Origin of the sequence: Burkholderia sp. Bp9031, assembly GCF_003857965.1 — a bacterium.
GTDB lineage: Bacteria > Pseudomonadota > Gammaproteobacteria > Burkholderiales > Burkholderiaceae > Burkholderia > Burkholderia ambifaria_A.
The window spans coordinates 168,823-225,479 of sequence record NZ_QTPW01000009.1 but is presented as its reverse complement, the minus strand read 5'-3'; the positions used below and the strand labels follow the sequence as shown (position 1 = coordinate 225,479).

General features: G+C 68.6%; 52 protein-coding genes and 1 pseudogene (2 of these 53 only partly in view). 26 read left to right on the top strand and 27 right to left on the bottom strand.

The features are described from left to right. Positions 1-435 carry the 3' portion of a YajQ family cyclic di-GMP-binding protein gene (locus DIE15_RS15160; RefSeq protein ID WP_057926110.1) on the top strand. Its footprint begins 51 nt before the window's first position, so 435 of the gene's 486 nt are visible here — the last part of the coding sequence; its start codon lies beyond the left edge, outside the window; it ends in the stop codon at positions 433-435. A gap of 80 nt (positions 436-515) precedes the next feature. On the opposite strand, the gene plsY is transcribed toward DIE15_RS15160, so the two are convergent. Both plsY and ybaK read right to left on the bottom strand, forming a co-directional pair. Then, entirely contained in the window at positions 516-1,154 is a 639-nt protein-coding gene (plsY, locus tag DIE15_RS15155) for a glycerol-3-phosphate 1-O-acyltransferase PlsY (protein WP_057926111.1), read from the bottom strand. 108 nt (positions 1,155-1,262) lie between these two features. After that, positions 1,263-1,754 carry a Cys-tRNA(Pro) deacylase gene (ybaK, locus tag DIE15_RS15150; protein ID WP_057926112.1) on the bottom strand — a complete coding sequence of 164 codons (492 nt, stop codon included), beginning with the start codon at positions 1,752-1,754 and terminating at the stop codon, positions 1,263-1,265. 268 nt (positions 1,755-2,022) lie between these two features. On the opposite strand from ybaK, the gene DIE15_RS15145 reads away from it, so the two are divergent. Next, positions 2,023-3,585, top strand: coding sequence for a class I adenylate-forming enzyme family protein (locus DIE15_RS15145; RefSeq protein WP_124833690.1), 1,563 nt, complete (start codon positions 2,023-2,025; stop codon positions 3,583-3,585). Between the two features lie 46 nt (positions 3,586-3,631). Here the strand turns inward: DIE15_RS15145 and xerD are convergent, their stop codons facing one another. The 3 genes from xerD to queG all read right to left on the bottom strand — a co-directional run bounded on the left by xerD (position 3,632) and on the right by queG (position 6,354). Further along, positions 3,632-4,588, bottom strand: coding sequence for a site-specific tyrosine recombinase XerD (xerD, locus tag DIE15_RS15140; protein WP_124833689.1), 957 nt, complete (start codon positions 4,586-4,588; stop codon positions 3,632-3,634). Continuing rightward, positions 4,585-5,055, bottom strand: coding sequence for a methylated-DNA--[protein]-cysteine S-methyltransferase (locus DIE15_RS15135; RefSeq protein ID WP_057929325.1), 471 nt, complete (start codon positions 5,053-5,055; stop codon positions 4,585-4,587). Before DIE15_RS15135 ends, xerD begins: the two co-directional genes overlap by 4 nt. 63 nt (positions 5,056-5,118) lie before the next feature. Further along, positions 5,119-6,354, bottom strand: a complete 1,236-nt coding sequence (gene queG, locus DIE15_RS15130; protein ID WP_057929260.1) for a tRNA epoxyqueuosine(34) reductase QueG — start codon at positions 6,352-6,354, stop codon at positions 5,119-5,121. Positions 6,355-6,371: 17 nt separating this feature from the next. Between queG and tsaE the strand changes: the two genes are divergently transcribed. Together tsaE and DIE15_RS15120 are read left to right on the top strand one after the other, a co-directional pair. Beyond that, positions 6,372-6,923 (top strand): tRNA (adenosine(37)-N6)-threonylcarbamoyltransferase complex ATPase subunit type 1 TsaE, encoded by a 552-nt coding sequence (gene tsaE, locus DIE15_RS15125; protein WP_057929261.1) that lies wholly within the window; start codon positions 6,372-6,374, stop codon positions 6,921-6,923. Continuing rightward, a complete protein-coding gene (locus DIE15_RS15120) occupies positions 6,905-8,431 on the top strand; it encodes an N-acetylmuramoyl-L-alanine amidase (RefSeq protein ID WP_057929262.1) in 1,527 nt (508 codons plus the stop codon). Before tsaE ends, DIE15_RS15120 begins: the two co-directional genes overlap by 19 nt. A gap of 49 nt (positions 8,432-8,480) precedes the next feature. Here the strand turns inward: DIE15_RS15120 and DIE15_RS15115 are convergent, their stop codons facing one another. Next, positions 8,481-9,359, bottom strand: coding sequence for an EamA family transporter (locus DIE15_RS15115; RefSeq protein ID WP_185734470.1), 879 nt, complete (start codon positions 9,357-9,359; stop codon positions 8,481-8,483). 288 nt (positions 9,360-9,647) lie between these two features. Here DIE15_RS15115 and DIE15_RS15110 point away from each other — a divergent pair, with 288 nt between their 5' ends. Further along, entirely contained in the window at positions 9,648-10,529 is an 882-nt protein-coding gene (locus DIE15_RS15110; RefSeq protein ID WP_057929264.1) for a pirin family protein, read from the top strand. A gap of 52 nt (positions 10,530-10,581) precedes the next feature. After that, on the top strand, positions 10,582-11,427 hold the full coding sequence (trxA, locus tag DIE15_RS15105) for a thioredoxin (RefSeq protein ID WP_057929265.1): 846 nt from the start codon (positions 10,582-10,584) through the stop codon (positions 11,425-11,427). A 100-nt stretch (positions 11,428-11,527) separates the two neighbouring features. Here trxA and DIE15_RS15100 read toward each other — a convergent pair whose 3' ends face one another. Continuing rightward, positions 11,528-12,385, bottom strand: coding sequence for a ThiF family adenylyltransferase (locus DIE15_RS15100; RefSeq protein ID WP_124833687.1), 858 nt, complete (start codon positions 12,383-12,385; stop codon positions 11,528-11,530). 128 nt (positions 12,386-12,513) lie between these two features. Between DIE15_RS15100 and pdxH the strand changes: the two genes are divergently transcribed. The 3 genes from pdxH to DIE15_RS15085 all read left to right on the top strand — a co-directional run bounded on the left by pdxH (position 12,514) and on the right by DIE15_RS15085 (position 15,855). After that, positions 12,514-13,158: a pyridoxamine 5'-phosphate oxidase gene (gene pdxH / locus DIE15_RS15095; protein ID WP_057929267.1), complete on the top strand. Its 645-nt coding sequence runs from the start codon at positions 12,514-12,516 to the stop codon at positions 13,156-13,158. A gap of 133 nt (positions 13,159-13,291) precedes the next feature. Continuing rightward, positions 13,292-14,512, top strand: coding sequence for a cyclopropane-fatty-acyl-phospholipid synthase family protein (locus DIE15_RS15090; protein WP_124833686.1), 1,221 nt, complete (start codon positions 13,292-13,294; stop codon positions 14,510-14,512). Positions 14,513-14,535: 23 nt separating this feature from the next. Next, positions 14,536-15,855, top strand: a complete 1,320-nt coding sequence (locus DIE15_RS15085) for a DUF72 domain-containing protein (RefSeq protein WP_057929269.1) — start codon at positions 14,536-14,538, stop codon at positions 15,853-15,855. Between the two features lie 57 nt (positions 15,856-15,912). Here the strand turns inward: DIE15_RS15085 and msrA are convergent, their stop codons facing one another. After that, positions 15,913-16,476, bottom strand: a complete 564-nt coding sequence (gene msrA, locus DIE15_RS15080) for a peptide-methionine (S)-S-oxide reductase MsrA (RefSeq protein WP_057929326.1) — start codon at positions 16,474-16,476, stop codon at positions 15,913-15,915. Between the two features lie 563 nt (positions 16,477-17,039). Between msrA and DIE15_RS15075 the strand changes: the two genes are divergently transcribed. The 3 genes from DIE15_RS15075 (at position 17,040) to DIE15_RS15065 (ending at position 19,899) form a co-directional block, all read left to right on the top strand. After that, complete coding sequence (locus DIE15_RS15075) at positions 17,040-18,446, top strand: selenium-binding protein SBP56-related protein (RefSeq protein ID WP_124833685.1); 1,407 nt, start codon at positions 17,040-17,042, stop codon at positions 18,444-18,446. After that, complete coding sequence (locus DIE15_RS15070; RefSeq protein ID WP_124833684.1) at positions 18,443-19,108, top strand: hypothetical protein; 666 nt, start codon at positions 18,443-18,445, stop codon at positions 19,106-19,108. The genes DIE15_RS15075 and DIE15_RS15070 overlap by 4 nt, the downstream gene beginning before the upstream one ends. 281 nt (positions 19,109-19,389) lie before the next feature. Beyond that, positions 19,390-19,899 carry a flavin reductase family protein gene (locus tag DIE15_RS15065; RefSeq protein ID WP_057929327.1) on the top strand — a complete coding sequence of 170 codons (510 nt, stop codon included), beginning with the start codon at positions 19,390-19,392 and terminating at the stop codon, positions 19,897-19,899. On the opposite strand, the gene DIE15_RS15060 is transcribed toward DIE15_RS15065, so the two are convergent. Then, on the bottom strand, positions 19,886-20,386 hold the full coding sequence (locus DIE15_RS15060; RefSeq protein ID WP_006477992.1) for an Lrp/AsnC family transcriptional regulator: 501 nt from the start codon (positions 20,384-20,386) through the stop codon (positions 19,886-19,888). The two genes, DIE15_RS15065 and DIE15_RS15060, sit on opposite strands and share 14 nt — an antisense overlap. Before the next feature lie 130 nt (positions 20,387-20,516). On the opposite strand from DIE15_RS15060, the gene kynB reads away from it, so the two are divergent. The 7 genes and pseudogenes from kynB (at position 20,517) to DIE15_RS15025 (ending at position 28,055) form a co-directional block, all read left to right on the top strand. Then, positions 20,517-21,158: an arylformamidase gene (gene kynB / locus DIE15_RS15055; RefSeq protein WP_124833683.1), complete on the top strand. Its 642-nt coding sequence runs from the start codon at positions 20,517-20,519 to the stop codon at positions 21,156-21,158. Positions 21,159-21,187: 29 nt separating this feature from the next. Further along, positions 21,188-22,441: a kynureninase gene (gene kynU / locus DIE15_RS15050; RefSeq protein ID WP_409364300.1), complete on the top strand. Its 1,254-nt coding sequence runs from the start codon at positions 21,188-21,190 to the stop codon at positions 22,439-22,441. Positions 22,442-22,520: 79 nt separating this feature from the next. Further along, positions 22,521-23,447 (top strand): tryptophan 2,3-dioxygenase, encoded by a 927-nt coding sequence (kynA, locus tag DIE15_RS15045; RefSeq protein WP_057929274.1) that lies wholly within the window; start codon positions 22,521-22,523, stop codon positions 23,445-23,447. Positions 23,448-23,536: 89 nt separating this feature from the next. Further along, positions 23,537-23,899, top strand: a pseudogene (locus DIE15_RS38140) (hypothetical protein); the annotation flags it as partial. Positions 23,900-23,983: 84 nt separating this feature from the next. Next, positions 23,984-25,378, top strand: a complete 1,395-nt coding sequence (gene dalD / locus DIE15_RS15035) for a D-arabinitol 4-dehydrogenase (RefSeq protein WP_124833682.1) — start codon at positions 23,984-23,986, stop codon at positions 25,376-25,378. A gap of 129 nt (positions 25,379-25,507) precedes the next feature. After that, positions 25,508-26,989 (top strand): xylulokinase, encoded by a 1,482-nt coding sequence (gene xylB, locus DIE15_RS15030; protein ID WP_124833681.1) that lies wholly within the window; start codon positions 25,508-25,510, stop codon positions 26,987-26,989. Positions 26,990-27,047: 58 nt separating this feature from the next. Further along, a complete protein-coding gene (locus DIE15_RS15025; RefSeq protein WP_057929278.1) occupies positions 27,048-28,055 on the top strand; it encodes a sugar-binding transcriptional regulator in 1,008 nt (335 codons plus the stop codon). Positions 28,056-28,161: 106 nt separating this feature from the next. On the opposite strand, the gene DIE15_RS15020 is transcribed toward DIE15_RS15025, so the two are convergent. The 8 genes from DIE15_RS15020 to DIE15_RS14985 form a co-directional block, all read right to left on the bottom strand. Beyond that, positions 28,162-29,271, bottom strand: a complete 1,110-nt coding sequence (locus DIE15_RS15020) for an ABC transporter ATP-binding protein (protein WP_057929279.1) — start codon at positions 29,269-29,271, stop codon at positions 28,162-28,164. A gap of 55 nt (positions 29,272-29,326) precedes the next feature. Next, entirely contained in the window at positions 29,327-30,043 is a 717-nt protein-coding gene (locus DIE15_RS15015) for an HAD family phosphatase (RefSeq protein ID WP_124833680.1), read from the bottom strand. Next, on the bottom strand, positions 30,040-30,891 hold the full coding sequence (locus DIE15_RS15010; RefSeq protein WP_057929281.1) for a carbohydrate ABC transporter permease: 852 nt from the start codon (positions 30,889-30,891) through the stop codon (positions 30,040-30,042). The genes DIE15_RS15015 and DIE15_RS15010 overlap by 4 nt, the downstream gene beginning before the upstream one ends. Further along, positions 30,888-31,835, bottom strand: coding sequence for a carbohydrate ABC transporter permease (locus tag DIE15_RS15005; RefSeq protein WP_057929282.1), 948 nt, complete (start codon positions 31,833-31,835; stop codon positions 30,888-30,890). The genes DIE15_RS15010 and DIE15_RS15005 overlap by 4 nt, the downstream gene beginning before the upstream one ends. A 98-nt stretch (positions 31,836-31,933) precedes the next feature. Then, a complete protein-coding gene (locus tag DIE15_RS15000; RefSeq protein ID WP_124833679.1) occupies positions 31,934-33,259 on the bottom strand; it encodes a sugar ABC transporter substrate-binding protein in 1,326 nt (441 codons plus the stop codon). Between the two features lie 96 nt (positions 33,260-33,355). Then, complete coding sequence (locus tag DIE15_RS14995) at positions 33,356-34,708, bottom strand: D-tagatose-bisphosphate aldolase, class II, non-catalytic subunit (protein WP_057929284.1); 1,353 nt, start codon at positions 34,706-34,708, stop codon at positions 33,356-33,358. Beyond that, a complete protein-coding gene (locus tag DIE15_RS14990; RefSeq protein WP_057929285.1) occupies positions 34,696-35,652 on the bottom strand; it encodes a sugar kinase in 957 nt (318 codons plus the stop codon). The genes DIE15_RS14995 and DIE15_RS14990 overlap by 13 nt, the downstream gene beginning before the upstream one ends. A gap of 94 nt (positions 35,653-35,746) precedes the next feature. Further along, positions 35,747-36,523, bottom strand: a complete 777-nt coding sequence (locus tag DIE15_RS14985; RefSeq protein ID WP_057929286.1) for an L-iditol 2-dehydrogenase — start codon at positions 36,521-36,523, stop codon at positions 35,747-35,749. 329 nt (positions 36,524-36,852) lie between these two features. On the opposite strand from DIE15_RS14985, the gene DIE15_RS14980 reads away from it, so the two are divergent. From DIE15_RS14980 to DIE15_RS14965, 4 genes are read left to right on the top strand one after another with little or no spacing between them, the layout of a single operon-like run. After that, on the top strand, positions 36,853-37,314 hold the full coding sequence (locus DIE15_RS14980) for a Fur family transcriptional regulator (RefSeq protein WP_014896195.1): 462 nt from the start codon (positions 36,853-36,855) through the stop codon (positions 37,312-37,314). A gap of 48 nt (positions 37,315-37,362) precedes the next feature. Continuing rightward, entirely contained in the window at positions 37,363-38,277 is a 915-nt protein-coding gene (locus DIE15_RS14975; protein WP_124833678.1) for a metal ABC transporter solute-binding protein, read from the top strand. A gap of 13 nt (positions 38,278-38,290) precedes the next feature. After that, entirely contained in the window at positions 38,291-39,187 is an 897-nt protein-coding gene (locus DIE15_RS14970) for an ABC transporter ATP-binding protein (RefSeq protein WP_124833677.1), read from the top strand. Continuing rightward, positions 39,180-39,965 (top strand): metal ABC transporter permease, encoded by a 786-nt coding sequence (locus DIE15_RS14965; RefSeq protein WP_124833676.1) that lies wholly within the window; start codon positions 39,180-39,182, stop codon positions 39,963-39,965. The genes DIE15_RS14970 and DIE15_RS14965 overlap by 8 nt, the downstream gene beginning before the upstream one ends. 331 nt (positions 39,966-40,296) lie before the next feature. On the opposite strand, the gene fghA is transcribed toward DIE15_RS14965, so the two are convergent. Both fghA and DIE15_RS14950 read right to left on the bottom strand, forming a co-directional pair. Next, positions 40,297-41,145 (bottom strand): S-formylglutathione hydrolase, encoded by an 849-nt coding sequence (gene fghA / locus DIE15_RS14955; protein ID WP_057929291.1) that lies wholly within the window; start codon positions 41,143-41,145, stop codon positions 40,297-40,299. A gap of 292 nt (positions 41,146-41,437) precedes the next feature. Beyond that, positions 41,438-42,874: a xylulokinase gene (locus DIE15_RS14950; RefSeq protein ID WP_124833675.1), complete on the bottom strand. Its 1,437-nt coding sequence runs from the start codon at positions 42,872-42,874 to the stop codon at positions 41,438-41,440. A gap of 449 nt (positions 42,875-43,323) precedes the next feature. Between DIE15_RS14950 and DIE15_RS14945 the strand changes: the two genes are divergently transcribed. Continuing rightward, positions 43,324-44,700: a nucleobase:cation symporter-2 family protein gene (locus DIE15_RS14945; protein ID WP_185734468.1), complete on the top strand. Its 1,377-nt coding sequence runs from the start codon at positions 43,324-43,326 to the stop codon at positions 44,698-44,700. A 439-nt stretch (positions 44,701-45,139) separates the two neighbouring features. On the opposite strand, the gene DIE15_RS14940 is transcribed toward DIE15_RS14945, so the two are convergent. The 3 genes from DIE15_RS14940 to DIE15_RS14930 are packed head-to-tail and all read right to left on the bottom strand — an operon-like array spanning position 45,140 to position 51,165. Further along, positions 45,140-46,663: an efflux transporter outer membrane subunit gene (locus DIE15_RS14940; protein ID WP_057929294.1), complete on the bottom strand. Its 1,524-nt coding sequence runs from the start codon at positions 46,661-46,663 to the stop codon at positions 45,140-45,142. Continuing rightward, on the bottom strand, positions 46,663-49,863 hold the full coding sequence (gene bpeB, locus DIE15_RS14935) for an efflux RND transporter permease BpeB (protein WP_057929295.1): 3,201 nt from the start codon (positions 49,861-49,863) through the stop codon (positions 46,663-46,665). Before bpeB ends, DIE15_RS14940 begins: the two co-directional genes overlap by 1 nt. Positions 49,864-49,878: 15 nt before the next feature. Continuing rightward, positions 49,879-51,165, bottom strand: coding sequence for an efflux RND transporter periplasmic adaptor subunit (locus tag DIE15_RS14930; protein WP_124833673.1), 1,287 nt, complete (start codon positions 51,163-51,165; stop codon positions 49,879-49,881). Between the two features lie 398 nt (positions 51,166-51,563). Between DIE15_RS14930 and DIE15_RS14925 the strand changes: the two genes are divergently transcribed. Next, on the top strand, positions 51,564-52,205 hold the full coding sequence (locus DIE15_RS14925; RefSeq protein WP_057929297.1) for a TetR family transcriptional regulator: 642 nt from the start codon (positions 51,564-51,566) through the stop codon (positions 52,203-52,205). 118 nt (positions 52,206-52,323) lie between these two features. Here the strand turns inward: DIE15_RS14925 and DIE15_RS14920 are convergent, their stop codons facing one another. Further along, positions 52,324-52,977 carry a cysteine hydrolase family protein gene (locus DIE15_RS14920; RefSeq protein WP_057929298.1) on the bottom strand — a complete coding sequence of 218 codons (654 nt, stop codon included), beginning with the start codon at positions 52,975-52,977 and terminating at the stop codon, positions 52,324-52,326. A 150-nt stretch (positions 52,978-53,127) separates the two neighbouring features. On the opposite strand from DIE15_RS14920, the gene DIE15_RS14915 reads away from it, so the two are divergent. Then, positions 53,128-54,132 (top strand): helix-turn-helix domain-containing protein, encoded by a 1,005-nt coding sequence (locus DIE15_RS14915; RefSeq protein WP_124833672.1) that lies wholly within the window; start codon positions 53,128-53,130, stop codon positions 54,130-54,132. 54 nt (positions 54,133-54,186) lie between these two features. Here the strand turns inward: DIE15_RS14915 and DIE15_RS14910 are convergent, their stop codons facing one another. The 4 genes from DIE15_RS14910 to DIE15_RS14895 all read right to left on the bottom strand — a co-directional run. Further along, complete coding sequence (locus DIE15_RS14910) at positions 54,187-54,897, bottom strand: CoxG family protein (protein WP_124833671.1); 711 nt, start codon at positions 54,895-54,897, stop codon at positions 54,187-54,189. A 28-nt stretch (positions 54,898-54,925) separates the two neighbouring features. Continuing rightward, positions 54,926-55,285 carry a DUF427 domain-containing protein gene (locus tag DIE15_RS14905; protein WP_057929301.1) on the bottom strand — a complete coding sequence of 120 codons (360 nt, stop codon included), beginning with the start codon at positions 55,283-55,285 and terminating at the stop codon, positions 54,926-54,928. A gap of 137 nt (positions 55,286-55,422) precedes the next feature. Then, a complete protein-coding gene (locus tag DIE15_RS14900) occupies positions 55,423-55,860 on the bottom strand; it encodes a carboxypeptidase-like regulatory domain-containing protein (RefSeq protein WP_057929302.1) in 438 nt (145 codons plus the stop codon). 94 nt (positions 55,861-55,954) lie between these two features. Next, positions 55,955-56,657, bottom strand: partial view of a DegQ family serine endoprotease gene (locus tag DIE15_RS14895; RefSeq protein WP_057929303.1) — the 3' end only. Its footprint extends 782 nt past the window's final position; 703 of the gene's 1,485 nt are visible here — the last part of the coding sequence; its start codon lies off the right edge, out of view; its stop codon occupies positions 55,955-55,957.

The following is a 56,657-nucleotide window of genomic DNA, read 5'->3' as shown; positions in this document are numbered from 1 at the left end:
GCCATCGAGCAGTCGAACAAGGAAATTTCGACACGCTTCGACTTCAAGGGCTCCGACGCGCGCGTCGAGCAGAAGGAGCGCGAGCTGACGCTGTTCGCCGACGACGATTTCAAGCTCGGCCAGGTCAAAGACGTGCTGATCAACAAGCTCGCGAAGCGCAACGTCGACGTACGCTTCCTCGACTACGGCAAGGTCGAGAAGATCGGCGGCGACAAGGTCAAGCAGATCGTCACCGTGAAGAAGGGCGTGACGGGCGACCTCGCGAAGAAGATCGTCAGGCTCGTGAAAGACAGCAAGATCAAGGTGCAGGCGAGCATCCAGGGCGACGCGGTGCGCGTGGCCGGCACGAAGCGCGACGACCTGCAGAACGTGATCGCGATGCTGCGCAAGGACGTGACCGACACCCCGCTCGACTTCAACAACTTCCGCGACTGATCGACGCCGTCGACCGGTCGTCCCGCGCCGCCGGGCCCCGCATGCGGGATGCCCCGGCGGGCGGCAGCAGCCCCCCTTCCTCAGGCCTTCCCGCCGCCCTGCGCGCCGCCGTCGGCCGCAGCCTTCTTCTTGTCGCCGATCCGGCTCTCCTGCCCCGCCAGCAGCTTCGAGATGTTGCCGCGGTGACGCCACACGAGCAGCACGCTCATCGCGAGCACGGCCCACGCGACCGGGTTGTGGCCCGTGCCGAACAGGAACACGTCGAACACCGGTGCGAACACGGCCGCCACCAGCGCCGCGAGCGACGAATAGCGGAAGAAGAACGCGACGATCAGCCAGGTCAGCGCGGTCGCGAGCCCGAGCACCGGGTGCACGGCGAGCAGCACGCCGGCCGCGGTCGCGACGCCCTTGCCGCCCTGGAAGCGGAAGAACACCGGATACAGGTGGCCGAGGAACACGGCGATCGCGACCCACGCAACGGCGACATCGGACAACCCGAAGTGCCGGGCGAGCCAGACGGCGAGCCAGCCCTTGAACGCGTCGCCGACGAGCGTCAGGATCGCGGCCTTCTTGTTGCCGCTGCGCAGCACGTTGGTCGCGCCGGGATTCTTCGACCCGTACGAACGGGGATCGGCCAGGCCCATCGCGGCGCTGACGACGACGGCAAACGACACCGAACCGATCAGGTAGGCAACTAGTGCGGCGAGCAGGATCTGCATGCGGAGAACTCTTTTTTCAACGTATCGGTAAAGGGACGGCCGGGCGCGCCCGGCCGAAACGGCGCCCATTCTACCGAACGAGCACGGCCTGCCACGAAGGTGAAACCCTCAGTCGACGCTCGCGCACTGCACGGGCGTCGCGCCGAGCAGCGTCGTGAGCACCGTCGGCGCAAGACTGACGAGATAGCCGCGGCGGCCGCCGTTCAGGTAGATCGTCGGCAGCTCGAGGATGGTCGACTCGACGTACACGGGCATCGTCTTGCGCGTGCCGAACGGCGACGTGCCGCCGACCAAATAGCCGGAATGGCGGTTCGCGACGTCGGGCTTGCACGGCTCGACGCGCTTCGCGCCGATCTGCCGGGCAAGGTTCTTGGTCGACACGGTGCGGTCGCCGTGCATCAGCACGATCAGCGGCTTCGCATGCTCGTCTTCCATCACGAGCGTCTTCACGACGCTGTGTTCGTCGACGCCGAGCTGGCGCGCCGACTCGCCGGTGCCGCCGTGCTCGACGTAATCGTACGGATGCTCGCCGAATGCAACGGCATGGCGGCGCAGCAGCTGGGTCGCGGGTGTCTCGGACACATGTCTGGATTTGCTCATGGCGGCATTTTAATGGCGAACGACCGGCGGGCGATCGCCATCGCACAATCGCGGCATCGCGTGTTCACGGCGCCGCGCCGCGCACCGGCGGTATACTCGCGGCCCTTTTGTCCGGGGCGAGCGCGCCCGTCGCCGCAACGCGCCGTCATCATTGCGGACATCGCGAAGCGCTATTGCCCGATTGGCCGATTGTGGCCCGCCCGCCGTCATGGCACGATCGTTCGCAAAACTCGCCGTGCCGCCGCCCGGCCCTTCTCCTGGAGACGCCATGCCCTCGCCTGCCCGCCCATCCGCACAGCTCGACGTCGCGGCACTGCTCGCCGCGTTGCCAGGGCGCATCGCCGACGTGCCCGCCCGCTGGGCCGCGCGCGCGAGTGCGCATCCGGCGCTGATCGAGGACGCGCGACGCCTGTCGTACGGCGAGCTGTCGCAGGCCGTCGATGCCGCCGCCGAGCGGCTCGTGCGCCTCGGCGTGCGCGGCGGCGATCGCGTGATGATCGTCGCGGAAAACAGCGTCGCGCAGATCGTGCTGCTGTTCGCGGTCGCGCGCGTCGATGCGTGGGCGCTCGTGTCGAACGCGCGGCTGTCAGCCGGCGAGCTCGATGCGATCGCCGCGCACGCGCGCCCGAAGCTGATCGCATTCGCGACGGAAGCGTCGCCCGACGCGCGTGCGCACGCGGCGCGCTACGACGCGACGCCCGCCGACGCGCTGCCGGTCGACATCGGCGCATGGTCGTACCGCGTCGACACGAGCGCGCCCGACGAACCGGTGGCGGCCGACGGTGCCGCGCAATGCGCGGCGCTGATCTACACGACCGGCACGACGGGTGCGCCGAAAGGCGTGATGCTGTCGCATCGCAACCTGCTGTTCATCGCGGCGGCGTCGAGCACGCTGCGCCGCGTGTCGCCCGACGACGTCGTCTATACGGTGCTGCCGGTATCGCACGTGTACGGGCTCGCGTCGGTCTGCCTCGGCAGCCTGTACGCGGGCGCAACGCTGCGGCTCGCGCCGCGCTTCTCGCCGGAAGCCGTGCGCGTCGCGCTCGCCGACGAAGGCGTGACGATCTTCCAGGGCGTGCCCGCGATGCACGCGAAGCTGCTCGAGCACCTGCACACGCACGCACACCCATGGCACGCGCCGCGGCTGCGCTTCGCGTATTCGGGCGGCTCGCCGCTCGACGCCGACCTGAAGGCGCGCGTCGAGCGCGTGTACGGCGTGCCGCTGCACAACGGCTACGGGATGACCGAGAGCAGCCCGACGATCACGCAGACGCCGCTCGACGCACCGCGTACCGACTGCTCGGTCGGCGTGCCGATCCCGGGCGTCGAGATGCGGATCGTCGCACCGGACGGCACCGACGTGCCGCAAGGCGAAGTGGGGGAAATTCGCGTGCGCGGGCCGAACGTGATGCTCGGCTATTACCGCAACGCGGAGGCGACGCGCGCGGCCGTGTCGCCGGACGGCTGGCTCAGCACCGGCGATCTCGCACGCCAGGAAGCGGACGGCTCGGTGACGATCGCGGGCCGCAGCAAGGAACTGATCATCCGCTCGGGCTTCAACGTGTATCCGGTCGAGGTCGAACAGGTGCTGAACGCGCACCCGGACGTCGTGCAGGCGGCCGTCATCGGCCGGGCGGTCGAGGGCAACGAGGAAGTGCTCGCGTTCGTCGAGCTGGTGCCCGGCGCGACCGCGACCGAGGCAGCGCTCCAGGCGTGGTGCGCGCAGCGGCTCGCGCCTTACAAGCGCCCTGCGCGGATTCGCGTGCTCGACGCGCTGCCCGCCGCGTCGACCGGCAAGGTGCTGAAGTACAAGCTGCGCGAACTCGCGTAACGCACGGCGCCGCCCGCATCGCGCGCTGGCCGGTGCACGCGCCGCGCTAGCCGCGCGGATGGTGCTGCGCGTGCAGCGTCTTCAGCCGCTCGCGCGCGACGTGCGTGTAGATCTGCGTGGTCGAGATGTCGCTGTGGCCGAGCAGCAGCTGCACGACGCGCAGGTCGGCGCCGTGGTTCAGCAGGTGCGTCGCGAACGCGTGCCGCAGCGTATGCGGCGACAGGTGCGCGCGCACGTCGGCCTGCTGCGCGTGGCGCTTGATGATGTTCCAGAACTGCTGGCGCGTCATCCCGTCGCCGCGCGCGGTCACGAACAGCGCGTCGGCCGCGCGTGCGCCGAGCAGCGCCGGCCGCGCGTCGCGCAGGTAACGCTCGATCCAGCCGTGCGCGACTTCTCCGAACGGCACGAGCCGTTCCTTCGAACCCTTGCCCATCACGCGCACGACGCCCTCGTTGAGACCGACCTCGACGGTCTTCAGCGTGACGAGCTCGCTCACGCGCAGCCCGCTCGCGTACATCAGCTCGAGCATCGTGCGATCGCGCAGGCCGAGCGGCGTGTCGATGTCGGGTGCGCCGAGCAGCGCCTCGACCTGTGCCTCCGACAGCGTCGACGGAAACCGCGCGGCCTGTTTCGCGGACGTGATCCGCAGCGTCGGATCGGCGCTCGCGCGATGCTCGCGCACGGCCCAGCCGTAATAGCGCCTGAACACGGACAACCGCCGGTTCGACGACGTCGCCTTGCCGTCGCTGCGCGCGGCGATGTAGTCCGTCACCATCGCTTCGTCGACCGAATCGAGCGGCGCGCCGTGCGTCGCGGCCAGCCATTGCGAAAACAGCACCAGATCGCGCCGGTACGCGTCGAGCGTGTTGCGCGCGAGCCCGTGCTCGAGCCACAGCGCATCGCAGAACACGTCGATCGACGCGCGACTCGCAAGCAGCGCGGGCGATGCGGCGGCGGCATCGCCGTCGGACGCGGAATCGGGGGAAAGCAGCGGTTCGCTCATCGGTACGGCACGCCCTCGTGCGCCAGCAGCCAGCGCTTCACTGTCTGGTAATAGCCATTGTCGTCGTGGTTCGCGAAGCCGCCGAGGCCGCCCGCGGCGACGACGCGATGGCACGGAATCACGAGCGGGAAATAGTTCGCGCCGCACGCCTGGCCGACCGCGCGCGGCGCGCTGCCGATCCGCTTCGCGACCTGGCCGTAGGTCAGCACCGTGCCCGGCGGAATGTCGCTGATCACGTTCCACACGCGATGCTGGAAGGCGCTGCCGACGTCGGCGAGCGGCAGGTCGAAGCGCGCCGATGCGCGCTCGAAATAACGTTCGATCTGCTTGACCGCGCGCTTCGCGAGCGGCGAGTCAGGCTCGACCGACTTGACCGACTCGGGCAGATAGACGATCTCGCGCACCACCGCGGCATCGGTGCGGATGCCGACCTTGCCGAACGGTGCGTCGATGACTGCGTTGAACATGAGTTTCTCCTCACCGGTGAAACGCGCGGCGCCGCCGCGCGCCGACGACACTTTACGCCGCCTTCATGCGGCACGCAGCGCCCACTCGACATGCTCGCGCACGATCGGCGACGGATCGTCGGCCCGTGCGCGCAACGCGGCGACGATCGCGTCGCGCGCATCGGGCGCGAGCCGGTCGGCCGGCGCGCGCAACGCATTGCCGAGCCCGACCGCGAGATTGCGCAGCCAGCTTTCATGGCCGATGCGCCGGATCGCGCTGCCCTGCATCCGCGTATCGAACGTGTCGGCGTCCCAGCCGAACAACTCGACGAGCGTCGCGCGGTCGAGCCCGTGCCGCACGTCAAAATCGGCGACGGGCGCGGCCTGCGCGAACTTGTTCCACGGACACACGAGCTGGCAGTCGTCGCAGCCGTACACGCGGTTGCCGATCATCGGCCGCAGCGGCTCCGGAATGCTGCCTTTCAGTTCGATCGTCAGGTACGAGATGCAGCGGCGCGCGTCGACGCGATACGGCTCGACGATCGCGCCGGTCGGGCATGCGCCGATGCAGCGCGTGCAGCTGCCGCAGTGCGCGCCGGGCGTCTCGGGCGCGACGTCGGGCGCCGTTTGCGCGTCGGTCGGCAGCGGAACGTCGACGTAGATCTCGCCGAGGAAGAACAGCGAACCCGCGTCGCGCTGCAGCAGCAGCGTGTGCTTGCCGCGCCAGCCGACGCCGGCCTTCTGCGCGAGCTCGACCTCGAGCACCGGCGCCGAATCGGTGAACACGCGGTAGCCGAATGCGCCGATCTCGCGCTCGATGCGCTCCGCGAGCGTCTGCAGCCGGTTGCGCAGCACCTTGTGATAGTCGCGGCCGCGTGCGTAGATCGACACGACGGCCGCCTGCGGATCGTCGAGGCGCGCGCGCTCGCGCGCGCGCCAGTCGTGCGGCGCGAGCGCGCCGGATGACGCATCGGGCGCGCCAGCGGCGAGCGTTTCGGCCGGCAGATAGGCGAGCCGCGCGGAGATCACGCGTCGCGTACCGGCCACAAGTTCGGCCGGCCGCGCGCGTTTCATCCCGTGTTTCGCCATATAATCCATTTCGCCGTGGTACCCGGCTTCCAGCCAGGCGGCGAGGCCTGCTTCGGCATCCGAGAGATCGGTATCGCTGATGCCGATCGCCCCGAAACCCAATTCGCGCCCCCACGCCCTGATGCGAGCGGCGAGCGCGGTCAACGTCGCATCATCGAGCGCGCACGGCGCCGCGCCTTCGGCACGAGTCGAAGGCCTGTCGGATGCGGCGAGTTCCGGTAATCGGTTCATCGCACTATTTTACGAGAATGCCAGCCACGTCCCATACGCCTCATGCCGACACGCTGCCCGCCCCGCTCGCGGAGCGCGTGATCGCACTCGCCGACGAAGCGGCGACCGAGGCCTTCGGCACCCGCTTCGCGCACGCGCTCGACGCGGCACGCAGCGAACTCGCCCACGCGCACGCGTTCGACGGGCTGCAGATCCAGTTGATCGGCGACCTCGGCGCGGGCAAGACGACCCTCGTGCGCGCGATCCTGCGCGGCCTCGGCCACCCGGGACGCGTACGCAGCCCGACCTACACGCTCGTCGAACCCTATGCGTTCGCACGCGACGACGGGGAACTTGAGGTCTATCACTTCGATCTGTATCGATTCAACGATCCGGCCGAGTGGTCCGACGCAGGCTTTCGCGAATATTTCAATTCCAGCGCGATCTGTCTCGTCGAATGGCCGCAACAGGCGGGCACCCTGCTCGGCGTGCCCGATCTGGTTTTCTCGCTCGACGTGGATGGCGACGGCCGCGCCCTCACCGTCCGGGCGTACAGCGCTTCAGGAAAGGCATGTCTCGAAAGATGTTGATCAAACCGTTCCGCTCGATCGAATCGGCGGCCACCGCGACGCACAACTGGCGGCGCCGCCAGATCCTGTGCGCGGGCGCGTCGACGCTGGTGCTCGGTCTCGTCGCACCGCGGCTCGCGCACGCGTCGTCGGTGCTCGGCGTGCGCGTGTGGCCGGCGCGCGATTACACGCGCGTCACGATCGAATCCGACCAGCCGCTGCAGAATAGCCAACAGCTGTTGCAGGGGCCCGACCGGCTCGTCGTCGACCTGAACGGGCTCGATCTCGACCAGGCGCTGCGTGACCTCGTGTCGAAGATCGCGCCGAACGATCCGCAGATCCAGTCGGTGCGCGTCGGCCAGTACCAGCCGCACGTCGTGCGGATGGTGTTCGACCTGAAAGGCTCGGTGAAACCGCAGGTGTTCACGCTGCCGCCGGTGGGCACCTACAAGTACCGGCTCGTGTTCGACCTGTATCCGGCCGTCGCGCCCGATCCGCTGACCGACCTGATCGCGCAGACCGAACGCAAGGAACAGGCGCTCAACGACTCCGCGCGCGCGCAGCAGATGCAGCCGCCGACCGCGCTCGCGGGCCCGGCCACACCGCCGCCCGGCACGGGCGACAACAGCGACGCGTTCTTCCAGCGCTTCGCGCAGAATACGCCGGCCACGCCGCGCACGCCACCGGCCGCCACGACGCCTTCCACGCCCGCGAAGCCGGCCGTCAAGCCGCCGCCCGTCATCGCGCGCCGCGACGACAGCGAGGACGACGGCGACACCTACAAGTTCACCGCGCCGAAATCCGGCAAGGGCGGCACCGTGCGCCTGCTGACGGTCGCGATCGATCCGGGCCACGGCGGCGAGGATCCGGGCGCGATCGGCGGCGGCGGCACGTACGAGAAGCACATCGCGCTCGACATCGCGAAGAAACTGCGCGCGAAGATCGACGGCGCGCCGAACATGCGCGCGATGATGACGCGCGACGCCGACTTCTTCGTGCCGCTGAACGTGCGCGTGCAGAAGGCACGCCGCGTCGGCGCGGATCTCTTCGTGTCGATCCACGCGGATGCGTTCACGACGCCGTCCGCGCGCGGCTCGTCGGTATTCGCGCTGTCCGACCACGGTGCGTCGAGCGCCGCCGCGCGCTGGCTCGCGAACAAGGAGAACTCGTCCGACCTGATCGGCGGCATCAACATCAAGACGCAGGACGCAGCCGTGAGCCGCGCGCTGTTCGACATGTCGACGACCGCGCAGATTCGCGATTCGCTGCGCTACGGCAACTACGTGCTGAAAGAAGTCGGCGGCATCAACAAGCTGCACAAGGGCTCGGTCGAGCAGGCCGGATTCGCGGTGCTGAAGGCGCCCGACATTCCGTCGATCCTCGTCGAGACCGCGTTCATCAGCAACCCGGACGAAGAGCGCAGGCTCAACGACGACAGCTATCGCGACGAGATGGCCGACGCGATCTTCCGCGGCATCAAGCGTTACTTTGCCGCGAATCCGCCGCTCGCGAAGAGCCGGATGGCCTGAAGCACGGCCGCTCCTCCCGCGCCGCCGGCACGCGCTGCGTGCCGGCGCGTCACGACGCCGCGAAGCGGCGCATCAGCTTCCCGCCGAACACGTTCACCGCAAGCCCGCCCATCACGAGCGCGGCGCCGATCAGCTGCGCCCGTGTCAGGTGCTCGTCGAGCAGCAGCGCCGACGACGCGAGCCCGACGATCGGCACCAGCAGCGAGAACTGCGCGACCTGCGCGGCCGGATAGCGCGACATCAGCCGGCTCCACAAGCCGTAGCCGACGAGCGTCGCGATGAACGCGAGATAGACGACCGCGAAGATCGACGGGCCGTCCAGCCCGACTAGCGCGGCCTCGATCCGCTGCGGCCCCTCGAACCACAGCGACAGCAGGAAGAACGGCACGGGCGGCACGAGGCTCGCCCACACGACGAGCGACACGAGGTTCGCACGGCCGACCTTCTTCGTGACGATGTTGCCGAACGCCCACATCGCGGCCGAGCAGATGGTCAGCAGGAAGCCTGCGAGCGTCATCGCGCCGCCGCCCTGCACCGCGATCACGACGAGCCCGGCTGCGGCGATCGCAAGCCCGATCAGGTTCTGCACGCGCAGCCGCTCGCCGAGGAACAGCATCGCGAACACCAGCGTGAAGAACGCCTGCGACTGCAGCACGAGCGACGCGAGGCCGGCCGGCATGCCGACGTACATGCCGGTGAACAGGAATACGAACTGGCCGAGCTGGATCGTCGCGCCGTACAGGATCAGCATGCGCCACGGAATCTGCGGCCGGCGTACGAAGAACACCGCGGGCACCGCCGCGAGCGTGAAGCGCAGCGCGCCGAGCAGCATCGGCGGCATCCCGTGCAGGCCGACCTTGATCACGACGAAGTTCACGCCCCACGCCAGGATCACGACCAGCGCGAGCAGCAAGTCCTTCGGGGCCATCATCGGCGTCTCCTCGATTTCGACGGGTCGTTCTGAAGCCGGTCAGTCTACCGGGTTTCGCCGCATGGCCCGATACCCGCACGGCGCGCATGGAATCGGCAACGTGCGGTGACTGAGCGGCAACTGAGCGGCAACTGAGCGGCAGCGGAAAACCGCAAAACCACATCGCGCGTGCCCGCCCCTGCACCGACACCGCCGGACTGCGCGCGCGTCACGGCCGTTGCGCGCTTCGCCGCGGCGACGCCAGTACAATGACCGGCATTCCAGCCGTTCCGCACGAGGCCCGTCATGACTGATCCGATCAAAGCCTTGCTGAAGCCGCACATCCGCGACATCGGCAACCTGCAGGTACGCCGCACGCTGCCCGCGCTCGCCGCGCGCCTCGTCGGACCGTTCATCTTCTTCGATCACATGGGGCCCGCGGCGCTGCCGGCCGGCACCGGGCTCGACGTGCGTCCGCACCCGCACATCGGGCTTGCCACCGTGACCTACCTGTTCGACGGCGCGATCCTGCACCGCGACAGCCTCGGCTCGCTGCAGGAGATCGTACCGGGCGACGTGAACTGGATGACGGCCGGCCGCGGCATCGTCCATTCGGAGCGCACGCCCGACGCGCAGCGCGCGAGCGGCCATACGGTGCACGGGATCCAGACCTGGGTCGCGCTGCCCGTCGCCCACGAGACCACCGAGCCGTCGTTCGAGCACCATGCGGCCGACACGCTGCCCAAGCGCAACGAAGACGGCGTGTCGCTGACGGTGATCGCCGGCGACGCGTTCGGCCTGCGCTCGCCCGTCACGACGTTCTCGCGCACGCTGTACGTCGCCGCCGAATTCGCGGCCGGCGGCCGCCTCGAACTCGACGCGTCGCACGCGGAACGCGCGGTCTACGTGGTCGACGGCGACCTGACGATCGACGGCACGCCGGTGCCGGCCGAGCAGATGGCCGTGCTCGCGCCGGGTGCAACCGTCACGCTCGCGAGCGTCAACGGCGCACGCGCGATGCTGCTGGGCGGCGACAAGATCGACGGCGAACGCTTCATCGAATGGAATTTCGTTGCCAGCAGCCGCGACGCGATCGAGCGCGCGAAAGTGGCCTGGACGAACCAGGAAATGGGCAAGGTGCCCGGCGAAACCGAGTGGATTCCGCTGCCCGAATCGAAGCCGCGTTGAAAAAAGGGCGCGCCGCCCCCATCCTGACGACATTCGAACGGAAGAGAACGACATGGACACCACGCTTGCCACTTTCGAGAAAGACGTCATCGAGGCGTCGCTGGACACGCCCGTGCTGGTCGACTTCTGGGCGCCGTGGTGCGGCCCCTGCAAGACGCTCGGTCCGCTGCTCGAAAAGCTCGAAGCCGACTACGAAGGCCGCTGGAAGCTCGTGAAGGTGAACGTCGACGAGAACCAGGAGCTCGCCGCGCACTTCCAGACGCGCAGCATCCCGCACGTGATCGCGTTTGCCGACGGGCGCCCGGTCGACCAGTTCGTCGGCGTGCTGCCGGAGGGCCAGTTACGCGCATTCCTCGACCGGCTGCTGCCGGCGCCCGACGAAGCCGAACGCCGCGCCGCGCAATACGCGATCGCCGAGTCGCGCTACGACGATGCGCTCACCCACCTCGAAGCGGCGCTTGCGCTGAACCCCGGCTACGACGACGCACGGCTCGACCTGATCGAGCTGCTGCTCGCGAGCAACCAGGTGGAGGCCGCGCGCGCCGAGGCCGAGCGCCTGTCGCCGACCGTACAGGGTGCCGATCCGCGCTACCAGGCGATCAAGACCCGTTTCGATGCGCTCGACGCGACGGCCGACCTGCCGCCGACCGACGCGCTCGAAGCGCGCATCGCGGCGAACCCCGCCGATCTCGACGCACGCTTCGACCTCGCGCAGAGCCTGATCGCGCGACGCGCGTACGAAGGCGCGCTCGAGCAATTGCTGGAAATCGTGTTGCGCGATCGCGCGTATGGCGACGATCTCGGCCGCCGCACGATGATTTCGGTGTTCGAGCTGGCGGGCGATCGCCCCGAGCTCGTCGCCGCATGGCGGCGCAAGCTGAGCATGGCGCTCAACTGACGAACGACCGGCCGGGCCGCCATGGCCCGGCTGCATCGTCGTCGCGCGCGGCTGGCCTGCCGCGCCGCAGCATGCCGTCGCGCGCCGATCGATTTGCGGATCAGCCCGCGGCCCGCGCCGCGATCGCCCGCAGCGCATACGCGGCGGCCGCGAAACCGAAGCTCGCGGTCACGCACACGCTCGAACCGAACCCCGCGCAATTGAGCCCCGCGACATGCGCGGCAGCAGACGGCTCCGCGCCGTCCTCGATGTCGCAAGCGGCCGCTTCCGGATAGATCAGCGGCTCGTCCGAATACACGGCGCTGATCTTGAAGCGCGCCTTCGGCCCGCGCGGAAAGCCGTGCTGCTTGCGCAGCTGCGCGCGCACCTTCGACAGCAGCGGATCCTGGATCGTCAGCGCGAGATCGTCGATGCGGATGCGCGTCGGGTCGAGCTGCCCGCCGGCACCGCCGACCGTGACGAGCGGCTGCCCTTTCGCAACGCACCACGCGATCAGCGCAACCTTCGTGCGCACGCTGTCGATTGCGTCGATCACGTAGTCGAAGCCGCCGCCGAGCAACGTGTCGAAGTTCTCGGGTTCCGCGAAGTCCTCGATCCGGTTCACGCGGCACGCGGGATCGATCAGCGCGATCCGCTCGGCCATCGCGTCGACCTTCGGCTTGCCGTAATTGCCGTCGAGCGCGTGGATCTGCCGGTTCGTATTGCTTTCGGCGACGTTGTCGAGATCGATCAGTGTCAGCGAGCCGATCGCGCTGCGCGCGAGCGCCTCGGCCGTCCACGATCCGACGCCGCCGATGCCGATCACGGCGACGTGCGCACCCTCGAACGCGGCGAGCGCAGGGGCGCCGTACAGCCGCGCGATGCCGCCGAAGCGGCGTTCGCGATCCACGTCAAGCTGGATTGTCGGGGTCGGGGTAAGATCAGAGGAACTGGGCGGGGCAGTGTCGGCAGCGGACATGGCAGCAAGGAAAACGTAAGTCGAGCAGCCCTCTATTTTGCCTGAACTCCCCGCCCGCACGCGCCACTGTGCACGCACGATTCTCGCGCGTTCGCTATACTGGCCCCAGATTGAAGCGTTTGCATAACATGACGACTCTCGCCGATCTCCGCATCAATTATTCGCGTGCTTCGCTCGACGAAGCCGATGCCGCCCCCGACCCCTTCGCCCAGTTCGATCGCTGGTTCAAGGAGGCGCTCGCCGCCAAGCTCCCCGAGCCGAACACGATGACGCTCGCCACCGTCGGCGATAACGGCCGGCCGTCGGCCCGAATTGTGCTCATCAAGGGCGTCGACGAACGCGGGTTCGTCTTCTTTACCAATTACGAAAGCCGCAAGGGGCGCGACCTCGCCGCCCATCCGCACGCGGCGCTGCTGTTCTACTGGATCGAGCTCGAGCGCCAGGTGCGCATCGAAGGCCGGATCGAGAAAACCAGTGCCGATGAAAGCGACCGCTATTTCGCGTCGCGCCCGCTCGGCTCGCGCATCGGTGCGTGGGCGTCCGAGCAGAGCGCGGTGATCGATAGCCGCGCGACGCTCGAAGCGCGCGAGAAGGATGTGGCCGCTCGCTACGGCGAGAACCCGCCGCGTCCACCGCACTGGGGCGGTTACCGCGTCGTGCCCGACGCGATCGAGTTCTGGCAAGGCCGCCCGTCGCGGCTGCACGACCGCCTGCTCTATACGCGCGACGCCGCGGCGGCGTCTGGCTGGACGATCTCGCGCCTGTCGCCGTAAGCCGAACTGCGGCCGCGGTGCCGGCGCATGCCGGTCGTGTCTCGTGTTGCATTCGGGCTCCCGCCTCGCGAGGGGCGGGCGCCGGTCAAGATACTTGGCTGTATTCGATTCAACGAACAAACGGAGATTCCAAATGTTCTGGGAAAAGAAGCTGGCACAGTGGGCGGACGAAGTACGGGCGAAGGCGAACATACCGGCGCGCCTCGTGCTGTGGAACGGCGATCAACTCGATTTCGGCACCTTCAGCGCGCCACAGGTCACGCTGAAGGTCAACAGCGCGTCCGCGTTGCCGCTCCTGCTCGAACCGAGCCTCGACAATCTCGGCGAGGCGTACGTGAAGGGCAAGATCGACATCGAAGGCCGGCTGTCGGACATCATCAACATCAGCTACTCGCTCGCGCGCAGCACGGTCACCAGCGCAAGCAAGCTCGCGCGCGTGAAGCGCTACTTCAATCACACGAAGAACACCGACAAGAAGGCGATCCAGTATCACTACGACGTCTCGAACGAGTTCTACCAGCTGTGGCTCGACGAGAACATGGTGTATTCGTGCGCGTACTTCGAGAACGGCGACGAGGATCTCGCGACCGCGCAGATCAAGAAGATCGACCACATCCTGACCAAGATCCGGCTCGAGCCCGGCCAGCGGCTGCTCGACATCGGCTGCGGCTGGGGCGCGCTCGTGCTGCGCGCCGCGCAGAAGTTCGGCGCGACGTGCCTGGGCGTGACGCTGTCGCAGAACCAGTTCGATCTCGCGACCGCGCGCGTGAAGGCCGCCGGGCTCGAGGACAAGATCGAGATCCGCCTGCAGGACTACCGCGAGATCGAGGGCCAGTTCGACCGCATCACGAGCGTCGGGATGTTCGAGCACGTCGGCCGCAAGAACCTGCCGCTCTATTTCTCGCGCTTGCACGACCTGCTGACCGACGAAGGCATCGCGATGAACCACGGGATCACGTCGACCGACGCGGAAAGCGGCGAGACGGCCCTCGGCGGCGGCGAATTCATCGACCGCTACGTGTTCCCGGACGGCGAGCTGCCGCACATCAGCCTCGCGCTCGAAGCGGCGCAGCGCGGCGGGCTCGAGGCGATTGACGTCGAAAGCCTGCGGCGGCACTATGCGCGCACGCTCGAGATCTGGACCGAGAACTTCGAGGCGAAGGCGGATGAGGCGCGCTCGCTCGTCGACGACGAAAAATTTCGCATCTGGCGCGTGTACCTCGCCGGTTGCGCGTATGCGTTCGAGCACGACGACGTGTCGATCTTCCAGATCGTGTGCCGCAAGGCCGGACGCAGCGCGAAAACGCTACCGTGGTCGCGGCGCTACATGTACGAACACACGCTGCCGCGCTAGGCGGCACTTCACGCTGGGCAGGCATGGGTGACGGCAGGACGCGGCGCAACACGCCGCCGCAACGACAGCAGCGCGACGCACCGGACGGGTCGCACGCCGACGGGCAGTTCGACCTGTTCGGCGGGCCACCCGACGACGCGCGCGCGGCTGCGCCCGCGGATGACGACGACCCTGCCGGCCCCGGCGAACGCGTGACGCCGCACGAGCACGACGCGGCACGGCCGGCAAGGCCGCCTGCGCACGCCAGCCGTGCATCGCCCCGCCCTTCCTCCGACGAGGAACCGGAACCGCCTCCCGCCTCCGGCCTGCTGTGGGACGAACCGTCCCCGCCGGCCGCGCCGCCGAAGAAGGGCCAGCGCCGGCGCGGCGTGCCGCCCGCGCCGGTTTCCGCGGACGTCGCCGAAGCGGCCGCCGCCCTGCCGCCGAATGTGCGGCTCGGCACGTCGTCGTGGTATTTCCCCGGCTGGGACGGCATCGTCTACGACGGCGATTTCGCGCAGACAAAACTGTCGCGCGAGGGACTCGAGGCGTACGGCGCGCATCCGCTGCTGAAGAGCGTGAGTCTCGACCGGTCGTTCTACGGCCCGCTGTCGGTGGCCGACTACCTGCGCTACGCGCAGCAGGTGCCGGACGACTTCCGCTTCGTCGTGAAGGCGCCGGCGTCCGTCACCGACGCGGTCGTGCGCGGCCGGCGCGGCGAACCGTCGGGCCCGAACCCGACCTTTCTCGACGCGCAGCTCGCCACCCGGGAATTCGTGCAGCCGTGCCTCGAAGGGCTCGGCAGGAAGGCCGGCGTGCTGGTGTTCCAGTTTTCGCCGATGCCCGATCAACTGCTCGCCGAACCGGCCGCGCTGATCGACCGGCTGTCGGCGTTCTTCGCGGCGCTGCCGCCGCTGCCGCCGGACGCCGACGGCACGCGCTACGCGATCGAGATCCGCGACGCGAGCCTGCTCACGCCGCGCTTCATCCGCGCGCTCGCGGCGCTGGGTGTGCGCTACTGCGTCGGCCTGCATGCGCGGATGCCGGACCCGCTGCGGCAGGCCGCCGCGCTCGCGCTGCTCGACGGCGATGCGCCGGGCCCGCTGATCGTGCGCTGGAGCCTGCATGGCGGGTTCAAGTACGAACAGGCGAAAGCGAAGTACGAGCCGTTCGACAAGCTCGTCGACGAGGATCCGGCCACGCGCTCCGCGCTCGCCGAGCTGGCCGCGCGCTACGCGCTGGCCGGACAGCCGGTGATCATCACGATCAACAACAAGGCGGAAGGCTCCGCGCCGCTGTCGTGCCTCGCGCTTGCACGCGAGATCGCCGCCGCGTGCGCGCACTGGCGCAGCGAGGCGGCGTAGGGGTCGGCGGCGGTAGGGTGCCGGCGCCGCTTGCAGGCTTGCAGGCTTGCGGGCCGATTACGCGCCGCCGCGCAGCGACTTCAGCCGGTGCGAGAACTTCTGGCGGAATTTCGCGAGCTTCGGCCCGATCACGACCGAGCAGTAGCCCTGCCCCGGATTGCGTGCGTAATAGTTCTGGTGATAGTCCTCGGCCGGCCAGTAGTTGCCGTCGAGCGGCACGACCTGCGTGACGATCGGCTGCCCGAACACGTGCTCGCGCTCCAGCTCGCGGATCACGTCGAGCGCGATGTCGCGCTGCTCGTCCGAATGCGTGAACACGACCGAACGGTACTGCGTGCCGACGTCGTTTCCTTGCCGGTTCAGCTGGGTCGGATCGTGCGTCGCGAAGAAGATCTCGAGGATCTCGCGATAACCGATGCGCGCCGGATCGAACGTCACGTTCACGACCTCCGCGTGACCGGTGTCGCCGTCGCACACATCGCGATAGCCGGGATTGCGCGTATGGCCGCCCGCATAGCCCGACTGGACGGCCGTCACGCCGTCGACGTCGAGAAACACGGCCTCCGTGCACCAGAAGCACCCGCCGCCCACGGTCGCGGTTTCAAGCATCTCGTTCACCATGAAATCATTACCTCGTTGATGACGGCGGCCCGCACGCAGGCACGCGCCGGCGCCGCCGGTCCGTATCGCCGCCGCGCCGGTTGCCCGGCGCGAAGCGGCACGCGTTCAAGTATCTCACTCGCGCACGAATCCGGCAGAAACGCACGCGCGCCGCGCACCACCGGCTGCCCGTTTCTCGACTACACTTAGGCACGCTTCGCCGCGACGGCACACCGTCCGGCTGCACGCAGCGTCCGATGCATGCCCGCCCTGATGCCAACATCATCTGCCGGAACATCGATATGCATGCCTTCGCAGATACCGTCCGCCTTGCGGGCCCGACGACCGGCGCCCCGCGCGCCATCGCTTCCACCGCACCATTGCGTCGCGATGTGTCCGTTGCGCCGCATGCGCGGCGATCCGCTGCACCACGCTTCCCCGCTGTCCCGACCTGATGCACTGCACCGCGCGTCCTCCAACGCAGGCGGCCGCCGGCGCATTCGCATCTCGCAACCGTTCGACCCGCACGCCCGCAGCAAACGGCCATGCGTCCGTGATCCGATACAACCGAGAGAGGCACTACGATGAGCATGCGGCCTGACCCGACATTTCACGCTTCGCCGGAACTCGCGATGCAGGCGCCGGCGGAAGAATTTGCCTATACGTTGTTGCTGAGCCCCGATTTTTCCAGACCCGACGCGCTCGCCGTGATCGACGTGAAGCCCGGCTCGGCGACCTACGGCAAGATCGTGCACACGGTGACGATGCCGAACACCGGCGACGAGTTTCACCACTTCGGCTGGAATGCGTGTTCGTCGTCGCTGTCGCCGCTTACCGGCCATGCGTTTCTCGAGCGTCGCTTCCTGATCATCCCCGGCCTGCGCTCGTCGCGCATCTACGTGATCGACACGAAGCCGCACCCGACGCAGGCGCGCATCCACAAGATCATCGAGCCCGACGAGATCTTCGCGAAGACCGGCTATTCGCGCCCGCATACGGTCCATTGCGGCCCCGAGGGCATCTACGTGAGCACGCTCGGCGGCGCGGGCAAGGACGGCACCGACGGTGCGCCCGGCATCTTCATCATGGACTGCGAGACCTTCGACGTGCTCGGCCGCTGGGAAATCGACCGCGGCCCGCAGGACAAGCATTACGACTTCTGGTGGAACCTGCCGCGCGACTACATGGTGTCGAGCGAATGGGCGCTGCCGCCGCAATTCGAGAACGGCATCGTGCCGGAAGACCTGCTCGCGAACCGCTATGGCCACCGGCTGCATTTCTGGGATCTGCGCGCGCGGCGCAACGTGCAGACGATCGATCTCGGCGCGCAGCACCAGATGGCGCTCGAGGTGCGGCCCGCGCACGATCCGGTGCGCGAATACGGGTTCGTCGGCGTCGTGGTCGACACGACCAACCTCGAAGGATCGATCTGGACCTGGTGGCGCGAGGACGGCCAGTTCCATGTGAAGAAGACCGCGACGATCCCGCCCGAGCCGGCCGCGGCCGACGAATTGCCGCCGCTGCTGAAAGGGTTCGGCGCGGTGCCGCCGCTCGTGACCGACATCGACCTGTCGCTCGACGACCGTTTCCTGTACGTGTCGTGCTGGGGCACGGGCGAGATGCGCCAGTACGACGTGTCGGATCCGCATCACCCGGTGCTCGCGGGGTCGGTACGCATCGGCGGGATCGTGCACCGCGCGCCGCACACGAACGGCCGCGCATTCGCGGGCGGCCCGCAGATGGTCGAGATCAGCCGCGACGGCCGGCGCGTGTACTGGACCAACTCGCTCTACTCGACGTGGGACGACCAGTTCTATCCGGACGGCGTGCCAGCCGCACAGGTGCTCGCGCATGCGGGGCCGGACGGCGGGCTGACGCTCGCCGACGACTACTGGGTCGACTTCCCCGACGGCTATCGCGCGCACCAGATCCGGCTCGAAGGCGGCGACTGCTCGACCGACTCGTTCTGCTATCCGTCGGTCAAGCGTTGAGCACCGGCCTCTCCGCGCCGCTCGCGCTGTGGGCGGCCGTGCTCGCGAGCGGCGTCTATCACGGGCTCAATCCGGCGATGGGCTGGCCGCTCGCGGTGTCGAACGCGCTGATGACGCGCCGCATCGGCGCGCTCGTCGCGGCGCTCGGCTATCTCGCGCTCGGTCATGCGCTCGCGGTATTCATGGTGATGCTGCCGTTCGGGCTGCTCGCCGCGTTGCTCGCGTGGCAGTCGGCGATCCGGATCGGCGCGAGCGCGCTCGTGATCGGCTTCGGCGCCGTGCTGCTGATCCGGCGGCGCCATCCGCGTGCGCTCGCGCGGATTCCGCCCGCGCGGCTCGGGCTGTGGTCGTTCGCGGTCGCACTCGCGCACGGCGCGGGCCTGATGCTGGTGCCGATCTATCTCGGGCTCTGCGGGCTCGACCGGGACGCCGGCCATCGCGCGGCGGCCACGCTCGTCGACGCGCATCTCGGGATGGCGCTCGTCGTCGCGGCCGTGCACGCCGCCGCGATGATCGGCGCGGGCGGCGTGCTCGCGTGGCTCGTGTACCGCTATCTCGGGCTGAAGTTCGTTGCGCGGAGCTGGTTCAACCTCGACGCGGTGTGGGCGTCGAGCCTGATCCTGACGGGCGCGCTGTCGCTCGGGCTGGCGGCGGCGCGGTAGCGTCCGGCGTGCGGCGCCCGGCACGGCCGCGGATGGCGCATGGCAAAACGCGACGGAACGGCCGTTCCGCGGCGATTGCAGCGCCGCACGGCAGTGTTCGCTACCGCACGCTCACCCCGCAATGCGCCGTCCGCACGGGCCCGGCGGTCGCGATTCCGCTAAAATCGGGCCATGCGCACCACTTCCCAACCGACCGCCCCGGCCTTGCCGCCTTTCGTCCGCCGCGCCCGTTGCATCCGCCGCGCGCCGCGCCCGTCCGTTTCGTTCCGGATGGCCGCCCGATGAACCACGCCACCCCGCCGGATTTCGATGCGGCCGCATTCCGCCAGGCGCTCGGCCAGTTCGCGACGGGCGTGACCGTCATCACGACGCAAGCGCCGTCCGGGCAACTGATCGGCATCACCGCGAGCTCGTTCAACTCGGTGTCGCTCGATCCGCCGCTCGTGCTGTGGAGCCTCGCGCACAAATCGGCGTCGACACCTGTGTTCCGCAGCAACAGCCATTACGTGGTGAACGTGCTCGCGGCATCGCAGCTCGACCTGTGCAAGCGCTTCTCGACCTACAAGGGCGACCGCTTCGAGGGAATCGCGCATGCGGCCGGCAACTCGGGCATGCCGGTGCTCGACGGTGCGCTCGCATGGTTCGAATGTCACAACCGCAGCCGCTACGACGAAGGCGACCACGTGATCTTCGTCGGCGAAGTGGAACGCTGCGGCGTGCGCGCCGTGTCGGACGCCGCGCCGCCGCTCGTGTTCCACGGCGGCGGCTTCCACGGCCTCACACCGCTTTGATCGCCCCGGTGCGCGCCAGCCCGACCGGCGCGCCCGCTTCGTCCTTCAGCGTCTGCAGCACGATGTTCGAACGGATGTCCATCACGCCCGGCGCCTTGTAGAGCCGGTTCAGCACGAAATCCGAATAGTGCTTGAGGTTGTGCGCGAGCACGCGCAGCAGATAGTGGCTCTCGCCCGTCACGACGAACGCGCCGACCACCTCCGGCCATTCGCGCAGCGCTTCCGCGAAGCGCTCGTGCCATTGATTCTCTTCGTTGCGCATCGACACCTGCACGAACGCCTCGAGCTCGAAGCCGAGCTTCTCGCGGCTCAGGCACGCGCGATAGTGCTCGATTACGCCCTGCTCCTCGAGCAGGCGCATCCGGCGCAGGCAGGCCGACGGCGAAAGCGAGATGCGTTCGGCCAGGTCGAGATTGCTGATTCTGCCCTCCTCCTGCAGTACCGCCAGAATCCGGCAGTCGGTGGCATCGAGCGTGATCGCGTGCATTTTTGATCCCCGTTTTCCGTCTGATTCGAATTATCTGCCAATCCAGCGGATTGTCCATGTTTATTTCGCAAGCACTTTCTGCGAGCGTCCACCTATCATTCGAAGCATCGATTCACCGATTCGACATGCCATGGACACACTCTGGGACATCTCGCCGCCCGTCAGCCCCGCCACCCCCGTGTGGCCGGGCGATACGCCGGTTTCCGTCGAACGCGTGTGGCGGATGGAGGCCGGCTCGCCGGTCAACGTCGCGCGCCTGACGCTGTCGCCGCACACGGGCGCGCACTGCGACGCGCCGCTGCACTACGACGCCGACGGCGCGCCGATCGGCGCGGTGCCGCTCGACACCTATCTCGGCCCGTGCCGCGTGATCCACTGCATCGGCGCGTCGCCGCTCGTGCACCCGGCCGACATCGAGGCCGCGCTCGACGGCGTGCCGCCGCGCGTGCTGCTGCGCACCTATGCGCGCGCCAGCATCGAGCAATGGGACAGCGGCTTCTGCGCGGTCGCGCCCGAGACCGTCGAGCTGCTCGCCGAGCACGGCGTGAAGCTGATCGGCATCGACACGCCGTCGCTCGATCCGCAGGAATCGAAGACCATCGACGCGCATCACCGCGTGCGCGCCCACCGGATGGCGATCCTCGAAGGGATCGTGCTCGACGACGTGCCGCCCGGCGACTACGAGCTGATCGCGCTGCCGCTGAAGCTCGCAACGCTCGACGCGAGCCCCGTGCGTGCGGTGCTGCGCGCGCTGCCCGGCCACTCATCCTGATTACCCGAACCACTTACCCGACAGACATCATGATCAAGACCCGTGAAGACGCGCTCGCCCTCGATCGCGACGACTCGCTCGCCGCACTGCGCGACCAGTTCGCGCTGCCCGACGGCGTGATCTACCTCGACGGCAACTCGCTCGGCGCGCAGCCGCGCGCATCGGCCGCACGCGCGCAACAGGTGATCGGCGCCGAATGGGGCGAAGGCCTGATCCGCAGCTGGAACACCGCCGGCTGGTTCGCGCTGCCGCGCCGCCTCGGCGACAAGCTCGCGACGTTGATCGGCGGCGCACCCGGCGAGACCGTCGTGACCGACACCATCTCGATCAACCTGTTCAAGCTGCTGTCGGCGATGGTGCGCCACCAGGCCGAGCGCGCGCCGGAGCGCCGCGTGATCGTGTCGGAGCGCTCGAACTTCCCGACCGACCTGTACATCGCGCAAGGACTGATCGAACAGCTCGGCGGCGGCTACGAGCTGCGCCTGATCGACGATCCGGCGGACCTGCCCGGCGCGCTCGGCGCGGACACGGCCGTCGCGATGATCACGCACGTGAACTACCGTACCGGCTACATGCACGACATGCCGGCCGTCACGCAGCTCGTGCACGACGCAGGCGCGCTGATGCTGTGGGATCTCGCTCACTCGGCCGGCGCGGTGCCGGTCGACCTGAACGCCGCGCATGCGGACGGCGCGGTCGGCTGCACGTACAAGTACCTGAACGGCGGCCCCGGTTCGCCAGCGTTCGTGTGGGTGCCGCGACGCCATCACGCACATTTCTCGCAGCCGCTGTCGGGCTGGTGGGGCCACCGCGCACCGTTCGCGATGCAGCCGGGCTTCGCGCCCGATCCGGGCATCGCGCGCTTCCTGTGCGGCACGCAGCCGATCGTGTCGATGTCGATGGTCGAATGCGGGCTCGACGTGTTCCTGCAGACCGACATGCACGCGATCCGCCGCAAGTCGCTCGCGCTGACCGACGCGTTCATCGCGCTCGTCGAGCAACGCTGCGCGGGGTTGTCGCTGAAGCTCGTCACGCCGCGCGCGCATCACCAGCGCGGCTCGCAGGCGAGCTTCGAGCATCCGCACGGCTACGAGGTGATGCAGGCGCTGATCGCGCGCGGCGTGATCGGCGACTACCGAGAGCCGTACGTGCTGCGCTTCGGCTTCACGCCGCTCTATACGCGCTTCGTCGACGTGTGGGATGCCGTCGAGGCGCTGCGCGACATCCTCGCCACCGATGCGTGGAAGGCACCCGAGTTCGCCGAGCGCGGCGCGGTGACCTGATCGACATCGCCCGGCGCGCGCAGGCCGCGCGCCGCACCCCCGTCATTCAAATCTGGAGAGAGTCGTGAATTCTGGTCATATGCAGCTACCCGGCGACGATGCGCCGGCGGGCTGCCCGTTCTCGGGCGCACGCGCGGCCCAACCCGCTCATGAAGCGCCGCACGTGCCGGGCGATGCCGCGGGCGAAGCCGGCTGGCACAACGCGCAGCTCGATTTTTCGAAGTCGATGAGCTATGGCGACTACCTGTCGCTGAACGCGATCCTCGATGCACAGCATCCGCTGTCGCCCGATCACAACGAGATGCTGTTCATCATCCAGCATCAGACGAGCGAGCTGTGGATGAAGCTCGCCCTCTTCGAGCTGCGCGGCGCGCTCGACGCGGTGCGCGGCGACGCGCTGCCGCCCGCGTTCAAGATGCTCGCGCGCGTGTCGCGGATTCTCGAGCAACTCGTGCAGGCGTGGAACGTGCTGTCGACGATGACGCCTTCCGAGTATTCGGCAATGCGGCCGTACCTCGGCCAGTCGTCGGGCTTCCAGTCGTACCAGTACCGGCAGCTCGAATTCCTGCTCGGCAACAAGAACGTGCAGATGCTGCAGCCGCATGCGCACCGGCCCGACATCCTCGAGCAGGTGCGCGCGACGCTCGAGGCGCCGTCGTTCTACGACGAGGTCGTGCGCCTGCTCGCGCGGCGCGGCTTCCCGATCGCGCCCGAGCGGCTCGAGCGCGACTGGACGCAGCCGATGCGGCATGACGAAACGGTCGAAGCCGCGTGGCTCGAGGTCTATCGTCATCCGCAGCAGCACTGGGAGCTTTACGAGATGGCCGAGGAACTCGTCGATCTCGAGGATGCGTTCCGCCAGTGGCGCTTCCGTCACGTGACGACCGTCGAGCGCATCATCGGCTTCAAGCAGGGCACGGGCGGCACCAGCGGCGCGCCGTATCTGCGCAAGATGCTTGACGTCGTGCTGTTCCCCGAGCTGTGGCACGTGCGCACCACGCTGTAACGCGCTATTCGCCCCGAGCCTGCCCGCCGTCATGACGACGTGCGGGCCGGTTCTTCCCCTTTGCGCGGCAATGCCCGTTCGCCGTCGGCCGTCATCATGCGGATCGTGCCGGCACCGTGCGAGCGCACGGGCCCGGCCCCGACGAGATTGTCGCGATTCCGGCGCGCCGCTGGGAAGATCGCAGCCATATCGTTGCGGCACCGCACCATCCATTGCGCACGCTCAGCGCGTTCCGGCGCCGCCACGGGATCCTGCCGGTGCCGGCCGGCGAGCAGCTCGACGAACTCGTCACGCTGACACGCGATGAGCGCGAAGGATGCTCACGCCTCCCCGCCTGTCCCGACTGCCCCGACTGCTTCCGCGCAACGCACCCGGCGCCGCAGCGCACCATCGAAATGCCGTGTCGCCACCTTGACTTTCGCCCGCCCGAATACGATCATTCGCTCACATGAAGAGCAAATGATCGTATTCGACAGCGCGGATCGCGAGTGCTGAAGCCAGGCCGAGCGCGATCCGATCGCGACAGGAGACACCGGATGACCGAATCGCCCTCCGAACGCACGCCCGTGCTGCTGCACATCGGCGCAGGCTCGTTCCACCGCGCGCACCAGGCGTGGTATCTGCATCGCGTGAACGCGGCCGTGCCGGCCGGCGAACGCTGGTCGCTGACCGTCGGCAACATCCGCGACGACATGCACGCGACGATGGACGCGCTCGCCGGGCAGCACGGCGCATACACGCTCGAAACCGTCACGCCGCAAGGCGAGCGCGCGTACGAGACGATCCGTGCGATCTCGCGCGTGCTGCCGTGGTCGATCGACCTCGCTGCGCTGATCGACGCCGGTGCCGACCCGGCGTGCCGGATCGTATCGTTCACCGTCACCGAAGGCGGCTACTACCTCGACGAGCACAACCGGCTCGACCTCGCGAACACGGATCTCGCAGCCGACCTGCAGGGCGCGCGCACGACGCTGTACGGCGCGCTCGCGGCGCTGCTCGCCGAACGCGTGACGCGCGGCGCGGGCCCGCTCACGCTGCAGAGCTGCGACAACCTGCGCAACAACGGCGCGCGCTTTCGCGCGGGGATGCGCGAATTCCTCGAACGGCGCGGCGAAACGGATCTGCTCGCGTGGTTCGATGCGAACGTCGCGACACCCAGCGCGATGGTCGACCGCATCACGCCGCGCCCGACCGCCGACGTGCGCGAACGCGTGCGCGCGGCCACCGGCATCGACGACGCGTGCCCGGTGATGGGCGAATCGTTCATCCAGTGGGTGATCGAAGACCGCTTCGCGGCCGGCCGGCCGCGCTGGGAGCTGGCCGGCGCGGAACTGGTCGACGACGTGCACCCGTACGAGGAAGCGAAGATCCGCATCCTCAACGCGACGCACAGCTGCATCGCATGGGCCGGCACGCTCGCGGGCTACACGTACATCCACGAAGGCACGCACGACGCGGCGATCCGCCGCTTCGCGCACGACTACGTGACGCAGGACGTGATCCCGTGCCTCAGCCCGAGCCCGCTCGACCTCGAACGCTATCGCGACGTCGTGCTCGAACGCTTCGGCAACCCGTACGTGCTCGACACGAACCAGCGCGTCGCGGCCGACGGCTTCTCGAAGATTCCCGGCTTCATCGCGCCGACGCTCGTCGAATCGTTCGCGCGCGGCGCGGCGCCGGTCGCCACCGCCGTGTTGCCGGCGCTGTTCCTGCGTTTTCTCGAGCGCTGGGCGCGCGGCTTGCTGCCGTATGCGTACCAGGACGGCGTGATGGACGACGGCGCCGCACGGGCGATCGTCGAGGCCGACGACCCGGTCGTCGCGCTGTGCGCGAGCCGCGCGCTGTGGGGCTCGCTCGCCGGCAACGCGGCGCTGTTCGACGCGCTGCGCGCCGGGCTCGCCCGCGTCGACGCATGGCTCACGCAGCGCTGATGCGCTGCCCCGGGCCGGGCCCGGCGGCCGGCCGCTCGCAAGCTGCCGCGCATCCGGGCGAACCTGCGTTGGCATGCGCGCGTGCGTGCGGCTAAAGTAGCGGCTCCTCACTGACGGAACGGATCGCTCATGTATCTCGGCATCGACCTCGGCACCTCGGAAGTGAAGGTGCTGCTGCTGGCCCCGGACGGCACCGTGGTCGGCACCGCGGGCACGCCGTTCAACGTGTCGCGGCCGCACCCGCGCTGGGCGGAACAGCATCCGGACGACTGGTGGCAAGGCACGCTCGCCGCGCTGGCGGCGCTGCGCGAACGGCACCGCCAAGCGTTCGCGCAGGTGCGCGGAATCGGCCTGTCGGGCCAGATGCACGGCGCAGTGCTGCTCGGCCGCGACGATCGCGTGCTGCGCCCCGCGATCCTGTGGAACGACATGCGCAGCGCCGACGAATGCGCGCTGCTCACCGAGCGCGCACCCGATCTGCACGCGCTGGCCGGCAACCTCGCGATGCCCGGCTTCACCGCGCCGAAACTGCTGTGGGTCGCGAAGCACGAACCCGACGTGTTCGCCGCGACCGCGTGCGTGCTGATGCCGAAAGACTACCTGCGCTTCCGGCTCACCGGCGCGAAAGTCTCCGACCCGTCCGATGCGGCCGGCACGCTGTGGCTCGACGTCGCGCGCCGCGACTGGTCCGACGCGCTGCTCGCCGCATGCGACATGACGCACGACCAGATGCCGCGCATCGTCGAAGGCAACGCGCCGTCCGGCACGCTGCGCGCGGACGTCGCGCGCGCACTCGGGCTGTCGGAGGCCGTCGTGGTGGCGGGCGGCGGCGGCGACAACGCGACGAGCGCGCTCGGCATCGGCGCGATCCACGCGGGCGACGGCTTCGTATCGCTCGGCACGTCGGGCGTGCTGAGCGTGGTCGGCGACCGCTTCATGCCGAATCCCGCATCGGCCGTGCACGCGTTCTGTCATGCAATCCCCGATCGCTGGCAACTGATGAGCGTCGTGCTGTCGGCCGCGAGTTGCCTGCGCTGGGTCTGCAAGCTGACCGGCACCGACGAGCCGGCGCTGCTCGCCGAAATCGAGGCACTCGACGCGGACGCGCTCGCGACGGCGCCGCTGTTCCTGCCCTACCTGTCCGGCGAACGCACGCCGCACAACGATCCGTATGCGCAGGGCGTGTTCTTCGGAATGACGCATGCGACCGAGCGCGCGCATCTCGGCTATGCGGTGCTCGAAGGCGTGACGCTCGGCCTCGCCGATGGCCTCGACGCGCTGCACACGGCCGGCGTCGAAACCGACCGGCTGTCGCTGATCGGCGGCGGCGCGCGCAGCGCGTTCTGGGCGCAGCTGATCGCCGACGCGCTGAACGTGCGCACGCGCCAGCACGGCGGCGGCGAAACCGGTGCGGCGCTCGGCGCGGCGCGCCTGGGCTGGCTCGCCGTGGGCGGCGATCCGCATGCGGTGCTGACCAAGCCGCCGGTGCGCGCCGAATACGCGCCCGACGCCGCGCGCCACGCGCTGCTGCGCGAGCGCCTCGACGCGTTTCGCGCGCTGTATCGCCACGTGCGCCCGCTTTACGAACCGTCGCGCGCGCGGCTCGCGTAAGCGCCCCGCGGCGGCGTGCAGCGGCCGTCGGCCGCGCGCCCGGCATGCGTTACAGTGGATGCCGTGGCGCCACCTGACGGCCGGCCCAGATCCGAACCGAACCGCTATCGTGTCCAAGTCCTCAGAAAAACTCGATCTCGCCACGCGTGCCGCGTGGCTTTACTACGTCGCGGGCGACACGCAGAACGAAATCGCCGAGAAGCTCCAGGTGTCGCGCCCGGTCGCGCAGCGCCTCGTCGCGTTCGCGGTCGAGAAGAACCTGATCCGCGTGCGCGTCGATCACCAGCTCGCCGACTGCCTCGATCTCGGCGCGCAATTGTCGAAACGCTACGGGCTCGCGATGTGCGAAGTCGTGCCGGTCGATGCCGACGCACCCGAAGCGATCGACCGCAAGCTCGCGGTCGCCGGCGCGCAGGTGATGGAGCGCTACCTGAACGAAACGCGGCCGATGGTGATCGCGGTCAGCAGCGGCCGGACGCTGAAGGCGGCGGTCGCGCAGATCGCGCAGATCGAGCGGCCGCAGCACCGGCTCGTGTCGATGGTCGGCGCGATCGCGGCCGACGGCTCGTCGAACCGCTACGACGTCGCGCAATACATCTCCGAGAAGACGGGCAGCAAGCACTTCCTGCTGCCCGCGCCGCTGTTCGCCGACAGCGACGCCGAGCGCGCCCAATGGTGCAATCACCGTCTGTACCGGATCGTCGATGCGCTGTCGGCGCATGCCGACGTCGCGTTCGTCGGGATCGGCAACATCGGCCCGCATTGCCCGCTCTACGAGGACGGCTTCATCACCGAACAGGAGCGCGACGAGATGACCACGCTCGGCGCGGTGGCCGAGCTGCTCGGCGTGCCGATCGATGCGCAGGGCAAACGGATCGACGTGTCGACGAGCGCGCGCGTGACGAGCGTCGCGCTCGACACGCCGCCGAAGCGTCCGACGATCGCGTTCGCGGGCGGCCCGAAGAAGCGCGACGCGGTGATCGCCGCGCTGCGCGGCGGATGGCTGTCGGGGCTCGTCACCGACGAGACCTGCGCGCGCGCGGCGCTCGAAGCGAAGGCGGCCTGACGCCACCGAACGCTCGGACACGCACGGCGCGCGGCGCGAGCGTCGCCCCCCATCCTGCCGCACCCGGCAGGCGCGACGAGCGCGCGCACTGCCGGGCGCTCATACGTCACGCCGCCTTCGCGTGCGCACTCAGCCGCCGGAACGCCTGACCCTGCTCGTCGAACAAGTGGCAGTGCTCGGCCTGCGCATGCACGTGCAGCGCTTCGCCGGTGCGGTACGTGTCGAGCGGCGGAATCCGCGCGATCAGCCCGTCCGGTGCGACCGCCGACTCCGCATACAGATACGCGGCATCGCCGAGCGATTCGACGGCCATCGTCCGTGCGGCGACGCCGGTCGCCGCCGGCTCCACCAGCAGATGCTCGGGCCGCACGCCGACGGTCACGACCGCGCCGCGCTGCAGCCCCGCCGCATCGACCGCGACGCGCTGCGTCTCGCCGCTGCCGAAGCGCACCAGCACGCCGGTCGCATCGGCCGACTCGACCGTGCCTGTCAGGAAGTTCATCTTCGGCGAGCCGATGAAGCCCGCGACGAACTGGTTCGCCGGCGCGTGATACAGCGCGTTCGGCGTGCCGACCTGCTGCACCGCGCCGCCCGACAGCACGACGATCTTGTCGGCGAGCGTCATCGCCTCGACCTGGTCGTGCGTCACGTAGATCATCGTCGTCTTCAGCTCGTCGTGCAGCCGCGCGAATTCCAGCCGCATCTTCACGCGCAGCGCCGCGTCGAGGTTCGACAACGGTTCGTCGAACAGGAACACCTTCGGCTTGCGCGTGATCGCGCGGCCGATCGCGACGCGCTGCCGCTGGCCGCCCGACAGCTGCTTCGGCTTGCGGTCGAGCAGGTGGTCGATGTGCAGGATCTTCGCGGCCTGCTTCACCGCCTGGTCGATCTCGGGCTTCTTCGCGCCGGCGAGCTTCAGGCCGAACGCCATGTTGTCATACAGCGTCATGTGCGGGTACAGCGCATACGACTGGAACACCATCGCGATGCCGCGCTTCGCGCTCGGCACGTCGTTGACTTTCGCGCCGTCGATCAGCAGGTCGCCGCTCGAGATGTCCTCGAGCCCGGCGATCATCCGCATCAGCGTGGATTTGCCGCAGCCGCTCGGCCCGACGAACACGACGAATTCGCCGTCGGCGATGTCGAGGTTCACGTTGCGCAGCACTTCGGTGTCGTCGTAGCGCTTCGCGATGTTGCGCAGGAGCACGCTTGCCATGGTCTGTCTCCGTTCGTTCGTGATGCGCCGCGTTCGACGCGGCGCGCAATCGTTGCTAGTTCGGCAGCACGGCGCCCGTCGCCTGCCAGCGCGCGACGTAGCCGGGCAGCTCGTGCATGTCGTCGAATACGTGACGCGCGCCGATCCCGCGCAGCGCGTCGATCTGCGCGGCCGATGCGTGCCCGCCGCCAACGAAGCCGAGCACGGTCATGCCGGCCGCGGCGGCCGCGGTGATGCCGGTCGCGCTGTCCTCGACGACGAGGCATTGCGCGGGCACCGCGCCGAGCGCGTGGGCGGCCGCGAGATACACGTCGGGCGCGGGCTTCGGCCGCGCGACGGCATCCGCGCAGAACAGCCGGTCGCCGAAGAAGCGCGCGAGGCCGGTGCGCGCGAGCGCCGCCTCGACGTACGCGCGATAGCTGTTGCTCGCGCATGCCGTCGTCAGGCCGATCGCCGCGAGTGCCGTGTCGATGCCGTCGACCATCGGCGCGTTGACGGCCGCCGCCTCGACCGCGCGGCGGATCGCGTCGACGTCGTCGGCCGACAGCGCGCGGCCGACGGCCTCGCTCGCGCCGGCCAGCACCCGCTCGATGCGCAGCCCGAGCAGCGGCATCACGGCCGGCCGCGCGTCGACGCCCGGCCAGCGTGTGTCGAGCTCGCGCACGATCACGTCGGCGGCGACGGCCTCGCTGTCGATCAGTACCCCGTCGCAATCGCAGATCAGCACGTTCAAGCCGTGGCCCACCACCGCACCTTTGCCGGCCGCCCTCATTTGACCGCCCCGAACGTGAGCCCACGCACGAGCTGCTTCTGCGACAGCCAGCCGACGATCAGGATCGGCGCGACCGCGAGCAGCGAAGCAGCGGACAGCTTTGCCCAGAACAACCCTTCCGGACTCGAGTACGACGCGATGAACACGGTCAGCGGCGCGGCGTTCGAGCTCGATAGGTTGATGCTCCAGAACGCCTCGTTCCACGACAGGATCACGAGCAGCAGCGCGGTGGACGCGAGCCCCGGCAGCGCCATCGGCATCAGCAGGTAGACGATCTCCTGCCACGTCGACGCGCCGTCGATGCGCCCCGCTTCGAGAATGTCCTTCGGAATCTCGTTGAAGTACGTGAAGGTCATCCACACCGCGATCGGCAGGTTGATCAGCGTGTACACGATCACGAGGCCCGACACGGTATCGAGCAGCCCCGCGTTCTTCCACAGCAGGTAGATCGGCACGAGCACGCCGACCGACGGCATCATCTTGGTCGACAGCATCCACAGCAGCACCTTCTGCGTGCGGTGGTTCGGGAAGAACGCCATCGCGTAGGCGGCCGGCACCGCAAGCAGCAGCGAGATCACCGTGACGCCGGCCGAGATCAGCACCGAGTTCCACGCGAACGCGAAGTAGTTGCTGCGCGCGAACACCTCGCGGAAGCTGTCGAGCGTCGGCACGAAGAACAGCGTCGACGCATACGCCTGCTGCTCGGTCTTGAACGCGGTGATCGCCATCCAGAAGATCGGGAAGAACAGCAGCAGCGCGATCAGCCACGCCAGCGCGCCGGGCAGCGCGCGCCGCGCGAGGTCGAACGGGGCCGGCGCACGCCGGCCTTCGAAAGTCAGGTCGCTCATTTTTCGTACTCTCCCTTCAGGTTGCGCGCGAGCATCCGCACGAGGAAGAACGACACGACGTTCGCGACCACGACGGCGATGATGCCGCCAGCGGATGCGAGGCCGACGTCGAACTGCTGCAGGCCGAGCGCGTAGATCAGGTACGACAGGTTGGTCGTCGCATCGCCCGGGCCGCCGCCCGTCGTCGTGTAGATCTCCGCGAAGATCGACAGCAGGAAGATCGTCTCCATCATCACGACCACCGCGATCGCGCGCTTCAGGTGCGGCAGCGTGATGTAGAAGAACATCGCGATCGGGCCGGCGCCGTCGATGCGCGCGGCTTCCTTCTGCTCCTGGTCGAGCGACTGGATCGCGGTGAACAGGATCAGGAACGCGAACGGCAGCCACTGCCACGCGACGATCATGATCACGGCGGTGAGCGGGTAATCGGCGAACCAATCGACCGGCGTCATCCCGAACGCGCGCATCGCGTTCGCGACGAGCCCGTACACCGGATGCAGGATCATGTTCTTCCAGATCAGCGCGGCGACCGTCGGCATCACGAAGAACGGCGCGATCGCGAGCAGGCGCGCCACGCCCTGCCCGTAGAACTTGCGGTCGAACAGCACGGCCATCAGCACGCCGCCGACCACCGTGATCGCGAGCACCGCGCCGATCAGCACGAGCGTGTGCCAGATCGCGGGCAGGAACGACGGATCGGTCGCGAGGAAGCGGTAGTTGTCGAGGCCCGCGAAGCCCTTCACGTCCGGGTTCAGCAGGTTGTAGCGCGAGAACGAATACCAGATCGTCATCGCGAGCGGGATCGACATCCACAGCAGCAGCACCGCGACGGACGGCGACACGAGCCAGCTCGCGCCGCCGCGCGCGCGGCGCGGCGCGCCCGGCGGCGACGACGCGTCGCCGACCGACGACGCGTGGCTCAGGGGAAGACGCAAATGACGCATGATCGGAGTCCCTCCGGTTGAGGCGCGGGCGCGAACGGCCGGCCCGCCTTTCAGCTTCGGCAACGCGCACCGTGCGCCAGCGCACGGTGCGGGCCGCGTTATTTCTTGTAGCCGGCCTGCCGGACCGCGCGGTCGGCGGCGGCCTGCCCGGCGGCGAGCGCCTGGTCGACCGTCATCTGGCCGGCCACCGCGCCCGCGATCGCCTGGCCGACCACCGTGCCGAACGACTGGAATTCAGGAATCCCGACGTACTGCACGCCCGTGTACGGCACCTTCTTCAGCGACGGATCGTTCGGGTCGGCCGTCTCGATCGCCTTCAGCACGAAGTCCGAGAACGGCGCGGCGGCCTTGTACTCGGGGCGCTGGTAGGTCGACGTGCGCGTGCCCGGCGGCACCGACGCCCAGCCCTCGTCCTTGCCGACCATCTCGATGTACTGCTTGGAGGTCGCCCATGCGATGAACTTGCGCGCGGCGTCCTCCTGCTTCGACGTCTTCGGCACGGCCAGCGCCCACGCCCACAGCCAGTGCGAGCCCTTCGGCGTGGCGGCGACCGGCGCGGCCGCGAAACCGATCTTGTCGGCCACCTGCGACTGCTGTTTGTTATAGAGCATCCCGGCCGCGACCGTCGCGTCGATCCACATCGCGCACTTGCCCGATGCGGTCAGGGTCAGGTTCTCGTTGAAGCCGTTCGAGCTCGCTCCCGGCGGGCCGTCCTTCTTCAGCAGGTTCACGTAGAACGTGATCGCCTTCTTCCATTCCGGCGACGTCAGCTGCGCGTTCCAGTTCTCGTCGAACCAGCGCCCGCCGAACGTGTTCACGACCGTCGACACGTACGCCATGTTCTCGCCCCACCCGGCCTTGCCGCGCAGGCAGATCCCGTAGGTACCCTTCGCCTTGTCGGTGAGCTTGTCCGCGAACTCGGCGATCTGGTCGTAGGTCGGCTGGTCGGGCATCTTGAGCCCCTTCGCCGCGAACAGGTCCTTGCGATAGAACGTCATCGAGCTTTCGACGTAGAACGGCAGCGCATACAGCTGGCCGTTGTACGACAGGCTGTCGCGTGCGGTCTTCACGATGTCGTTCAGGTCGTAGTCGGCGGGCAGCCCCGTCATCGGCGCGAGCCAGCCGCGCTTGCCCCACTGCGGCGTCTCGTAGGTGCCGATCGCCATCACGTCGAACTGGCCGCTGCCGGTCGTGATGTCGGTGGTCGCGCGCTGGCGCAGCACGTTTTCCTCGAGGATCACCCAGTTCAGCTTGATGTCGGGGTTCGCCTTCTCGAACGCCGGCGACAACTTCTTCAACTCGATCATGTCCGGGTTGTTCAGCGTCGCGATCGTCAGCGTGCCGGCGGACGCCGCGCACGCGGCCGTCGCGAGCGCGGCTCCGGCGAAGCAGCGTACGGCGGCATCGAGCATCTTTCGTTGCATGGCATGTCTCCTGTGATTGTTCGAACTGTCGTCGGTGTTGCGTAATGCGTATGGCGTATTGCGTGTGTCGTGTTGCTCCGTTTCCCTCGCGGCCCGTCACGCCGGCCGCTGCATGCCGCACGCGCGCGCATAGTGCGCGATCACGTCGCGTATCCGGTGGCGCACCCATGCGCGCGGCGCCTTCGCGAGCCCGCCCGCGCGGCACGCCGCGTACACGTCCGGCAGCCACTGCGCGACGAGCGTCTCGGGCACCGGCTGCCGCGCGAGGTTGTCGAACAGCTGCTCGACCGCCGCCGCGACGGCCGGCTGCAGCCAGTAGTAGCGGATCCGGTCGCTGTAGCTGAACTGACGCGCGAGCCGCTGCTCGGTTTCGTCGCCGCGGTAGTACGGCGCCCAGTGCTCGGGCTGCGCGCGCATCGCGGCGTCGACCACATCGCGCAAGCGCGAGCGTTGTGCGACGTCGTCGATCAGCGCGTCCTCGATGAAGGTGAGCGCGAACAGCGCCTCGCGCAACGCGAAAGTCAGCGCGGGGCCGACCTTCAGCACCGCGAAATGGTCGCGCACGAGCGCGGCGAGCGCGCCTTCGGTCTGGTAGTCGGTCGAATGCGCTTCGAACACGAGGCGCGGCGTGCGCAGGATGCTCGCGCCGAGCGACGCGGCCTTCGCGCTGTCGTAGTCGAGCACGCGGCGATCGTCGAAGTCGACGCCCGGCTGCGCGACGATCGCGACCACGCGCGTCCATGCAGCGTCGAGCCCGGCCGCCGCGAATGCGCCGCGGTGCGCATCGAGCGTCGCGGCGATGCTGTCGCTACGCGTGACCGCGATCCGCGCGATCGCGTCGCCACCTCCATCGCCGGCCACTTCGCCGCCCGGCGTCGGCACCTCGGTGCCGATCACGTAGACAGGCGCGACACCAGCGTGCGCCGCCGCGTCTTCGGCCGCGCGACAGAGTTCGGCCGCACGCGCGGCGATCGTCCGGTCGTCGAGCCGCACCGGATCGTCCGCGCACGCCATACTGGCATCGAGGTGGATCTTCTCGAACCCGGCTTCGACATAGGCGGCGACCATCGCGGCCGCTTCGCGCATCGCGTCGGCCGCGCGGCGGTGCCGCCACGGGTTCGGGCCCAGGTGGTCGCCGCCGAGCACCAGCGCCGACGGCGCGAGCCCGCAGCGTTGCGCGATCGCATCGACGTCGCGCCGGAAATCGGCCGGCGTCATGCCCGTATAGCCGCCGAGATGGTTCACCTGGTTGCAGGTCGCCTCGATCAGGAGCGGCGAGCCGTCCGCGCGCGCGGCTTCGCACGCGGCCTCCAGCACGAGCCGGTGCGCGCTGCAGATCGAATAGATGCCGCGCTGCGCATCGGCGCGGTTCGCGTCGAAGATCATCCGCAACACGGTTTGCGCGTGCGCGGTGCGCGGACGCTCGGCAGTCGTCGTCAGGCCGGACATGCGACACCTCGTTCGGTCAGGAAACCATCGATCTCGGCCGCGCTGCTGTTGCCCTCCATCGGGCCGCGCCGCGTGACCGCGATCGCACCGGCCGCGTTCGCGCGGCGCAACGCGACCTCGATCGGCATGCCGGCGACGAGGCTCGCGACCAGCGTGCCGCCGAAGCAGTCGCCGGCGCCGGTCGGGTCGACCTCGTCGACCTGAAACGCCGGCGCTTCGGCACGGTTCGCACGGTCGAACGCGACGCTGCCTTGCGCGCCGCGCTTCAGCACGACGCGCTCGAGCAGCGGATGCGTCGCGAGCAGTCCAGCGATTGCGCGCTCGGCCGGCTGCGGCCCGCAGAAGAACGGCAGGTCGGCTTCGCTCGGCAGAAACAGATGGCACGCGGCGAGCATCTCGTCGAGTGCCGCCCGCATCGGGCGAAAGCTCAGCATTTCGGGACGCACGTTCGGGTCGAACGACACCTTCGCGCCGACGCGCGCCGCTTCGATCACGCCGCGCTGCACCGCCGCGATCGCCGATTCGCTGGTCAGCGACGAGCCCATCACGTGGAAATAGCGGCAGCCGTCGAACATCGCGGTATCGACGTCGGATGCGTCGACGCACGCGGCCGCGCTGGTGGACAGGCTGAAGACGAAGCTGCGCGCGCCGTCGTCGCGATACGCGACGAACGCGGTGCCGGTCGGGCGCGCGACGCGACGGATGCGCGCGACGTCGACGCCATCATGCGCGAGCCGCGCGACGATCGCGTCGCCGAACGCATCGCGGCCGACGCAGCCCGCATACGCGACGCCCGCGCCGAGCCGCGCGGCCTGGTCGGCGAAGATCGCCGGCGCGCCGCTCGGAAACGGGCCGGCGAACAAGCCCGGCGTGTCGAAACCCTGGCCGCGCTCGGCGGCGACGAATTCGGCCAGCAGTTCGCCGGCGACGACGATCTCGGCCATCAGGCGTGCCCTCCTCGTTCGACGGCAGTCGCGACGTGCGGCGCTGCCGCTGCGTCGCGGGCCGGCCGGCTGGTTGCACATGCGAGCGGCGCCATCAGCTCATCCAGTTGCCGCCGTCGACGTTCAGCGTCTGGGCGGTGATGTAGTCGGCGTCGGACGACGCGAGGAACAGCGCGGCACCCGTCAGGTCGCCCGGCACGCCCATCCGACCGAGCGGCACGGCTTCGCCGACGAGCCGCTTCTTCTCGCCGGGCGGGCGATGCTCGTAGCGCGCGAACAGCGCATCGACCTGCTCCCACATCGGCGTGTCGACCACGCCCGGCGCGATGCCGTTCACGTTGATCCGGTGCGGCGCGAGCGCGAGCGCGGCCGACTGCGTATAGCTGATCACCGCGGCCTTGGTCGCGCAGTAGTGCGAAACGAGCGCCTCGCCGCGACGCCCGGCCTGCGACGACATGTTGACGATCTTGCCGCCGCGGCCCTGCTCGACCATCCGCTGCGCGACGGCCTGCATCAGGAAGAACAGCCCTTTCACGTTGACCGCGAACAGCCGGTCGAACACGTCCCAGGATTCGTCGAGGATCGGGCGCATGTCGAACAGCGCCGCATTGTTGAACAGGATGTCGACGCCGCCGAAGCGCTCGACGGCGGTCGCGACGATCCGCTCGATGTCGTCGCGGCGCGTGACGTCCGCGGTGACGGCCACCGCGCGGCCGGGACTGGCCTCGATCAGCCGTGCGAGCGAACCGGCCGCCGGCTTCACGTCGACCAGCACGCAGCGCGCGCCTTCGTCCAGATAGCGTTGCGCGACCGCTTCGCCGATGCCGCTTGCCGCGCCCGTCAGGATCGCGACCTTGTCTTCCAGTCTCACTGGTTGTCTCCGGTTCGTTCTGCTGCTCGAAGGTCGCGAGGTGAGCGAACGCTCGCCGACCGATCAATTGCTCTGTTGTTGATCGAATGATCGGCCACGCGATTCGCGCTGTCAAGGCGACACGGCGGCTTTCGATGATGCGCTGCGGCACGGCGGCACCGCGCACGGCCCCGCGCGCCAAGCCTGATAAGGCATAGCACGCGGAGTGCAGCGCGGCTGAAACATCGATGAAGGGGACGAAGCGTGTGCGGGGAGCGGAATTCGGGCTGCACGGCGGAGGAGATACGTTATATCATCGCCATACTTCGTTTCATTGCCTGCTTCACGCCATGGCTACCTCATCACCCATCGACGCCCGGTTGTCCCGGGCCGACGCATTCGCCGCCGAGCATGGGCTCGCGTGGACGCCGCTGCGCCGCCAGGTCTACGAACGCGTGCTGGCCGCGCAGCGCCCGATCGGCGCGTACGACCTGCTCGCCGAGCTCGAACCGCAGCGCGGCCGCGTGCCGCCCACGACCGTCTATCGCGCGCTGGATTTCCTCGTCGAGCACGGCTTCATCCACCGGATCGAATCGAAGAACGCGTTCTTCGCATGCTGCGAGATCGGCGTGCCGCATGAAGGCCAGTTCCTGATCTGCGATTCGTGCGGCGAGACCGTCGAGATTCCGGGCAGCGACCTCGCGAAGCAGTTGTCCGCGAGCGAGCCTGCGCACGGGTTCGAAGTCCACCACCAGGTCGTCGAGCTGAACGGCCTGTGCGGGCACTGCAAGGGCAAGCCCGCGCAACGCTGACACCGCATCGGGCGGCGTGCAGCGCCGCCCCTTCCAACGAGGAGTTCCATGCCCATTGCCCTGAAGCGCGCGCCGCGGCGCGCCCTGCCGTTTGCCCGCCTGCTGGCCGCCGCGGCTGCCGTGCTGTCGATCGCGGCGCCCGCATTCGCGCAGGCCGCGACCGTCAACGTCGTCGCCGCCGAGAATTTCTATGGCGATGTCGCGTCGCAGATCGGCGGCCGCCATGTCGCGGTCACCAGCATCCTCAGCAATCCCGACCAGGATCCGCACCTGTTCGAAGCGAGCCCAAAGACCGCGCGCGCGCTGCAGCACGCGCAGGTCGTGATCTACAACGGCGCGGACTACGATCCGTGGATGGGCAAGCTGCTCGGCGCGTCGAAGCAGGCGAAGCGCGCGACGATCGTCGTCGCCGATCTCGTCGGCAGGAAGGCCGGCGACAACCCGCACCTGTGGTACGACCCGGCGACCATGCCGGCCGCCGCGCGCGCGATCGCGGCCGAGCTCGGCCGTGCCGACCCTGCGAACAAGGCCGACTACGACGCGAACCTGCAGAAGTTCGTCGCGTCGCTGAAGCCCGTTGACGACAAGGTCGCCGCGCTGCGCGCGCAGTACAAGGGCGTGCCCGTGACGGCCACCGAGCCGGTGTTCGGCTACATGTCCGACGCGATCGGCCTCGACATGCGCAACCAGCGCTTCCAGCTCGCGACGATGAACGACACCGAAGCCAGCGCGCAGGACGTCGCCGCGTTCGAGAACGACCTGCGCAAGAAGCAGGTGCGCGTGCTGATCTACAACAGCCAGGCCGAAGCGCCGATGACCAAGCGCCTGCTGAAGGTCGCGCGCGACGGCGGCGTGCCGAGCGTGAGCGTCACCGAGACGCAGCCTGCCGGCAAGACTTTCCAGCAATGGATGGCCGGCCAGCTCGACGCGCTCGCGGCCGCGCTTTCCACCAGCAAGAAATGACCCACGCAACGACATGACCGCCACTCCTCACGCACTCGCACTCGATCGCGTCACGCTCGAACTGGGCGACCGCACGATCCTGCGCGACGTCAGCTTCTCGATCGAACCCGGCGAATTCGTCGGCGTGCTCGGGCCGAACGGCGCGGGCAAGACGACGCTGATGCGCGCGGTGCTCGGCCTCGTGCCGGTCACGGGCGGCACGCTGTCGGTCGGCGGCATGCCGGTCGTACGCGGCAACGCGTCGATCGGCTACATGCCGCAGATCCGAAGCGGCCTCGCGAATCGCCGGATGCGCGGCTACGACTTCGTCGCGATGGCCGCCGACGGCCATCGCTGGGGGCTGCCGCACACGAACGCCGCAACGCGGCGCGACGTCGACCGCGTGCTCGACCTCGTCGGCGGCCCGACGCTCGCGCGCCGGCCGCTGTCGGAACTGTCGGGCGGCGAGCGGCAGCGCCTGCTGCTCGCGCAATGCCTGCTCGGCAGCCCGAAGCTGCTGCTGCTCGACGAGCCGCTGATCAGCCTCGACCCGAACCACCAGCGCGGCGTCGTCGAACTCGTGCGCAACGTGCAGCGCGAGCTCGGCATCACCGTGCTGTTTTCCGCGCACGAACTGAATCCGCTCCTGAACGCACTCGACCGCGTGCTGTATCTCGGCAACGGCGTCGCGGCGCTCGGCACCGTCGACGAGGTGATCACGAAGCCCGTGCTGTCGCGGCTCTACGGCTCGCCGATCGACGTGATGCGCGTGAACGGCAAGATCTTCGTGATGTCGGGCGACGTCGAAATCGAAAAGCACGATCACGAACACGAGGACGACGACGGCCACTCGCACGGCGGTGGCAATGGCGGCGGCCACGGTCATCACCACCACGGACACGCTCATCCCGGGCATTCGCACGATGTTTGAATACGACTTCATGATCAACGCGTTCGCCGCGTCGGGGATCGTCGCGGTGCTCGCGGGCATCGTCGGCTACTTCCTGGTGCTGCGCGGACAAACCTTCGCCGGCCACGCGCTGTCGCACGTCGGCTTCACCGGTGCGACCGGCGCGGTGCTGCTCGGCATCTCGCCGATCTGGGGGATGGTCGGCTTCACGCTGGCGGCCGGGATCGGGATGGGCGCGCTCGGCGAACGGCTCGCGGGCCGCGACGTCGCGATCGGCGTGATCCTGTCGGGCGCGCTCGGCTTCGGGCTGCTGTTCCTGCACTTCTACACGTCGTTCGCGACGCAGGTCACGGCGCTGCTGTTCGGCAACGTGCTCGCGGTCAGCCACGACACGCTCGCGGTGCTGGCCGGCATCGGCGCGGTGAGCCTCATCGCGCTCGCGCTAATCGCGCGGCCGCTGCTGTTCGCGTCGCTGCAGCCCGAACTGGCCGAAGCCAAGGGCGTGTCGCTGCGCACGGTGTCGATGCTGTTCCTCGCGGTGTGCGCGCTCGCGGTGGCTGCGGCGACGCAGATCGTCGGCGTGCTGCTGGTGTTCACGCTGCTGGTCGGGCCGGCCGCGGCCGCACAGAACGTGTCGACGCGGCTGTCGACCGGCGTGCTGCTCGCCGCGCTGTTCGCGCTGTTCGAGGCGTGGGTCGGGATCGCGCTCGCGTATCACACCGACTGGCCGACGAGCTTCTGGATCACCGCGCTGTCGGCGCTGGTGTATGGGGCAAGTCTGTTGCGGCGTCACACATGACACATACGGCACGGTTACAGTCAGATGAGGCGAGTCGTGTACCGAGCCGCAGTAACCGCATGGGTACTTGTAGCGTCAGTGCTGCTTGCAAGGCTGTGCCTTACTCACGAGTCGTTCGCACTACCGATACCTGAGCGTGCGTGGGCTTGGCTCGTCACGCACGTTCCCGGGTTCTGGGACGGCGAGGCCGGCGACGATCTCGTGATCGTCGTGCATTTGCTGATAGCACTGGCGGTCGTGATGTCTGTGACATGGCTCGCCTTGCGCATGCTGCGAAAGGCGAAGCACCACGCCACCCGATGATGCGAAATGGCGTGGCCAGTTTGTCGCACTAACGCGCCAGCACACGCGCATGATGCGCGATGTGATCGGCGATGAACGTCGAGATGAAGTAGTAGCCGTGGTCGTAGCCCTCGTGGCGGCGCAGCGTCAGCGGTTGCCCAGCCTTCTCGCACGCGGCTTCGAACACGTCCGGATTCAGCTGGTTCGCGAGGAACTGATCGGCGAGGCCCTGGTCGACCAGGATGCCGTCCGCGAACTTCGGCGCATCCGCGCGCGCAACGAGCTCGCTCGCGTCGTGCTGCTTCCACGCGTCGCGGTCCGCGCCCAGGTAGCCCGAGAACGCCTTCTCGCCCCACGGGCAGCGCGTCGGCGCGGCGATCGGCGCGAACGCCGATACCGACCGGTACAGGTCGGGATGACGCAGCGCGAGCGTCAGCGCGCCATGCCCGCCCATCGAGTGACCGAAGATCCCGAGCCGTGCACCGTCGATCGGCAGCTCGGCCGCGACGAGTTCGCGCAGCTCGCCCGTCACGTATGACTCCATCCGATAATGCGTCGACCACGGCGCTTGCGTCGCGTCGACATAGAAGCCCGCGCCGACGCCGAAATCCCACGCGTCGCTCTCGCCCGGCACACCCGCACCGCGCGGGCTCGTATCGGGCATCACGAGCGCGAGACCGTGCTGCGCCGCATACTGCTGCGCGCCGCCCTTGATCGCGAACGTCTCCTCGGTGCATGTGAGCCCCGCGAGGTAGAACAGCGCCGGCACGCGGCCGTGCGCCGCCTGCGGCGGCAGGTACACCGAGAACTTCATCGACAGGCCGATGGCCTTCGAATCGTGGCGATAGAAGCGTTGCTCGCCACCATGGCAAGCATGAGAAGAAACGAGTTCGAGCATGGAGTTCCCTTCCGTTCAATGCAGCACGATCGGGCGAATCGATTCGCCCGACTTCATCGGGTCGCAGCCGTCGCCGAGCGTCTCGAGCGGCAGCGTGTTCGGACCAGGCGCCGGCTTTCACCTTCGCCGCGTCACCCGTATACAAGCACGTGCCGTGCGGCGTCGCATGCGGCACGGCGAAACCGTATCGTGCTCGCCATGATCGCCGATCACGCTACCCGCCGCGCGCGCGAAACAGCCGCCGGCTTGCCGGGACGCGTCATCGCTGACGCAAAACGACAAGTGCCCGAGTTTAAACGCCGGTCGTGAACCACGCATCCGTGCGCGCATACAGATCGACGAAACGCGCATGACGGGCGGCCAGCGCGCGATCGTCGCGCGGCGCGGCGACCGGTGACGCAGCCGGTGCCAGCGTGCGCAGCGCATCTTCGCGCCAGTGTCCGATCGCGACGCCCGCGAGCAGCGCGGCGCCGCGCGTCGCGGCGTTCGGGCAATCGACTGCGTCGAGCGACGCGCCGAGCGCATCCGCGAGCAACTGGCGCCAACGCGGATCGACCGAGCCGCCGCCGGCGAGACGCAGCGTCGTCACCGGATCGGCCCGGTTCGCGTCGCGGATCGCATCGAGCCCCGCGCGCAGCGCGAACGCGACACCTTCGAATGCGGCGCGCATCATCGCGCCGCGCGTGTCGCCGAGCCCGAGGCCGAGCCAGCCGCCGCGCGCATCGGGATTCATCCACGGCGAGCGCTCGCCCGTCAGGTACGGCAGAAAGCAGAGCCGCTCGGACGCCGGCTGCGCGAACGCGTCGTCGTACGCTTCCGGCCAGCCCGAATAGCCGAGCCAGCCGCGCACGGCTTCGAGCGCGATCCCGACGTTCTGCATCGCGGCCATCGTGTAATAGCCGTCGCCGGCCGCCGTGCGATAGCGATGCAGCCCGCGCCGGGCAGGCGGCAACGCATCCGCGAGCACGACGATCTGGCCGCCGCTGCCGGTGGTCAGCAGCGCATCGCCGGCCGCGACGAGCCCGCTGCCGAGCGCCGCGCACGCGGTATCGGCCGCGCCCGTCGCAAGCGGCACGCCGGCCGGCAGCCCGAGCACCGCCGCCGCCTTCGCAGCGAGCACGCCGCAGCGTGCGCCCGACGCCTGCACCGGTGCGAACCGGTCGGCAGGCAGGCCCAGCGAGTCGATCAGCGCCGTATCCCACGCGCCGTCCGGTGTTGCGAGCGCGGTCGCGCACGCATCGCTCGGATCGGCCGCGACCTCACCCCCCAGCGCGATGCGCAGCCAGTCCTTCGGCTGCACGGCACGGTGCGCGGCCCGCAGCGCCTGCGGTTCATGCGCGGCCAGCCAGCGCAACAGCGGGCCCGCCATGCCGGGCGCGACGGGATTCGGCGCATCCTGCCAACCGGCCTCGTCCGCTTCGCGCACCGCGCGCGTATCGGGCCACAGCAGCGCAGGACGCACCGGTTGCCCGGCAGCGTCGATCAGCACGACGCCGTGCATCTGGCCGGAGAAGCCGATCGCGGCGACTTGCTCGCGCTCGTCGGCCGGCAGCCGCGCAGCGGCGCGCACGAGCGCCTGCCACCAGATGTCGGGGGCGATTTCGGCCCAGCCGGGCCGCGGCGACGACAACGCATAGGGTTCGCTCGCAACCGCGCGCTCGACGCCATCGGCATCGAGCGTGACGAGTTTGACGGAGCCGGTACCGAGATCGATTCCGAGCAGGCGCATGACGGGATGGTGTATTCGAGTAGACGAATACCGATGATAGCGGGATCGCGACCCGCGCCCCGATCGATGCGGTGTTTTTGCCGCCGCGGCGGCGCGAAAACGCGGCCGTGCGCGGGCAGTATCACCCGGCTGCACCTCGCGGGCAAAAACAGCCTCTCGCGGGTTAACCCGGCGCGATTTCTCGCAGGTCGTTTTTGCCACTATGCCGCCACTGCGATACACACCATAAAGCCACCTATATTTGACACGGGGGCCCGCACTATTTTGAAGGGCTATAAAACCGGGAAACCTCACTCCAGCGGCAGTTTCCCGATGATCGTCCCCCTGTTCCAGGCCGAAACGGCATATCGAACCAGCAAAGAACGGAATAGAACCCAGCGCTCTTGTTGCGATGGTGCATTCCGCATAACTTCGTATCACCCCGAAAACAAGATCATGGAGTGAGACAGATGCAATCGAACACGGTCCATCCGTGCGATGAGGTGCTGCCGACCGGCAAGCTTGTAACGCTTGGTCTCCAGCACGTCCTCGTCATGTACGCCGGCGCCGTCGCCGTGCCGCTTATCGTCGGCGGCGCGCTGAAGCTGCCGAAAGACCAGATCGCGTTCCTGATCAGCGCCGATCTCTTTTCGTGCGGCATTGCCACGCTGATCCAGACGCTCGGCCTGTGGATCTTCGGAATCCGCTTGCCCGTCATCATGGGCTGCACGTTCGCGGCAGTCGGCCCGATGATCGCGATCGGCACCAACCCCGGCCTCGGCATTCTCGACATCTTCGGCTCGACCATCGCGGCCGGCATCATCGGCATCGTGCTCGCGCCGATGATCGGCAAGCTGTTGCGGTTCTTCCCGCCCGTCGTGGTCGGCACCGTGATCGCGGTGATCGGGCTGTCGCTGATGGAAGTCGGGATCAACTGGGCAGCCGGCGGCGTCGGCAACCCGGAATACGGCAGCCCCGTCTACCTCGGCCTGTCGCTGCTCGTGCTCACGCTGATCCTGCTGATCAACAAGTACGGCCGCGGCTTCCTCGCGAACATCTCGGTGCTGCTCGGCATCGTCGCCGGCTTCGTGATCGCGTTCGCGATCGGCCGCGTGAATACCGACGGCGTGGCGCACGCACCGTGGGTCGGCTTCGTGATGCCGTTCCACTTCGGCCTGCCGCACTTCGACCCGCTGTCGATCGCGACGATGGTCACGGTGATGTTCGTCACGTTCATCGAATCGACCGGCATGTTCCTCGCGGTCGGCGACATGGTCGATCGTCCGGTCAACCAGGAGCGCCTCGTGCGCGGCCTGCGCGTCGACGGCCTCGGCACGCTGATCGGCGGCATCTTCAATTCGTTCCCGCATACGTCGTTCTCGCAGAACGTCGGCCTGATCGGCGTGACGGGCGTGAAGAGCCGGTTCGTCTGCGCGACGGGCGGCGTGATCCTGGTGCTGCTCGGCCTGTTCCCGAAGATGGCGCAGGTCGTCGCGTCGGTGCCGCCGTTCGTGCTCGGCGGCGCGGGCATCGTGATGTTCGGGATGGTGGCGGCCAACGGCATCAAGGTGCTGTCGAAGGTCGACTTCGTGAACAACACGCACAACCTGTTCATCGTCGCCGTGAGCGTCGGCATGGGCCTCGTGCCTGTCGTGTCGCCGCACTTCTTCTCGAAGCTGCCGCCCGCGCTCGCGCCGATCCTGCACAGCGGCATCCTGCTCGCGTCGGCCACGGCCGTGATCCTGAACACCGTGTTCAACGGCGTGAAGGGCGAGAAGGACGCGCGTTGCGACATCCGCCGCGCAGGGCATGACTTCGACGGGCGCCCGGCCGACGTGCATCACTGATCGGCCTGCGCCGGACGCGCCGGAACGCGGCGCGAGACGGTCAATGGAAAACGCCACGGCTTGCCGTGGCGTTTTGCTTTGTGGCGGGCGCAGGAGCGACGTTGACGGCGATGGGATGATGTTCGTGCCGTCACGTGATGCGCCGGTGCGCTGGCGCGGCGGCCGATGGCGGGTCGCAACAACCCCACCGATCGAATGACCGGGCATCCAGGCGGGATCGCAGCGTGTGTCGTCGATCGGTTTCGTCGAGCAACCTGCGTGAACCGAAGAACGACGGTCGGCTCGAACTCGCCACATACCTCACCGCGCACCCTCGACCCACGCGACAAACCTGCCGCACAAAAAAACGCCACGGATTGTCGTCCGTGGCGTTGTCGCATCGCGGGGACCGCGGCGTCGGCGAACCGGAGCGGTCGCCCGCCCCTGCCCGCCGTCGGGCTTATCCGTTCGTCGCCGCTGCCGACGCAGGCGCCGGTGCGGCCGCCTTGTCGTAGTCGACCGTCTGGTCCGGCGCGCGCGGCGTCTCGCCCGCGTGCTGGATCCAGCCGCCGCCCAGCGCACGATACAGATCGACGAGGTTCGTCCAGCGCGCCAGACGCGCGTTGATCAGCGACTGCTGCGCGGTGTACAGATCGGTTTGCGCGGTCAGCACCGACAGGTAGCTGTCGACGCCGTTCTTGTAGCGCAGGTCCGACAGATCGAAACGACGCTGCTGCGCGTGCTCGTTGCGCTCGAGCGCGGCGATCTGCTGGTCGTACGTGCCGCGTGCGGCCAGCCCGTCGGACACTTCGCGGAACGCCGACTGGATCGCCTTCTCGTAGTTGGCGATCTCGATGCGCTTCTGCACGTTCGCGAGGTTCAGGTTCGCGATGTTCTGCCCGCCTTCGAAGATCGGCATCGTGATCTGCGGCGCGAACGACCACGCCGCCGTGCCGGCCTTGAACAGGCCGCCGAGCGTCGGGCTCGCGGTACCGAACGCGCCCGTCAGCGAGATGCGCGGGAAGAACGCCGCGCGCGCCGCACCGATGTTCGCGTTCGCGGCGAGGAGCGTCTGCTCGGCCTGCATCACGTCCGGACGGCGCGTGAGCAGGTCCGACGGCAGACCGGCCGGCACGTCGGTCAGCAGGTTCTGCGCGTCGAGCGGCATGCCCGCCGGCAGATCGTCCGGCAGCGGCTCGCCGATCAGCAGCACCAGCGCGTTCAGCGCCTGCGCGCGCGCGCGCGCCTGCGCCTGCTGGTTGGACAGCGCCTGCTCGACCACCGTCTGCGCCTGACGCAGCTCGAGCTCGGAGCCCGTGCCGTTGTCGAACTGCAGCTTCGTCAGGTCGTACGACGCCTGCGCGGTCTTCAGCGTGTTTTCCGTGACCTTCAGCAGGTCGTCGGTCGACAGCAGCGTCAGGTATTGATCCGCGACCTGCGACACGAGCGAGATCTCGGTGCCCTGCCGCGCGTACGACGTCGACAGGTATTGCGCGAGCGCCTGGTCCTTCAGGCTCTGGATCCGGCCGAACAAGTCGAGCTCCCACGACGCGGACAGGCCGACGTTGTAGGTGGTCGTGATGTTGCGGCCCGGCACCGCCGTCAGCGAATTCGGCAACCGCTGACGATTGCCGGTGCCCGTCGCATCGAGCGTCGGGAACAGCCCGGCGCGCGTGATCTGGTACTGCGCGCGCGCCGCCTCGATGTTCAGCACTGCCACGCGCAGGTCGCGGTTGTTCTTCAGCGCGATCTCGATCAGCCGCTGCAGGCGCGGATCGACGAAGAATTCGCGCCAGCCGATGGCGGTCGCCGCCTGGCCGTTCGCGCTGCGCGCGCCGGCAGCACCCGGCTGCGTCGCATAGACGCCACCGGCCGGGTACGCCTGCGCGACGGGCGCATCGGGCCGCGTGTAATGCGGCGCCAGCGTGCAGCCCGTGGCCAGGAGCGCGACCGCGATTGCAGTCAAAGCGTGTTTTTGCATCATCACTGTCCCTTGTTGCCTTCGTCACCGTTGCCCGGCGTCTCTTCGTGGTGCGAGTGCTCCTGAGCCAGGCGCAGCGCCTCGTCGACGTCTTCCTTCTCGCCGCTGAAGATCGCACGGATCTTCACGAAGAACATCGGGATCATGAAGATCGCGAGGAACGTCGCCGTGATCATCCCGCCGATCACGCCGGTACCGATCGCGTGCTGGCTGGCCGAGCCCGCGCCGTTGCTGATCGCGAGCGGCATCACGCCGAGAATGAACGCGAGCGACGTCATCAGGATCGGACGCAGCCGCAGGCGCGCCGCTTCCAGCGCGGCCTCGATCGGCCCCATCTTCTCCGTCTGCTGCAGTTCGCGCGCGAACTCGACGATCAGGATCGCGTTCTTCGCGGACAAGCCCACCGTGGTCAACAGGCCGACCTGGAAGAACACGTCGTTCTCGAGACCGCGCATCGTCGCCGCCAGCAGTGCGCCGATCACGCCGAGCGGCACCACCATGATCACCGAGAACGGGATCGACCAGCTTTCATACAGTGCCGCCAGACACAGGAACACGACCAGGATCGAGATCGCGTACAGGATCGGCGCCTGCGAGCCCGACTGGATTTCCTGGAACGACAGGCCGGTCCACGAATAGCCGATACCGACCGGCAGCTTCTTCGCGAGCCCTTCCATCGCGGTCATCGCCTGACCGGTCGACTTGCCCGGCGCGGCCTGACCCTGGATTTCCATCGCGGACACGCCGTTGTAGCGCTCGAGCTTCGGCGAACCATACGTCCAGTGACCGGTCGCGAACGAACTGAACGGCACCATCCCGCCCGACCCGTTGCGCACGTACCAGATGTTCAGGTCTTCCGGCGTCATCCGGAACGGCGCGTCCGACTGCACGTACACCTTCTTGATCCGGCCGTCGGTATCGAGGAAGTTGTTCACGTACTTCGACGCCCACGCGATCGAGAACGTCTGGTCGATCGCATCCGCCGTCACGCCGAGCGCGTTCGCCTTCTCGCGATCGATGTCGACCTTGTACTGCGGCGTATCGTTCAGCCCGTTCGGACGCACGCCCTGCAGCGTCGGCTCCTTCGCGGCCATCCCGAGCAGCTGGTTACGCGCGGCCATCAGCGCGTCGTGGCCGAGACCGGCGTTGTCCGTCAGCTCGAAGTCGAAGCCGGCGGCGGTACCGAGCTCCGGAATCGACGGCGGGTTGAACGGGATCACGATCGCGTCCTTGTAGCCCGAATAGCGGCCGAACATCCGGCCGATCAGCGCCTGGACCTTCTGGTTCGCGTGCTGACGCTGCGAGTAGTCCTTCAGCTTCACGAACACGAGACCGGAGTTCTGGCCGCGGCCGGCGAAGCTGAAGCCGTTGACCGTGAACGCCGACTCGACGATTTCCTTCTCGTCCTTCAGCAGGTAGTCGGAAATGTTCGCGAGCGTCTTCGCGGTCGTTTCCTGCGTCGAACCCGACGGCGTCTGCACGATCACGAACATCAGGCCCTGGTCTTCATCGGGCAGGAACGACTTCGGCAGGCGCACGAACAGCAGCCCGACCGCGACGATCACGACCAGATAGATGATGAGCCAGCGGCCCGAGCGCTTGATCACGTGGTGCACGCCGACGTGGTACTTGTCGCGGCTGTTGTTGAACGTGCGGTTGAACCAGCCGAAGAAGCCCTTCTTCTCTTCGTGATGGCCCTGCGGGATCGGCTTGAGGATCGTCGCGCACAGCGCGGGCGTCAGAATCAACGCGACCAGCACCGACAGCACCATCGCCGACACGATCGTCAGCGAGAACTGGCGATAGATCGCGCCGACCGAACCGCCGGAGAACGCGACCGGCACGAACACCGCCGACAGCACGAGCGCCACGCCGACGAGTGCGCCGGTGATCTGGCCCATCGCCTTGCGGGTCGCCTCCTTCGGCGACAGCCCCTCTTCCGCCATCACGCGCTCGACGTTCTCCACCACCACGATCGCATCGTCCACCAGCAGGCCGATCGCGAGCACGAGGCCGAACATCGACAGCGTATTGATCGAGAAGCCCACCAGCGACATGATCGCGAACGTGCCGAGCAGCACCACCGGCACCGCGATCGTCGGGATGATCGTCGCCCGCAGGTTCTGCAGGAACAGATACATCACGAGGAACACGAGCACGATACCTTCGAGCAGCGTCTTGACCACTTCCTCGATCGACAGCTTCACGAACGGCGTCGTGTCGTACGGATACTTCACGACGAGGCCGTGCGGGAAGAACGGTGCGAGCTCGTCGATCTTCGCGCGCACGGCCTTCGCGGTCGCGAGCGCGTTCGCGTTGGTCGCGAGCTGGATACCGAGTGCCGCGGTCGGCTGACCGTTGTACTTCGTGTCGAAGTTGTAGTTTTCGCCGCCGAGGCCGATCTGCGCGACGTCCTTCAGGCGAACCTGCGAGCCGTCCTGGTTGACCTTCAGCAGGATGTTGCCGAACTGCTCGGGCGTCTGCAGCAGCGTCGATTCGGTGATCGTCGCCTGCAGCACGGTGCCCGGCTTGGCCGGCGTGCCGCCGATCTGGCCGCCCGCGACCTGCACGTTCTGCGCGGTGATCGCGCTCGTCACGTCGACCGGCGTGAGGCCGTAGTTCGTCAGGCGGGTCGGGTCGAGCCAGATCCGCATCGCGTACTGCGAGCCGAACAGCGTGACGGTGCCGACGCCGTTCAACCGGCTGATCGGATCCTTCACGTGCGACGCCACGAAGTTCGCGAGGTCATACTTGTTCATGCTGCCGTCTTCGGAGTTGAAGGCGAGCACCAGCAGGAAGCTGCTGCTCGACTTCGTCACCGACAGGCCCAGCTGCTGCACGACCTGCGGCAGAACCGGCGTCGCGAGCGACAGCTTGTTCTGCACCTGGACCTGCGCGATGTCCGCGTTGGTGCCCGGCGCGAACGTCAGCGTGATCGTCGCGTTGCCCGAGTCGTCACTGGTCGACGACATGTACAGGAAGTGGTCGAGACCGCTCATCTGCTGCTCGATCACCTGCGTCACCGTGTCTTCCACCGTCTTCGCGGAAGCGCCCGGGTAGTTCGCGGTGATCTGGATCGATGGCGGCGCGATCGTCGGATACTGCGAGATCGGCAGCGTGAAGATCGCCGCAACCCCGGCCAGCATCAGGATGATGGCGATCACCCACGCGAAGATCGGGCGATCGATAAAAAACTTTGCCATGAAACAGGCTCCCTGTTATTGCGCGCTCGAAGCAGCGGCGGCACTCGCCGGCGCTGCGCCCGATGCGGCTGCACCCGAGACGGCTGCGCCCGAAGCAGCTGTGGCGCCCGAACCGGCGGCGGCCGGCGCGGCCGATGCGGCGGCACCCGATGCGGCATTGGCGGCCGGCAGCTGCGCCGCGACCGACTTCACGGTCGCGCCCGGACGAACCTTGTCGACGCCCTGCACGACCACGCGGTCGCCCGCCTGCAGGCCACCTTCGACGACCCAGTTCTGACCCTGCATGCCGGTCGTCTTCAGCGGACGCGGCTCGACCTTGTTGCTCGCGTTCACGACCATCGCGATCGCCTGGCCCTTCTGGTCATGCGTGACGCCGATCTGCGGCACCAGGAACGCGTTCTCGTTCACGCCTTCCTCGATCCGTGCGCGCACGAACATCCCCGGCAGCAGCACGCGGCCCGGGTTCGGGAACACCGCGCGGATCGTCACCGAGCCGGTGGTCTGGTCGACCGTCACGTCCGAGAACTGCAGCTTGCCGGCGTCCGAATAGGTCTTGCCGTCTTCGAGGATCAGCGACACCTTCGCCGCGCCCGGGCCGCTCGTCTTCAAGCGGCCGCTCTGCACGTCCTGGCGCAGCTTGAGCCCGTCGAGGCTCGACTGCGTGAGGTCGACGTAGACCGGATCGAGCTGCTGCACCGTCGACATCAGCGTTGCCTGGCTCGCCTGCACGTAGGCGCCCGGCGTCACTTGCGAAATGCCGACGCGGCCGGTGATCGGCGACACGACGTCCGTATAGCCGAGGTTGATCTGCGCGGTGTCGACCGCTGCCTTGCCGGCCGCGACATCCGCCGCGGCCTGCCCTTGAGTGGCCACCGCGTTGTCGTAGTCCTGCTTGCTGACCGCGTTCGCGGCCACCAGCACCTTGTAGCGCGCGAGCAGCGCGTTCTGCGTGGCGAGGTTCGCCTGCGCCTTCGCGAGCGTCGCCTTCGCGCTGTTCAGGGCGGCGACGTACGGCGCCGGGTCGATCTTGTAGAGGCGCTGGCCGGCCTTGACGTCGCTGCCTTCGGTGAATTCACGGCGCAGCACGATGCCGTCGACCCGTGCGCGGACCTGCGCGACCAGGAACGCGCTGGTGCGGCCCGGCAGTTCGGTGAAGACCGCTACGGATTGCGGCTGGACGGTGACGACGCCGACTTCCGGCGTTTGCGGCGGCGGTGCCGATTCTTTTTTCCCGCACGCGGCCAGGAAAACGGCGGCCGTCGCGACAGTGAGTAAGCGGTATGGAACCCGTTCGACGCGCATGGAGCGACCTCTGTGTATAACCATTGGAATGAGTGCGGCGCCCGAACGGAGCGCCACACGGATGCGCCTCGCGGCGCAGATCGAACACCTGAATTGCTGGACTACTGGATACAGCAAGTCGGCACGAGACCTCCATGCCGACGAGATGCCGCGAACTGCGGACTGGTACTTTGGCGGGAATCAGCAGAGTGGGATATTAACTGATTGCCACTTTGGCCATTCGATCGTAGGGTGGTATTGTATATACATTCACGAATGTATGTAAAAAGCCCGCTCGCCCGCCGCCGACCGTCAAGTCTTACGAATTATTACCAGTCGCAAGCATAGCGACTCCTCGCAACGGCGACGAGGGTTACAGACCCTATATTCACCTACGATCGATCCATTCAGGCCTGCACATGGTCAGACGCACCAAGGAGGAGGCACTCGAGACGCGCAACCGCATTCTCGACGCTGCCGAACACGTGTTCTTCGAGAAGGGCGTGTCGCACACGTCGCTCGCGGACATCGCCCAGCACGCCGGCGTGACGCGCGGCGCGATCTACTGGCATTTCGCGAACAAGAGCGAGCTGTTCGATGCGATGTTCGACCGCGTGTTCCTGCCGATCGACGAGCTCAAGCGCATGCCGCTCGATGCACCGGGCGGCAATCCGCTCGAGAAGATCCGCAAGATCCTGATCTGGTGCCTGCTCGGGGTGCAGCGCGACTCGCAGTTGCGGCGCGTGTTCAGCATCCTGTTCATGAAGTGCGAATACGTCGCGGACATGGAGCCGCTGCTGCAACGCAACCGCGCGGGAATGAGCGAGGCGCTGCATGCGATCGATGCCGATCTCGCGGGCGCCGTGCGGCTCAAGCTGCTGCCCGAGCGGCTCGACACGTGGCGCGCGACGCTGATGCTGCACACGCTCGTCAGCGGCTTCGTGCGCGACATGCTGATGCTGCCCGACGAGATCGATGCCGAGCAGCATGCGGAACAGCTCGTCGACGGCTGCTTCGACATGATGCGCTACAGCCCGGCGATGCTGAAAACGGGCGACTGACCGGCGCTTCCCCTCACGGCGTGATGCGCGCCTTCATCGTCATCGGTGGCCGGGCGACCCGGCCCCGCATGGGCGGCAGCGCCGCTCCGCCCGGCAGCCCCTTCTCACTCCAGTTCGCTCAGGCCGCCTTCGCGCGCTGCGCGCGGGCCCGCCGGTTCGATGCGGCCACCGAATCGCGCTTCGGCATCGCCGCGCCGCCGAGTCCCGCGATCCAGGCATCGGTCGACATCACGGCCGCGAAATTCGACTGGAACACCACCGTGTACGCGCGGTGAATCTCTTCGGCACTCGCCGCACCCGCTTCGTTCTCGTACGGCAACGCGCCCGTCGCGTCCGCCAGATACTCGACGGCGAGCCCCGCATGCGCCGCGTGATAGACCGTCGACGCATTGCAGTTGTGCGTCATGTAGCCGGCGACCGCGAGCGTGTCGATGCCGTGCGCATCGAGCCACGCGGCGAGATCGGTGCCGGCGAACGCGCTGGCCTGCGCCTTCACGATCAGGTGCGCATGGGGCCGGTCGGCGACGACCGGATGCAGCGCGACGCCGTCCGTGCCGGGCGCGAAGATCGGTGCACCAGCCGGCGCGACGTGCTGGACGACGATCACGGGCACGCCGGCCGCATGCGCGGCATCGATCGCGCGGCCGATGTTCGCGAGCGACGCGTCGACGCTCGGATACTCGATCGGCAGGTTGCCCGTCACGTATTCGTTCTGGACATCGATCACGATCAGGGCACGGCGGGCAGCGGCAGGCGATGCGGGGTTGGACATGGCAGGCTCCGGGTTCGGGTGCCGCCCCGCTCCGGAACGGGGCGGTCAGCAGCACGATGCGATGCATTGTCGGATCGCATCGCACCGGTGGACAGTGGCCCGATTGCCATTCTTCGATAGAATCGGGCCATCACCATTCCGGAGCCCGCCATGCGTGCCGCTGCGTCGTCCGTTGCCGTTGCCCCGACCGTCGTCGCCGTGATCGCGTACGACGGCATCAGCCCGTTCCACCTGTCGGTGCCGTCCGCCGTGTTCGGCAAGGAGCGCGATGCGGCCGCGACGCCCGCGCTCGATTTCCGCGTCTGTTCGGCCGAGCGCGGCCCGCTGTCGACCACCGGTGGCTTCGCGATCACCGCGCCGTACGGGCTCGACGCGCTCGACGACGCGGACATCGTCATCGTGCCGGCGTGGCGCGATCCCGACGAAACACCACCGGACGCGCTGGTCGACGCGGTACGCACGGCCGCCGCGCGCGGCGCGCAGGTCGTCGGCCTGTGCCTCGGCGCGTACGTGCTCGCCACGGCCGGGCTGCTCGACGGGCGTCCGGCCACGACGCACTGGGCGTGGGCCGACGACTTCGCGCGGCGTTTTCCGCGCGTGAAGCTCGACCCCGACGTGCTGTACGTCGACGACGGCAACCTGATGACGTCGGCCGGCACGGCCGCTGGGCTCGACTGCTGCCTGCACGTCGTGCGGCGCCGCTTCGGCTCGGAGGCCGCGAACCGGATCGCGCGCCGTCTCGTAATCCCGCCGCACCGCCAGGGCGGACAGGCGCAATACGTGCCGCAGCCGGTCGCCGCGCATCCGCGCGACGCACGGCTCGCGGGCCTGCTCGACTGGGTGCGCACGCATCTCGACGTCGCGCACAGTGTGGACTCTCTCGCCGAGCGCGTGCTGATGAGCCGGCGCACGTTCACGCGTCATTTCCGCCAGGCGACGGGCACGACCGTGACCGCGTGGCTGCAGGCCGAGCGGCTCACGCGCGCGCAGCATCTGCTGGAAACCACCGGACAATCGATCGACGCGATCGCGCAGGCGGCGGGCTACGGCTCGAGCGTGTCGCTGCGCCAGCATTTCGCGGGCGCGCTCGGCACGTCGCCGTCGGCGTATCGAAGGGAATTTCGCGGCGCCGGGCCCGACCCGCGGCGCCAGTGACCACCACGCCGCCGCAGGCGGTCGGCCGGGCAACGCGTTGGCGGACGCAGGCGCTCAGGCGCCGTTGATCCAGCGCGCCGCATACAGCAGCAGCGCGACGAACACGATGATCGCCGCCCACGCCCAGACGGGCAGCGGGCCGGATTCGCGATGATGGACGGCGCTCGCGGCGCGGCCGCTCAGCGCGCCGCCCAGGTGCGGCGGCAGCGGACGCTTCGCGGCAGCCATCAGCGACGCGGGCCGCAGGAACACATGCTGGCGACGCTGCGGATTCGAGCGCGCGCGGTTCGGCACGAGACCGTGCTTCGCCTGCACGACCGCGCAGAATTCGCGGAAGAAATCGTCGGTCCACTCGCGCAGCGCATTCTCGATCTGCCGCGCCGGCAGTTCGGCGAGCGGCCCGCTTGCCGTCGCCCACACCAGGTATTCGATGCGCGTCGCGGCTGCGTCGTCATCGTCCGGCAGCAGCACGAGGTCGACCTGCCCGCGCAGCGCGCCGAGGCCGTCGGCCCGCGCCTTGAAGCTGAGCACGCGGCGCGGCTGCCCTTCCGCGTCGCCCTGCTCGCTCGCCGAGTGCGCACGCACGTCGTAGCGCGCACGCAGCGGGCCGAGCGGGACCGTGATCGTCAGCGCGAACTCGCCGTGCGCGAGCTTCACGAACGATTCGCAGTGCTCGAAGCTCGCCCGCAGCAACGCGAGATCCTCGAATGCCTCCCGCACGACAGCCGGCGCGAGCGGTACGCGCAACGTGTCGTTCAGTTCCATGATGCCTCCCCGATGAACACGCGCCGCATCAGGACGTCTCGACGAGACTGTCGACCCGTGCGACATCGAAGGCGACGTAGTGCGCAAGCGCGGACGCGGTCTCCCCCGGTTCTTCGTAACTCCACGCGGCGTTCTCGATCACGCCGTCTTCGGTCTGCAAATCGAAATACACGGCCTGGCCCCGCAGCGGGCAGACCGTCGTGACGCTCGACTTCACGAGCCGGTGCATGTTGACGTCGCCGCGCGGCAGGTAATGGATGTCCGGCTGGCCCGTTTCGCGCACGGTCAGTGCGCCGTGCGAATCGGCATACGTGATGCCGCGATGGATCACGCGCACGCGATGGCGGTTCGGCACGATCTCGAGGCGAAGGTCGGCGGGATCGGACATCGTTTCTCCTCCGGGCGGCGGCCCCGGCAGGCAAGCCGGGCGCAGGAAACGAAAAAGCCACGGCACAGGTGCCGTGGCTTTCATTATGGGCGAAACTTCATCCGATTGCGCGCCCCGGGCAGGGCCCGCGCGATGCGCTACTGCGCACTCCACTGGAACGCGGCCTTCGTGCCGCCCTTCGCCCCGACCGTGACCGCGCGCGATTCATCACTGCCCTGGTACGACGCGTGGACAGTGTAGCGCCCCGGCGGCAGCTTCACGAGCATGTACGGCCCGCGTGCGTCCGTCTTCAGCAGCTCGGTGCCCTTGCCGTCGACGATCCGCACATGGACGTCGGCCAGGTATTCGCCGCCCTTGCCGGTGAAGCGCAGCGCCAGCGGCCACGCCGCTTCGTTTTGCTCGAATGCCGTCGATTGATCCTTGCCGATGCCGCCTGACACGTAGCTGACATCGCCCTGCTGGCTCGCCGCGGGCAAGCCGTCCGATTGCGCGTACGCGCCGGGCACGGCGGCCGCAAAGCCGGCGGCCAGCGCCGCGGCGACGGCAAATCGGGACACGTTGCGTAGATATTGCATGGCTCTCTCCTTTCGGGTCGGAACACAACACCACGAGGCCGAACGCCGGCGGCGCCCGCCAGGGCCGGCAAGGCCGGCCCGCAACGGCCGCCGGTCAGCTCAGGTCGACCGGCACGAAGATCTGTGCATTATCGCGCTGGATCAGTAGAGCAAGACTGTTGCCCGCTCCCTTGACCGCATCGCGCAACTGCTCGGGGCTCGTGACCGGGCGGCCGTTGACCGCGAGGATCACGTCGCCCGGCTGGATGCCCGCGCTCGCTGCCGGGCCGCCGGCCTGCTGCACGATCAGCCCGTGCGACAGGCTGGTCGCGCTGCGCTCCTGCGGCGTGAGCGGACGCACCGCGACGCCGAGGCGCCCCTGCTCGACGGGGCTGCCGTCGTTCGACGCCAGCTTCGCGTCGGCCATCGCGCCGAGCGTCACGCTGATCGACTTCTTCGACTTGTCGCGCCACACCTGCAGGTCAGCCTTCGAGCCCGGCTTCAGGTTCGCGATCTGCGCGGGCAGCGACGTGGAGTCGGCCACCGGCGAGCCGTTGACCGCCAGGATCACGTCGCCCGGCTGCAGGCCCGCCTTCGCGGCCGGGCCGTTCGGGTCGACCGAGCTGACGAGCGCGCCGTCCGGTTTCTGCAGACCGAACGAGCTCGCGAGCGTCTGGTTCAGCCCCTGCACGGCGACGCCGAGGCGGCCGCGGCTCACGTGGCCCGTCTTCACGAGCTCGTCCTTGACCTTGATCGCCTCGTTGATCGGGATCGCGAACGACAGGCCCTGGAAGCCGCCCGTCTGCGAGTAGATCATC

Coding starts and splice junctions, on each gene's coding strand:
- plsY (WP_057926111.1), bottom strand. CDS start 1,154: ATGCAGATCCTGCTCGCCGCACTAGTTGCCTACCTGATCGGTTCGGTG.
- ybaK (WP_057926112.1), bottom strand. CDS start 1,754: ATGAGCAAATCCAGACATGTGTCCGAGACACCCGCGACCCAGCTGCTG.
- DIE15_RS15145 (WP_124833690.1), top strand. CDS start 2,023: ATGCCCTCGCCTGCCCGCCCATCCGCACAGCTCGACGTCGCGGCACTG.
- xerD (WP_124833689.1), bottom strand. CDS start 4,588: ATGAGCGAACCGCTGCTTTCCCCCGATTCCGCGTCCGACGGCGATGCC.
- DIE15_RS15135 (WP_057929325.1), bottom strand. CDS start 5,055: ATGTTCAACGCAGTCATCGACGCACCGTTCGGCAAGGTCGGCATCCGC.
- queG (WP_057929260.1), bottom strand. CDS start 6,354: ATGAACCGATTACCGGAACTCGCCGCATCCGACAGGCCTTCGACTCGT.
- tsaE (WP_057929261.1), top strand. CDS start 6,372: ATGCCAGCCACGTCCCATACGCCTCATGCCGACACGCTGCCCGCCCCG.
- DIE15_RS15120 (WP_057929262.1), top strand. CDS start 6,905: ATGTCTCGAAAGATGTTGATCAAACCGTTCCGCTCGATCGAATCGGCG.
- DIE15_RS15115 (WP_185734470.1), bottom strand. CDS start 9,359: ATGGCCCCGAAGGACTTGCTGCTCGCGCTGGTCGTGATCCTGGCGTGG.
- DIE15_RS15110 (WP_057929264.1), top strand. CDS start 9,648: ATGACTGATCCGATCAAAGCCTTGCTGAAGCCGCACATCCGCGACATC.
- trxA (WP_057929265.1), top strand. CDS start 10,582: ATGGACACCACGCTTGCCACTTTCGAGAAAGACGTCATCGAGGCGTCG.
- DIE15_RS15100 (WP_124833687.1), bottom strand. CDS start 12,385: ATGTCCGCTGCCGACACTGCCCCGCCCAGTTCCTCTGATCTTACCCCG.
- pdxH (WP_057929267.1), top strand. CDS start 12,514: ATGACGACTCTCGCCGATCTCCGCATCAATTATTCGCGTGCTTCGCTC.
- DIE15_RS15090 (WP_124833686.1), top strand. CDS start 13,292: ATGTTCTGGGAAAAGAAGCTGGCACAGTGGGCGGACGAAGTACGGGCG.
- DIE15_RS15085 (WP_057929269.1), top strand. CDS start 14,536: ATGGGTGACGGCAGGACGCGGCGCAACACGCCGCCGCAACGACAGCAG.
- msrA (WP_057929326.1), bottom strand. CDS start 16,476: ATGGTGAACGAGATGCTTGAAACCGCGACCGTGGGCGGCGGGTGCTTC.
- DIE15_RS15075 (WP_124833685.1), top strand. CDS start 17,040: ATGAGCATGCGGCCTGACCCGACATTTCACGCTTCGCCGGAACTCGCG.
- DIE15_RS15065 (WP_057929327.1), top strand. CDS start 19,390: ATGAACCACGCCACCCCGCCGGATTTCGATGCGGCCGCATTCCGCCAG.
- DIE15_RS15060 (WP_006477992.1), bottom strand. CDS start 20,386: ATGCACGCGATCACGCTCGATGCCACCGACTGCCGGATTCTGGCGGTA.
- kynB (WP_124833683.1), top strand. CDS start 20,517: ATGGACACACTCTGGGACATCTCGCCGCCCGTCAGCCCCGCCACCCCC.
- kynU (WP_409364300.1), top strand. CDS start 21,188: ATGATCAAGACCCGTGAAGACGCGCTCGCCCTCGATCGCGACGACTCG.
- kynA (WP_057929274.1), top strand. CDS start 22,521: ATGCAGCTACCCGGCGACGATGCGCCGGCGGGCTGCCCGTTCTCGGGC.
- dalD (WP_124833682.1), top strand. CDS start 23,984: ATGACCGAATCGCCCTCCGAACGCACGCCCGTGCTGCTGCACATCGGC.
- xylB (WP_124833681.1), top strand. CDS start 25,508: ATGTATCTCGGCATCGACCTCGGCACCTCGGAAGTGAAGGTGCTGCTG.
- DIE15_RS15025 (WP_057929278.1), top strand. CDS start 27,048: ATGCCGTGGCGCCACCTGACGGCCGGCCCAGATCCGAACCGAACCGCT.
- DIE15_RS15020 (WP_057929279.1), bottom strand. CDS start 29,271: ATGGCAAGCGTGCTCCTGCGCAACATCGCGAAGCGCTACGACGACACC.
- DIE15_RS15015 (WP_124833680.1), bottom strand. CDS start 30,043: ATGAGGGCGGCCGGCAAAGGTGCGGTGGTGGGCCACGGCTTGAACGTG.
- DIE15_RS15010 (WP_057929281.1), bottom strand. CDS start 30,891: ATGAGCGACCTGACTTTCGAAGGCCGGCGTGCGCCGGCCCCGTTCGAC.
- DIE15_RS15005 (WP_057929282.1), bottom strand. CDS start 31,835: ATGCGTCATTTGCGTCTTCCCCTGAGCCACGCGTCGTCGGTCGGCGAC.
- DIE15_RS15000 (WP_124833679.1), bottom strand. CDS start 33,259: ATGCAACGAAAGATGCTCGATGCCGCCGTACGCTGCTTCGCCGGAGCC.
- DIE15_RS14995 (WP_057929284.1), bottom strand. CDS start 34,708: ATGTCCGGCCTGACGACGACTGCCGAGCGTCCGCGCACCGCGCACGCG.
- DIE15_RS14990 (WP_057929285.1), bottom strand. CDS start 35,652: ATGGCCGAGATCGTCGTCGCCGGCGAACTGCTGGCCGAATTCGTCGCC.
- DIE15_RS14980 (WP_014896195.1), top strand. CDS start 36,853: ATGGCTACCTCATCACCCATCGACGCCCGGTTGTCCCGGGCCGACGCA.
- DIE15_RS14975 (WP_124833678.1), top strand. CDS start 37,363: ATGCCCATTGCCCTGAAGCGCGCGCCGCGGCGCGCCCTGCCGTTTGCC.
- DIE15_RS14970 (WP_124833677.1), top strand. CDS start 38,291: ATGACCGCCACTCCTCACGCACTCGCACTCGATCGCGTCACGCTCGAA.
- DIE15_RS14965 (WP_124833676.1), top strand. CDS start 39,180: ATGTTTGAATACGACTTCATGATCAACGCGTTCGCCGCGTCGGGGATC.
- fghA (WP_057929291.1), bottom strand. CDS start 41,145: ATGCTCGAACTCGTTTCTTCTCATGCTTGCCATGGTGGCGAGCAACGC.
- DIE15_RS14950 (WP_124833675.1), bottom strand. CDS start 42,874: ATGCGCCTGCTCGGAATCGATCTCGGTACCGGCTCCGTCAAACTCGTC.
- DIE15_RS14945 (WP_185734468.1), top strand. CDS start 43,324: ATGCAATCGAACACGGTCCATCCGTGCGATGAGGTGCTGCCGACCGGC.
- DIE15_RS14940 (WP_057929294.1), bottom strand. CDS start 46,663: ATGATGCAAAAACACGCTTTGACTGCAATCGCGGTCGCGCTCCTGGCC.
- bpeB (WP_057929295.1), bottom strand. CDS start 49,863: ATGGCAAAGTTTTTTATCGATCGCCCGATCTTCGCGTGGGTGATCGCC.
- DIE15_RS14930 (WP_124833673.1), bottom strand. CDS start 51,165: ATGCGCGTCGAACGGGTTCCATACCGCTTACTCACTGTCGCGACGGCC.
- DIE15_RS14925 (WP_057929297.1), top strand. CDS start 51,564: ATGGTCAGACGCACCAAGGAGGAGGCACTCGAGACGCGCAACCGCATT.
- DIE15_RS14920 (WP_057929298.1), bottom strand. CDS start 52,977: ATGTCCAACCCCGCATCGCCTGCCGCTGCCCGCCGTGCCCTGATCGTG.
- DIE15_RS14915 (WP_124833672.1), top strand. CDS start 53,128: ATGCGTGCCGCTGCGTCGTCCGTTGCCGTTGCCCCGACCGTCGTCGCC.
- DIE15_RS14910 (WP_124833671.1), bottom strand. CDS start 54,897: ATGGAACTGAACGACACGTTGCGCGTACCGCTCGCGCCGGCTGTCGTG.
- DIE15_RS14905 (WP_057929301.1), bottom strand. CDS start 55,285: ATGTCCGATCCCGCCGACCTTCGCCTCGAGATCGTGCCGAACCGCCAT.
- DIE15_RS14900 (WP_057929302.1), bottom strand. CDS start 55,860: ATGCAATATCTACGCAACGTGTCCCGATTTGCCGTCGCCGCGGCGCTG.